The sequence below is a fragment of the Marinimicrobium locisalis genome, from assembly GCF_039822625.1.
In the GTDB taxonomy this organism is placed as follows: Bacteria; Pseudomonadota; Gammaproteobacteria; order Pseudomonadales; family Cellvibrionaceae; genus Marinimicrobium; species Marinimicrobium locisalis.
In genome coordinates this window covers 57469-115139 of record NZ_JBDLLG010000007.1, presented here as the reverse complement: position 1 = coordinate 115139, position 57671 = coordinate 57469, and the positions used below count along the sequence as shown (strand labels likewise).

The 57671-nt window shown below is 59.3% G+C and carries 41 protein-coding genes (2 of these 41 only partly in view); 20 read left to right on the top strand and 21 right to left on the bottom strand.

Translation table 11 applies throughout. The features are described from left to right. The 5 genes from AAE514_RS06605 to AAE514_RS06585 form a co-directional block, all read left to right on the top strand. Positions 1-562: the 3' portion of a hypothetical protein gene (locus tag AAE514_RS06605; RefSeq protein WP_347330734.1), read on the top strand. The gene continues 524 nt to the left of window position 1, outside the view; 562 of the gene's 1086 nt are visible here — the last part of the coding sequence; the start codon falls outside the window, past its left edge; it ends in the stop codon at positions 560-562. A 165-nt stretch (positions 563-727) separates the two neighbouring features. Further along, complete coding sequence (locus tag AAE514_RS06600) at positions 728-1330, top strand: SH3 domain-containing protein (protein WP_347330733.1); 603 nt, start codon at positions 728-730, stop codon at positions 1328-1330. Between the two features lie 304 nt (positions 1331-1634). After that, positions 1635-2573: a pirin family protein gene (locus tag AAE514_RS06595; protein WP_347330732.1), complete on the top strand. Its 939-nt coding sequence runs from the start codon at positions 1635-1637 to the stop codon at positions 2571-2573. 3 nt (positions 2574-2576) lie between these two features. Beyond that, positions 2577-3014 carry a DUF3429 family protein gene (locus AAE514_RS06590; RefSeq protein WP_347330731.1) on the top strand — a complete coding sequence of 146 codons (438 nt, stop codon included), beginning with the start codon at positions 2577-2579 and terminating at the stop codon, positions 3012-3014. 250 nt (positions 3015-3264) lie between these two features. After that, positions 3265-4734, top strand: a complete 1470-nt coding sequence (locus tag AAE514_RS06585; protein WP_347330730.1) for an RICIN domain-containing protein — start codon at positions 3265-3267, stop codon at positions 4732-4734. A 53-nt stretch (positions 4735-4787) separates the two neighbouring features. Here the strand turns inward: AAE514_RS06585 and AAE514_RS06580 are convergent, their stop codons facing one another. Together AAE514_RS06580 and AAE514_RS06575 are read right to left on the bottom strand one after the other, a co-directional pair. Then, positions 4788-6101 (bottom strand): PepSY-associated TM helix domain-containing protein, encoded by a 1314-nt coding sequence (locus AAE514_RS06580; RefSeq protein ID WP_347330729.1) that lies wholly within the window; start codon positions 6099-6101, stop codon positions 4788-4790. Positions 6102-6124: 23 nt separating this feature from the next. Continuing rightward, positions 6125-8416, bottom strand: a complete 2292-nt coding sequence (locus AAE514_RS06575) for a TonB-dependent receptor (RefSeq protein ID WP_347330728.1) — start codon at positions 8414-8416, stop codon at positions 6125-6127. A 130-nt stretch (positions 8417-8546) separates the two neighbouring features. Between AAE514_RS06575 and thpR the strand changes: the two genes are divergently transcribed. Further along, entirely contained in the window at positions 8547-9083 is a 537-nt protein-coding gene (gene thpR / locus AAE514_RS06570) for an RNA 2',3'-cyclic phosphodiesterase (RefSeq protein WP_347330727.1), read from the top strand. A 47-nt stretch (positions 9084-9130) separates the two neighbouring features. Here thpR and AAE514_RS06565 read toward each other — a convergent pair whose 3' ends face one another. Further along, positions 9131-12250, bottom strand: coding sequence for a glycoside hydrolase family 9 protein (locus tag AAE514_RS06565; RefSeq protein WP_347330726.1), 3120 nt, complete (start codon positions 12248-12250; stop codon positions 9131-9133). A gap of 355 nt (positions 12251-12605) precedes the next feature. Between AAE514_RS06565 and AAE514_RS06560 the strand changes: the two genes are divergently transcribed. The 5 genes from AAE514_RS06560 (at position 12606) to AAE514_RS06540 (ending at position 24503) form a co-directional block, all read left to right on the top strand. Beyond that, positions 12606-15053: a glycosyl hydrolase gene (locus AAE514_RS06560; protein ID WP_347330751.1), complete on the top strand. Its 2448-nt coding sequence runs from the start codon at positions 12606-12608 to the stop codon at positions 15051-15053. 272 nt (positions 15054-15325) lie between these two features. Next, positions 15326-18265 (top strand): TonB-dependent receptor, encoded by a 2940-nt coding sequence (locus tag AAE514_RS06555; RefSeq protein WP_347330725.1) that lies wholly within the window; start codon positions 15326-15328, stop codon positions 18263-18265. Between the two features lie 281 nt (positions 18266-18546). Next, positions 18547-19356 carry a polysaccharide deacetylase family protein gene (locus AAE514_RS06550; RefSeq protein WP_347330724.1) on the top strand — a complete coding sequence of 270 codons (810 nt, stop codon included), beginning with the start codon at positions 18547-18549 and terminating at the stop codon, positions 19354-19356. Between the two features lie 325 nt (positions 19357-19681). After that, positions 19682-22180: a glycoside hydrolase family 3 protein gene (locus AAE514_RS06545; RefSeq protein WP_347330723.1), complete on the top strand. Its 2499-nt coding sequence runs from the start codon at positions 19682-19684 to the stop codon at positions 22178-22180. 88 nt (positions 22181-22268) lie between these two features. Then, positions 22269-24503 carry a glycoside hydrolase family 16 protein gene (locus AAE514_RS06540; protein ID WP_347330722.1) on the top strand — a complete coding sequence of 745 codons (2235 nt, stop codon included), beginning with the start codon at positions 22269-22271 and terminating at the stop codon, positions 24501-24503. Between the two features lie 51 nt (positions 24504-24554). Here the strand turns inward: AAE514_RS06540 and AAE514_RS06535 are convergent, their stop codons facing one another. Further along, complete coding sequence (locus tag AAE514_RS06535; protein ID WP_347330721.1) at positions 24555-25697, bottom strand: AraC family transcriptional regulator; 1143 nt, start codon at positions 25695-25697, stop codon at positions 24555-24557. Between the two features lie 372 nt (positions 25698-26069). Between AAE514_RS06535 and AAE514_RS06530 the strand changes: the two genes are divergently transcribed. Continuing rightward, positions 26070-27995: a glycoside hydrolase family 9 protein gene (locus tag AAE514_RS06530; RefSeq protein ID WP_347330720.1), complete on the top strand. Its 1926-nt coding sequence runs from the start codon at positions 26070-26072 to the stop codon at positions 27993-27995. A gap of 120 nt (positions 27996-28115) precedes the next feature. Then, positions 28116-29084: an alpha/beta hydrolase gene (locus AAE514_RS06525; RefSeq protein WP_347330719.1), complete on the top strand. Its 969-nt coding sequence runs from the start codon at positions 28116-28118 to the stop codon at positions 29082-29084. 97 nt (positions 29085-29181) lie between these two features. Here AAE514_RS06525 and serA read toward each other — a convergent pair whose 3' ends face one another. Together serA and tsaA are read right to left on the bottom strand one after the other, a co-directional pair. Next, positions 29182-30411, bottom strand: a complete 1230-nt coding sequence (serA, locus tag AAE514_RS06520) for a phosphoglycerate dehydrogenase (RefSeq protein ID WP_347330718.1) — start codon at positions 30409-30411, stop codon at positions 29182-29184. A 508-nt stretch (positions 30412-30919) separates the two neighbouring features. Further along, complete coding sequence (gene tsaA / locus AAE514_RS06515; protein ID WP_347330717.1) at positions 30920-31636, bottom strand: tRNA (N6-threonylcarbamoyladenosine(37)-N6)-methyltransferase TrmO; 717 nt, start codon at positions 31634-31636, stop codon at positions 30920-30922. A 163-nt stretch (positions 31637-31799) separates the two neighbouring features. Here tsaA and AAE514_RS06510 point away from each other — a divergent pair, with 163 nt between their 5' ends. After that, a complete protein-coding gene (locus AAE514_RS06510; RefSeq protein WP_347330716.1) occupies positions 31800-32915 on the top strand; it encodes an endonuclease/exonuclease/phosphatase family protein in 1116 nt (371 codons plus the stop codon). A gap of 22 nt (positions 32916-32937) precedes the next feature. On the opposite strand, the gene AAE514_RS06505 is transcribed toward AAE514_RS06510, so the two are convergent. Then, the gene (locus AAE514_RS06505) at positions 32938-35382 is read right to left on the bottom strand and encodes a response regulator (RefSeq protein WP_347330715.1); all 2445 of its coding nucleotides are present in this window, start codon (positions 35380-35382) and stop codon (positions 32938-32940) included. 225 nt (positions 35383-35607) lie between these two features. Here AAE514_RS06505 and AAE514_RS06500 point away from each other — a divergent pair, with 225 nt between their 5' ends. After that, positions 35608-35784: a DUF6435 family protein gene (locus AAE514_RS06500; protein ID WP_347330714.1), complete on the top strand. Its 177-nt coding sequence runs from the start codon at positions 35608-35610 to the stop codon at positions 35782-35784. Positions 35785-35800: 16 nt separating this feature from the next. Here AAE514_RS06500 and hemW read toward each other — a convergent pair whose 3' ends face one another. From hemW to metX, 9 genes are all read right to left on the bottom strand, one after another. Next, the gene (hemW, locus tag AAE514_RS06495; protein WP_347330713.1) at positions 35801-36964 is read right to left on the bottom strand and encodes a radical SAM family heme chaperone HemW; all 1164 of its coding nucleotides are present in this window, start codon (positions 36962-36964) and stop codon (positions 35801-35803) included. A gap of 75 nt (positions 36965-37039) precedes the next feature. Beyond that, a complete protein-coding gene (locus tag AAE514_RS06490; protein WP_347330712.1) occupies positions 37040-39079 on the bottom strand; it encodes an alpha/beta hydrolase family protein in 2040 nt (679 codons plus the stop codon). Positions 39080-39230: 151 nt separating this feature from the next. Then, on the bottom strand, positions 39231-39830 hold the full coding sequence (rdgB, locus tag AAE514_RS06485; protein ID WP_347330711.1) for an RdgB/HAM1 family non-canonical purine NTP pyrophosphatase: 600 nt from the start codon (positions 39828-39830) through the stop codon (positions 39231-39233). Between the two features lie 10 nt (positions 39831-39840). Then, on the bottom strand, positions 39841-40290 hold the full coding sequence (locus AAE514_RS06480) for a DUF4426 domain-containing protein (RefSeq protein ID WP_347330710.1): 450 nt from the start codon (positions 40288-40290) through the stop codon (positions 39841-39843). A gap of 127 nt (positions 40291-40417) precedes the next feature. After that, entirely contained in the window at positions 40418-40831 is a 414-nt protein-coding gene (locus AAE514_RS06475; protein WP_347330709.1) for a DUF4168 domain-containing protein, read from the bottom strand. A 218-nt stretch (positions 40832-41049) separates the two neighbouring features. Then, complete coding sequence (locus tag AAE514_RS06470; protein ID WP_347330708.1) at positions 41050-42432, bottom strand: sigma-54-dependent transcriptional regulator; 1383 nt, start codon at positions 42430-42432, stop codon at positions 41050-41052. After that, positions 42425-43903 carry a sensor histidine kinase gene (locus AAE514_RS06465; protein WP_347330707.1) on the bottom strand — a complete coding sequence of 493 codons (1479 nt, stop codon included), beginning with the start codon at positions 43901-43903 and terminating at the stop codon, positions 42425-42427. Before AAE514_RS06465 ends, AAE514_RS06470 begins: the two co-directional genes overlap by 8 nt. A gap of 37 nt (positions 43904-43940) precedes the next feature. After that, entirely contained in the window at positions 43941-44546 is a 606-nt protein-coding gene (gene metW, locus AAE514_RS06460) for a methionine biosynthesis protein MetW (protein ID WP_347330750.1), read from the bottom strand. Positions 44547-44557: 11 nt separating this feature from the next. Continuing rightward, positions 44558-45745 (bottom strand): homoserine O-succinyltransferase MetX, encoded by a 1188-nt coding sequence (gene metX / locus AAE514_RS06455; protein WP_347330706.1) that lies wholly within the window; start codon positions 45743-45745, stop codon positions 44558-44560. 200 nt (positions 45746-45945) lie between these two features. Between metX and AAE514_RS06450 the strand changes: the two genes are divergently transcribed. The 3 genes from AAE514_RS06450 to AAE514_RS06440 are packed head-to-tail and all read left to right on the top strand — an operon-like array spanning position 45946 to position 50822. Then, the gene (locus AAE514_RS06450; RefSeq protein WP_347330705.1) at positions 45946-47088 is read left to right on the top strand and encodes an efflux RND transporter periplasmic adaptor subunit; all 1143 of its coding nucleotides are present in this window, start codon (positions 45946-45948) and stop codon (positions 47086-47088) included. A 9-nt stretch (positions 47089-47097) separates the two neighbouring features. After that, a complete protein-coding gene (locus AAE514_RS06445; protein ID WP_347330704.1) occupies positions 47098-50175 on the top strand; it encodes an efflux RND transporter permease subunit in 3078 nt (1025 codons plus the stop codon). Further along, a complete protein-coding gene (locus tag AAE514_RS06440) occupies positions 50175-50822 on the top strand; it encodes a CerR family C-terminal domain-containing protein (protein ID WP_347330703.1) in 648 nt (215 codons plus the stop codon). Before AAE514_RS06445 ends, AAE514_RS06440 begins: the two co-directional genes overlap by 1 nt. 36 nt (positions 50823-50858) lie before the next feature. Here the strand turns inward: AAE514_RS06440 and AAE514_RS06435 are convergent, their stop codons facing one another. The 4 genes from AAE514_RS06435 to AAE514_RS06420 form a co-directional block, all read right to left on the bottom strand. Next, positions 50859-52853 carry a dynamin family protein gene (locus tag AAE514_RS06435; RefSeq protein ID WP_347330702.1) on the bottom strand — a complete coding sequence of 665 codons (1995 nt, stop codon included), beginning with the start codon at positions 52851-52853 and terminating at the stop codon, positions 50859-50861. Between the two features lie 152 nt (positions 52854-53005). Further along, positions 53006-53596, bottom strand: coding sequence for a YggT family protein (locus AAE514_RS06430; RefSeq protein ID WP_347330701.1), 591 nt, complete (start codon positions 53594-53596; stop codon positions 53006-53008). A 41-nt stretch (positions 53597-53637) separates the two neighbouring features. Next, entirely contained in the window at positions 53638-54465 is an 828-nt protein-coding gene (gene proC / locus AAE514_RS06425) for a pyrroline-5-carboxylate reductase (protein WP_347330700.1), read from the bottom strand. 49 nt (positions 54466-54514) lie between these two features. Continuing rightward, on the bottom strand, positions 54515-55213 hold the full coding sequence (locus AAE514_RS06420) for a YggS family pyridoxal phosphate-dependent enzyme (RefSeq protein WP_347330699.1): 699 nt from the start codon (positions 55211-55213) through the stop codon (positions 54515-54517). A 113-nt stretch (positions 55214-55326) separates the two neighbouring features. On the opposite strand from AAE514_RS06420, the gene AAE514_RS06415 reads away from it, so the two are divergent. Further along, positions 55327-56361, top strand: coding sequence for a type IV pilus twitching motility protein PilT (locus AAE514_RS06415; RefSeq protein WP_347330698.1), 1035 nt, complete (start codon positions 55327-55329; stop codon positions 56359-56361). 30 nt (positions 56362-56391) lie between these two features. Beyond that, positions 56392-57537, top strand: coding sequence for a PilT/PilU family type 4a pilus ATPase (locus AAE514_RS06410; RefSeq protein WP_347330697.1), 1146 nt, complete (start codon positions 56392-56394; stop codon positions 57535-57537). Positions 57538-57607: 70 nt separating this feature from the next. Here the strand turns inward: AAE514_RS06410 and ruvX are convergent, their stop codons facing one another. Continuing rightward, positions 57608-57671, bottom strand: partial view of a Holliday junction resolvase RuvX gene (gene ruvX, locus AAE514_RS06405; protein ID WP_347330696.1) — the end only. Its footprint extends 344 nt past the window's final position; only the last 64 of its 408 coding nucleotides appear in the window; its start codon lies off the right edge, out of view — the gene reads right to left on this strand; the stop codon is at positions 57608-57610.

Genomic DNA, 57671 nt, shown 5'->3' with positions numbered 1-57671 from the left:
CCCCAACCCTCACCGAGTGAGGTGGAAATCACCGGTTGACGCCAATATAAGCATGAATATGATCACGCCAATTGCCGGTCACTTGGCGTTCAAGATTCAGGTGGATGTGGATGTAAGGTCCTCGAAGGGTATCAATGCGGTTTCTCCGGAAGTGGCTCGATACTTGGTCGAATCAGTGGCGTCAACGTTCAGATCGGGCCCTTGTGATGGCATGAAGGCATACTCTGATTTTGTTCGTCGAAATGGAGAGCGGGCCTCTCACGAAACAGGCCTATTTGACTGGAACAACATCGGGTTTGATGAGTCGCATATTCAGTTGGGCTGGGGTGGTTTGGAGGAGAAGTCGACTTATTTCAATGAGCGTCTTTGGTTCGACTATAAGAATCCATTGGGTGCGAGGTTCCCGCTTAGCCCCGGTTTAGTGTTGAATCGGAGAGAGAAGGCTGTCCAGGATTATTTGCGGCAGAAAGAGACGAACGTTCAATGCTGGCGTAAGGTCTTAGAGCGCCTGGACGTAGAGCCTCGCGAATTTTTGAAAGACACAGAGCATCTGATCGCCTAGAGGGCACCTCTGAAAATTGATTGAGGCCTCCTGCATCGCGCTCCTAGCTGGGAAATTCCTGAAAGCCAGAGGCCGAAAGCAATTATTAAAGGTTCCCTAAAGATTGCTTTTAACGTAGTTTCGGGAAGGTAAGCGAGAGGTTAAAAGCGGGGTTCGAGGTGCACGATGAAAAAAGCAACGTTCATTTTTTTGGTTGCCGTAATATCATTAGGCTGCAGCAATGAAAGTGTTGGGTATAAGTGGGTGGACGTCACCAATGTAGATTCGGACGATACTCTTTCGGTTCGAAGTCAACCCGATGTCGCCTCTGAAAAATTAGGAGAACTGCGCTATAACCAAGCTGGAGTTAAGGTCAGAGACGACGCCTTAAAGGACAGCAAATCCAATTGGCTTCCGGTTCAGAGTGGCGACCTTGTCGGTTGGGTTAACAAACATTACGTAAGGCCAGCCAAACTCGCCAGCTTTAGTGAACCACTGAAATGCCTGGGGACAGAGCCTTTTTGGTCACTGGAGGCAAAAGATGGGGAGATTGTTTTCTCTGATATGGGAGAAACTGAATTAGACTATGCAACGTTGAATATTAGCCAATCACAGAACCACACGAATGCTTGGCTGTTTCGTTTTGGCGACGGAGCGAGTCAGGGGCGAATGATGCTCAAGCAAACCGAGCAGTGTAATGACGATATGAGTGATAGGCTCTACGATTATGAAGTGGGGATTGAGCTGCCTGAAGGCCGCTTTCTTACAGGTTGCTGTAACCCTCAGTAGTGGTAGGGCTAGCGCCCGGTGAAGGGCCAAGTACGCTCTCATCGGACTGAGGCCGCTTTTTTTAGTCCGACTTTGTCAGGTGGCGCCTTGGGCTTACCTGACCTACGGTTAACAATAACGTGCCGTGTAGGTCAGGTAAGCCCAAGGCGCCACCTGACAAAATTAGCGCTTTGAATGCCGAACTCCGCATTCGCCAAATGCACCGCACCCACCTTTCTTTTACTCGTAGTTGGTATTAGGCATACACTCACGGGGAGAGGACGCGGCTCAGCCTGGCCGCCGCCCTAGTAGAGAGGACATTGACATGACCAACACCGAATGGCCGGGGGAACCGGCCTCGTCTTTGGAGTGCCCCAGGGTGGACGGCCGCTATCAAATCCAGCGGGTCACGCCCCGAGCGGCGGCGGTGGGCGGTATTCCGGTTAACCGCATCCTGCCCCGCCGGCAGCGGCGAACCATCGGGGCCTGGTGCTTTCTCGATCACGCCGGGCCCAGCCACTTTCCCGAGGACGCCCCCGGTTTTCGCGTGGGGCCGCATCCACACATAGGCCTGCAAACCTTCACTTGGATGATCGCCGGCGAAGCGCTGCATCGAGACAGCTTGGGAAGCGAGCAGGTGATTCGCCCCGGTCAGGTGAACCTGATGACCGCCGGCCGGGGTATCGCTCACACCGAAGAGGCTACGGGGCCCGAGCCGGTGATGCATGCAGCCCAGCTGTGGATTGCACTGCCCGAAGCCCATAAAGACACCGTGCCGCGCTTTGACCACTACCCCTGCCTGCCCCAGTGGCAGGAGGCTGGTATCGACGCCACCTTGTTGGTGGGGGAATATGCCGGGCAGAAAGCGCCGACGTTGAGCTACAGCCCTCTGGTGGCGGTGGAGTACCGGGCCGATGTGGCCACGGACCTCCCCCTCACTTTGGACCCGGAATTCGAGTACGGTCTTGTGGCCCTGGAGGGCGGGCTGACAGTGGAGGAGGATGTGCTCGCGACCAACGAGCTGGCGTACATCGGTGGTGGGCGCAACAGTGTATCCGTCTCCCTCGGCGCCGGTACGCGTTTGCTGTTACTGGGGGGCGAACCTCTGGGCGAAGAAATCATCATCTGGTGGAACTTTGTTGGCCACAGCCGCGAGGAGATTGCCCGGGCTCGGGCGGATTGGGCCTCCGGCAATGATCGCTTCGGGTCCGTACCCGGCGATAAAGGGGACCCGCTTGAGGCGCCCCCTATTCCCTGGAAATAACCCATGGCGATACTCACGCGACCTAAGTTAACGCTGCTGCAATGGTTGGGGTACCTGGGATTAATTCCCTTTATTCTACTGCCGCTGCTGAGCGCCACCGGGCTGATGGGGTTCGGGCCGGCACTGCGGCTGTTCCAGCTCTATAGCGCGCTAATTCTGGGGTTTATGGCGGGGGTGCTCTGGCCAGTACTCTATCGCCCCCGGGCCGCCCGCCGGCAGGCGCTGGTGGCGGTGGCCTTTCCCGTGGTCAGTTTTCTCGGTTTCGCATTGATGGTCCCCGCCCGATGGCTGGTCTTGCAGGCTGCATTGTTCCTCGGCTTGCGGCTGTTTGAATACTTGGCGGGGGTGGACCGCCGGTACCCGACGTATTACGTCGTACTGCGTTGGCAGCTGACCGGCGTGGTGGTGTTGATGCACTTGCTTTATACCCTGGCGTGGTAGGGCGTCGCCTTAATCATTCGTGTGATTCTGCCTGACGTTCGGGTTGTGTGACCGGTTTCACAGGATGGTATTAATGTAATACAAATAATCTCAAAAGTTTTGTAGGGTCGACCTCCCGACCGGAGTGGGGGCGCCCCAATGGGGCGATAGTCGTCCCCGCAAGCGGTATCTCTCGTCGGGTCGGTGCTTCTTAAGGTTTTAAGGTTAAGGCACCGACAACACAACGTTATAAAAATTGGAGAGAGAACCTATGTTCAAGACTTTTCTGCGGCAATCGCCGCTAGTCGCCTTCGTTTGTCTGATGTTCCTATCGCCCGGTCTCTGGGCCGATGCCGAAGTCACCCGCAGCAACGGGCAGTGGCTGTCGCGGGTGGACGGCAATACGGTCTACCAGGGCGGGCGCTATTTTGATGCGATCAATGCGGCTATTAACAATATGGGCGGCGGCGTTGTGAATATTCGCAACTCCGGCGACAGTGGCCCCGACGGTGGAGGCGTGTATTCGATTCGTCCGCGAGCGGGGCAAACCCTGAACTTTCACGGTCACACGGTCAATGCCAATGGGGGCGATTTGGTGGTGCCGGTGTATTGCGACCGGCGCGATAACATCACCGTGCGTAACTTGCACGTGACGGGGAACCCGCGCTATGGCATCTGGTTTCGGGGCTGCTCCAACGTGACCCTGGAAAATATCACCATGGATTTGAGTAACAACAATCCGGTGGGGCTGGGCATCCGCGTGGATGATTCCACCGGTTCCGCCACTAACCTGACCATCGCCGGCAATATCAACATCAACGGCGCCAAGGGCCACGGGGTGGAAACCTATGGCGTGGATGGGTTTAACATTGGAGATGTGACGGTCACCAACAACGGCGGCTGCGGTCTTTTGCTCAACAATTCCCGCAATGGCACCGTGGGCAACGTTACGGGCCACTACAACAACCAGGGCGGCGGCTACGCCACCTTCCGTGTGGCCAATAACAATGGCCCCAATGTCACCGTGAATAGCGTCTATTCGCGCAACTCCGGCCGCGGGTTCTTTAGTGTCTCCGACAGCCACGGTACCACCGTGAACTCGGTCGACATTGCCAACACCACCTCCCACGGTATTTTTCTTGAGGACGCTTCCAACACGCACGTACTGAGTGGCTCGGTCTCCAACGGTAACCCTAACTGCCAGCTGGTACGCACCGACAGCTCCAGCATCAACGTTTCGGGTTGTGACAATGTGGGCACCTCTCCCGGTGGGGGCTCCGGCGGTGGTGGTGGCAACAATTACGGCACCATCGATGGTATTTACCGCATCGTGCCGGTACACAGTGGCAAGGCGGTGGATGTGGCTAACTGCGGCAATAGCACCGGCACCAACGTCCAACAGTGGACCTGGCTCAACAATGACTGCCAGAAGTGGAATATCTACCCGGTGGATGGGGACTACCATCGCATCTCTCCCGTGAACGCCGGCAGCCTCGCGCTGGATGTGGACAGCTTCTCCACCGACAACGGCGCCAACATTATGCTGTGGGAGTACCTCGGTGGTCACAACCAGCAGTTCCGCTTCCAGAGTGCGGGTGAAGGCCGCTGGCGTATTGTCGGTCGCCAGAGTTCCAAGTGCCTGGATGTGGAAGGCATCAGCCAGGACGACGGTGCCAACTTGGTTCAGTGGGAATGCATTTCCGGCAATACCAACCAACAGTTTGAGCTGATTCGACAGTAGCCGGACGGCCGAGACGGCGGGTAAGCGCGAAGCGCGCACCCGCCGTTGTTGGATCAAGTGTGGCTCTGTACTCCCAACCAAACGGCCAAAGGCTTAACCCGCCGGATCACCGACCACTCCAAAGCCCAAAGCGCGACTAAGGAAATTCCCACCAAGGGTAGAAAAACCCCCAATACTAGAACTCCAACGCCGACAATTTTCGCTTTGTGCTGATCCAGTGTTGATGGTGCCCCCAATGCGTTTTCCGGTTTCCGTTTGCGCCAAAGCATGAAACCGCTTGCGGCCAAGGCAACGAGCCCGAGGGCCGTTATCACACCCAAAAACTGGTTGAACCAACCGAACAGTTGTCCCTCGTGAGCGGCAACGCCGATGCCCACCACTTTGTCGACGGTGCCTTTGTCGCTAAACCCGCTACGCTCTTCCACGTTACCGGTTTGCGGGTCGAGCCAGGCGGTCGCTCTCAGTGGGCGATTCTGGTGCTGCGAGTCGGCTTTCCAAAGTCCCTTGTCCCAGGAAAGCTCCACGGGCGGGGCGAGTTGTAGCGCCTGGGCGGCGTTGAGGATCTTCGCATCGAGTGAGGGTCGATCCGTCGAGCCTTGCAGGTGGTGATGTTGGTGCTCGTTGGAGCGAACTTGCCAGTCTTGCTGTACCGGCCCTTCGGCCCACTGGCGCACCTCCTTGAAGGCGCTGCCCCACACCAGGCTCCAGGGCAAGCCGCTGAGTAACAAAAACAGAGCCATCAGAGAAATCCAGAAACCGGTGACCGCATGCAGGTCGCGCCAGAAAGCGCGCCCGGTTTTGGATAGGCGTGGATAGAATACGCCGGCCAGCCCTTTGGCGGAGCGCGGCCACCAGAGATAGAGGCCAGTGAGAATCAGAACAATGGCCCAGCAGGCAGCCAGCTCCACAAAAATCGATCCCGTCGTACCGGCCAGAAGTTCACCGTGAAAGGCTCGAACTTGACGAATAAACTGGTTGTCGTAACCGTCCTGATGCAGTACTTCGGCGTTGCTAGGGTGGACGTAGGTCAGAAAGCGTTCGCCGTCTTTGTTTGTACTGACCACCACGGCATCGTCTATATCTTTGGGTAGCCTCAGGCTTTGAAAAGTACTGCCGGGTAGGTGGTTCAACGCCGCATCAATCAGCGTTTGTGGTGCCGCGGGAGTGTCGACGCTCGAGAGGTTTTGAAAGTGTCGCTCATTCCACTGATCGATTTGCGGCTTGAATAGATAGATTGCGCCGGAGAGGGCGAGCGTTATGATAAACGGAATGCAGAATAGGCCGGCGTAGAAGTGCCAGCGCCAAATTGTCCGATACCACTGTTTGGTGTTGGTGGATCTAGTCTTGGGAAAAATGGCCTGATTCATCGCATTTACGCTCAGCGTTGTTGTTATTGCCAGTCATAGGAAAAGTTGGCATATACCGTCCGCCCCGACCAGGGATGGGAAACATAGGCTCGTTGATCGGTGACGTTGTTCATGCCCAGGCTGAAGCTCCAGCGTTCATCCAGCTCATAGCGGGTTTTTAGCCCGATAAAAGCGTAGCTGTCCTGCGCGCCGTAGACTTCGTCCACCGTATCGCTATTGTCCAGGTTGCCGTAGCTATTACTGGCGTATTGAACGTTGGCGCTGGTGTCCCATTTCGAAGTGAGGTGATAGGTGGCCAGCAAGTTTCCCCGCCAGTGCGGCATGCGCGGAAAGGTGTTTCCTTCCAGTTCCGGGTTGGGTTCGTTTTCGGTAATCTCCGCGCGGGTGTAGGTTAGGTTGAACCGCAGGTCCAACTGCGGATGCCAAAGCCCTTGCAGGTCGGCGATCCACTCGGCGCCCCAGGTATTTACTTCGTCAATCGGCACAAAGGTGCGCACTGAGCCACCGCCCGGGAGCAGCTCCGTTTGGGATTCAATTACGTCTTCGATGGTTTCCTGAAATAGGTTAAAGCGCACCACCCCGTGGTTGTGTTGGCGTTCGAGCATTAGGTTCTGGTGTACGCCATCTTCCGGTTTCAGCTCCGGGTTGGCCTGGCTGACGGCGTTGTAGGCTCGGTACTGACTGAACAGTTCTTCCACGATGGGAAAGCGATAGGCTTGAGCAAGTGAATACCGCAGCTGCCAGTCATTTGTGGGCGAAAAACCGAGGGAAAACTTGGGAGACACCCTCTGTCGATCGTTGCCCGGTACCGGGGTCAGGTCCAGCGCCGGTGTGTCGGGTTGGTCGTCGGAAAAGTAACCGTTCTCGCTTTGCCAGTCTTCGTAGCGAAGGCCCAGGGTAGTATCCCACCGGGGGTGAAACTCCCAGGTGGCTTGGGCATAGAGAGCGTCGATTCGGGTTTCCCCACCGCTGCGGCTTACCGCTTCGGTTTTTTTCCCGGCCAGATAGTTGTCGGAACCGTAAACGTTGAAGTTCAACTCATAGGCTTCGGTGCGGACGCCAGTGATTAAAGACAGCCCCTCGGTCAGCCAGTTTTCAATGTTCAGCTTAACCTCGGCGGTTTGCCAACCGGTATCGCCGTAGTCGCTGACCTGTCCCGCCAATGACGCCTCGGGGTGCGCCGGGTTGACCGCGGACTCCCGGCTTTCATCCCGCAGGATGGTGAAGTGACTCAGGCTGGTCTCCAGAGAGAGACCCTCCGCCAGCTCGCCCCGCACGCGCCAGCCGGTGGAGAGGGTGTCGCGCTCCATTGAGCTGACGTTAAGGCGGGAGGCGGGTATGGAAAAGGCCGTGCCGTTTTGGCGCGCCGCGCCGCCCCAAAAGGTATTGCCGTCCGCGTCCTCCACATAACTGTTCGCATCGTCACTTCGGGACTGGCGGTCCTCGTAGGCAATATTCACCAGGGTGGACCAGCGCTCCCAGTCGTAACCGAGTTTCACCTTCATATTGTCCGTGGTGGTATTTACCACGCCGCTATCCCCGAAAAACAGCCGTTCGCTGCCCTCGTCGTCCAGCCCGGGAATGGCACCGCTGACCGGTTGGGGCGATGGGTCCTGGGTGCCGCCACCGTAGTAATAGGACTGGGGCTGCGCTTCGTTTTCCAAGTGGTTGTAGGAAAGATAAACGCTCAAATCGCCGAAGCGGTCGCCATAGGAGGCGAAGCCTTTATAGCCATTGACGGTGTCGTCAAAACCGTAGGCGTCGAAGCTCTGCGAGAACAGGCTGCCGTCGATATGAACGCGACGGGACTCCGGGATGGCGGTTTCAATGTTGATCACCCCTCCCATTGAATTGCCGCTGTACTCGGCGGAGAAAGGCCCGTAAAGCAACTCCACCTGAGCGATTTCGCTGGCGGACACCAGCGTCCAGCGTGGGGCGCCACTCCAACGCGATTCCAGAAAGTAGTGCAGCGGTACGCCGTCGGCAAAAACCATGGAGCGGGTGGTTTGGAACATATTGGAGCCGCGGATGCCTAAGGTGCCGTTGGCGTCGCCAACAAAGCGGCGGCGAATCACCAGGCTGGGCTCGAATTTGACCAGGTCTTCGGTGGTCGCGATATTGATGCCCTGAACGTCCTTCGGTGTGATGACACTGCGGGGCCCGGGGGGCTGGTTATCGTTGCCGTCTCCGCGTTCGCCCCAGACGCGCACTTCCTCCATGGCCAGCATAGGAATGGCCTGCTCGGCAAGCAGCATGGGAGTGAAGAGCGCCAGTCCGGTACAACACAGAATGCTATGCTTGTGAATGTGGAACACGATGCGTCTCCTGTTATTGGCGAGTCGCAGCATAGTCAACGGCAGAACGGTCGCACAGTGACAAATTGTCGCACCTGGGCAAACGGTGTCACAGTTTGCGTCGAGCCGACAGCCCCAGAGGAGGATGCTAGTGAGAGTGTTTCTTGGTATTGAATTGCCTGAAGATGTTAAACAATCGTTGCAGTCGTTGCCCAAGCAGCCCTCGGAGGCCCGGTGGCAAACGAACGAGCAGTTACACCTAACCCTGAATTTTATCGGTGAGGTGGACAACGATACGCTTGAGACCCTCCGGCACCGCCTGCAATCCCCGCCGTTAGAGCCGGTGTCTCTGCGGTTGAAAGGCGTTAATGTCTTTGGCTCCCCCAAGCACCCGAAGGCCCTGTGGGCAATGGTCGAGCCAGCGGCACTATTACAGCACTGGCACCACACCCTAAGAGATCGCCTGGAGGCTGTGGGGTTGGAGCAGGACGACCGGGATTTCCAGCCTCATGTGACGTTGGCGCGGTTTGGGCGTAAGGCGGTCTCCGTGGAAGAGTTCCTCAAGGCGAACGAAGAGTACCTCTCGCCCAGCTTTACCGCAGAGAAGTTGTGCTTGTTTGCCAGCCATTTGAGCGATGAAGGCGCCCGCTATGAAGTGATTGAGCGCTTTCCGGTGGGGACTCTCTAACTAACGGAGGGAGATCGGAGGCACGTCCGTGTGCCTTCGTTCTTGCTTTACTCGCAGGTGGTGCCGGTCAGCGCCGGAATCTCGGCATCTTCCTGGCCTTTACTCACCTGCAGACCGAACTCTACGGTTTGGTCTGGTTGCACGGTGCTGTTCCAACTCAGCGCCTCGGCACTGTAGGGATTGCTGCCGCTGATGGTGGCATTCCAACTGTTTTGCAGGCTGGAGCCGTCGGTAAATTCCCAACCGACCTGCCAACCCTCGAGCGGGCTGTCACCATTGTTGGTGATCCGAATCATACCGACGTAGCCACTGTTCCATTCGGACTGAATGACAAACTCGCACTGAGTCTCCTCGTCGGTGTTCGGGGCTTCGACAGTGATCATTTGGGTGATGCTGTCGCTATCCGTGTCATCAATGACAGTCAGTGTGACCGGTATTTCCCCCGTGATCGGCAGGCTGTTTTCCACCACTTCACCCGCCATTAAATAATCCGAGTCAAAATCCCAGCTGTAGAACAGCTCATCGCCATCGGCGTCCTCGCTGCAGCTGCCATCGAAGGTGATGGTTTCGCCGGCCTCTGGGCTTGATGGACTATAAGTGAAGCAGGCCTCTGGCGGCGTGTTCACCGGCGCGGTCACCACGTAATAGGTGGCGCTGTCGGTGGCGTCCAGCGCATTGCCGTTGGCATCCTGGGCAGTGACCGATACCTCAAAGGCACCTACCGTTGCGGGTGCTGTCAGGTCAATGGTTTCCCCCGGACCAAACGCTCCGGCGGCATTGCCATCCACCATCACGGCGATGGAAGCGGCATTGCTCAGGCTGACATCCAGGGTAAAGCTCTGCCCCGGATTGACTTCGGCGCCGTCGGCGGGCGCGTCGATGGCGATGCTCGGGAAGGCCGGTTCCTCGACAGTGATCGTCACGCTTGCCTCGCCGGACTCGGCCCCGGCGTCGTCCGTTACCGTATAGGTAAAGCTGTCGCTGCCAGAGAAACCGGCGGCCGGCGAATAGGTGCGGCTCGAGCCGCTGCCGCTCAGGGTGCCATTGCTTGGCGTGCTCACCACCTGATAGCCCGTGATGCTGCCATCGGAATCACTGCCTTCGAGTGCGATGGACACTGGCATCTCATAGTCGGTGGTGACGCTGACGTCCGCGGCGGTCGGCGCGCAATTCACACCGGTATCGCCGCCGCAACCGCCACCGGGCTCTTCGCCCCAGAGCAGCCCTTCATCGCCGTAGATGGCGATCTGGGGGGCGGTCGCGCCGTACTGCTCGGACGTGCTCTCGTACACCGGGTCCCAGGAGGGGTCGTTGCTGTTGTCCCACTCGGCCGCGTCGGTGGTGGTGGGCAGTGACGCGCGGAACTGCACTTCGCGCCGGTGGGCGGATTGGCCGCCGGGGAAGATAACATCGCCGGCGAAGCTGACTTCCGCATAGTAGATGTTGTCCGCCGGGTCGCCCCAGGCGTGCAGGCCGGTGACCGAGGTGGCCTCGGAAAAGGCCGTGCTCAGAGTGACGTCCTCGGCGGTGTAGCCGGCGGCGTAGACTTCGCTCAGGTCGTAGAAATAGCGGAAGTACAAGTCATCCCGTCCGTCGGCCGGCGTGGTAGTGCGGTTTTGCAGCACGGCTTTGATTTCGATATGGCGGGGGCCGCTACTGTTAACCTGGGCGCCGATCAGCAACTCATTTGGCTCGGGGGTCACCGTGGGTGGGAACTCGCTCTCGGGCAGCGGCTCGCCGCCATAGTCGTTGTAGAGGGCGGCCACCGCGCCGGTAAAGCCGGAGTTGTAGTCCACCGCGACCTCGTTCATGACGTAGTCGCCCCGGTCCTCGGTGTAGTTGGTGTCGTTGTCGGGGCCGGCCACGACGGCGCCGATCAGTTCGTGGCGCTGCTCTTCGGGCACTTCCAGGCTGTCCGCCCAGGAACCGTGGGAACCACGGTGGTGAACGTTGGTGGGGTAGTCGTCGCCGTACCCGATCAGGTAGCTCAGGTTGAGTGGGTTGTCCCCGAGGATGTAGTCGATCTGCTGCTTGCCGAAGTCCTGGTAGCGGTCATAGAGGCTGTGCTCGGGCCCGATAACATCGGCGTAGCGCAGTGACAGGAAGGCCAGGTTGGCGGCGTAGCGGTTCACGCCCCAGCCGGAGCTGTCCACCACGGCAATGCCGCCGGGGGTGCGGGTGCCATCGCCGATGCTCCAGTGGTCCAGGTAGCGCTGGGCGTCTTCGTGGAAACGCTCATCCCCCATCAGGTCGGCCATCATCACGTACACGGCGTAAGCCTTGTCGTTCCAGTTGAGCGACCAGGTGTACACCGGGGTTTCGGTGCGGTTCTCGAACCCCATCTGGTCGTAGTAGTACAAGGCGCGTTCGCGGTACTGGTCCTCGCCGGTGGCGCGCCAGAGCCAGGCCGCGCCCCACGCCATTTCGTCCCAGTAGACGCCGTAGGTGGAGTTATAGAACTGCTGAGCGTCGGTAATGCAGTTGGAGTAGGCGTTGTCGGTGCCGTCCTCGCCCGTGGTGGCTTCCGCAAACTCGTACAACTCCCGGGCGTGATCCAGCAGGGTGGCCGCGTAGGTACTGTCTTCGGGCTCGAACACCATGGCGGAGGACGCCATGGCCGCGGCGGTTTCCGCCGCCAGGTCGGGGCCGGGGCAGTCCAGGTCGATCCTCATGGCTTCTCGGGATTCGGGAATCTTGTGATGGACCACTTCCGCCGGACCCCAGAAACTGTGGTCCAAGGTGCCCAGGCCCACTTGGCCGTAAAGTACATTGGGGCTGGGGTGGGCGTTAATGAAGTAGTCATTGACGAAGCGCAGGTTGTTGAGCAAATGCTCCATTTGGCCCGACTGCTCATAGGCTTCGCGGTAATCCACGCCGCCCCAGGCGAGCAGGGTGGTGGTGGCTGCCATGGGGAAGCCGAATTTGACGTGGTCACCGGCGTCGAACCAGCCACCGCGCAGGTCCAGGCCCACGTCGGCACCGTCATCCGGGACTGAGTCTCCCCGCCACTCGACCCGGTTCCAGTCGGGCAGCGGGCCCGCCTGCTGGGCTTCGTAGAACAGTAGGGATTTCTGCAGGGCCTCGCCGTATTGTTGTGCATTGACCGAAGCGGTGGCGCCGAGACCGAGCGCCAGCACCGCCATTGCCTTTAAAGGTTGGACTTTCATTGGACTCTCCTGTTTATCGTTCCTGTTTATCATTTTTTGGGGCCACTCGTTAGCGTTTTGGTGGCCGGGGGCGGTCTGGAGTGACCGCCTCAAGAATTGTCCGAGTCGCTTTGCCCTTTGCCTGTTAACTGGGTCACGGAAGCAATAATCTTTGGCGCCGAAATTTTTATAAAAGCCCTTTGGGGGCTGAGCGGGGCTCGTCGTCTCAGTTTTCTTTAGGAGGTCCCAGTTTCAAAAAACCGCAAAGTGGGGCGACGGCCGGCCCTTAGATGGCGTCTTATCGCAGGTAGCGCGTCGGCATTGAACCGGTGCGAGGTGAATAAGAGCGATAAGCGTGGGAGGCGGTGCCTTGAGGGTGACAATCTTGCAGTGGGTCTTGGTGGTGACCGGAGTGGTATTGGCTGCCTGTAAGGCGCCCGATCAGTACGGGGCGGGCTCGATCAGCGCGCGTATCTATCCCGAGAGCTACCAGTGTGAAGACCAGGAGGGGCAGGCCCGAATTCGCAGCGCGGGGGTGGTGCACGCCGAAGTATCCTCCTGCGAGGGGCAGATTCGCCCGCAATCGCGCCTGCCCCAAACCGTGGCGCCCGCCGCCCGCGAGCCTGCCATGGCCCACCGCTGGTGGGGCAATGTCGTCTTCTTTGGTGAGCACGCCATCGGCGACCCGCAGGGCATTGGCCATATCACCCCCGACCCCATCACCGCCCGAATTACCGAGCGGGGCATGAGAGTGATGGGCATTCCCGCCGGATTACAAGTACGCGAGGACCGAGTCACCTACCCCATTCCCCGTCCTCTGAAAGAGGTGTTCGACGGTATTGCTCTGGCCAATAGCCAGTTCGATGACCTGGACGCGTTTGTGCGGGACTACAGCGATGGCTCCGTGACGCTGGAGTGGCGCAGCGGCCACCGCCCGGTGATGGCGGCGACCTTCGTGCAGGGCTCCCCCTACGTGTATTTGAGTGTCTACCGGGGTGACTTGCTGGTGCGCACCCAGGCCCCGGACGGGAAGCAAAAGGGAATTTTTCATCACTCCGACAATACTCTGGGCATCTGGACCGATGTGGCGGGCCAAAGGAACCATTTTCTGCTGACGGGCCAGGGCGAGACCACTTTTCGGGGGCGAAGCGGCAAAGAAATCCGGGTAACCAGTCAAACCAGCCACTTCACTCTCACTTGGCTGCCGGTGGAAGAGTCGACACCCTCCGCAGACAGGGTGAAAGCCTTTTTGGCGTATGCGCGTCAGCCGGTGGATGAGGTTCGGATCGACTACCAAGTGGACCCAGCCGACTACTCGGTCACCATTTCCCATCAATACCGTTACCAAGGCCGGCCGGTGGAGACCCTGGCGGGGCTTCAGTCCCTGCACTGGAAAAACAGTAAGCAGGCGCTTACCAACTACCATGTTCGCAGCAGTCGCGGACTTCTCCGCTTTGCCCAAACCGACGGCTTCCAGTATCAACTGGCCTATACCGGCGTTTTACCGGGCCTGCCGCCCGCGGTGGGTACTTACGACGTGGACCGGCTCAAGGGCCTGATTCGGGACTTTCTTGATCGTGGCCCCGGCGCTTGGAACCAAGCCACCGATACCTATTGGGCCGGCAAGCAGTACGGCAAGGTGGCGGAGCTGGCTCTGCTCGCCCGTACGCACGGCATGACTGAAGAGGCCGACACCCTGATCGACGGCCTTAAGGCCGAGCTGGAAGACTGGTTCCGAGCGGAAGACGCGGGCCGTTCCAAGGTTGCCAAGTATTTCGTGTACGACGAGCGGTGGAACACGGTGCTGGGGGTGCACGAGTCCTTCGGAGCGCATCAGGATCTCAACGATCACCACTTCCACTACGGCTACTTTGTGCGCGCCGCCGCCGAAATCTGTCGGGTCGACCCCGACTGGTGCGGTCCCGGCCAATGGGGGCCCATGGTGGAATTGTTGATTCGGGACTACGCCGCCGGGCGGGACGATCCGCGCTTCCCCTACCTGCGGCATTTTGACCCGGCCTTCGGTTTTTCGTGGGCCTCGGGCTCGGCCAACTACCTGTTGGGCAACAACAATGAGTCCACCTCCGAGGCGGCCACTGCCTACGGAGCCATGATTCTGTATGGCTTGGTGACCGAGCAGCCGGAGCTGGTTGACCGGGGAGTCTACCTTCACGCCTCCACCGCCACCGCCTTTTGGGAGTACTGGAATGACATTGACGGTTACCGAAACAAACCGCCGGAATTTCATAACTTCCCCCAAGCGTACGACAAAATCACCACATCCATCTTTTGGGGCAACGGCCACTCATTCACCACTTGGTTCAGCGATGCCCATGCACACATTCTGGGCATTCAGGGCCTGCCTATTAACCCGCTGGTGCTGCACCTCGGTCAGTATCCAAATTACCTGAAGGAGTACGTGGAGCTGGGGCTCACTGAAAGCGCCAACGGCCGTCCCTCGGGATTGCCCGAGGACCAGTGGCGGGATATTTGGTGGAACATTTGGGCTATGACCGACGCCGATGCCGCCATGGGGGATATGCGCCGGCATGGCTGGAATTACGCCCCGGAAGAGGGCGAGACCAAGGCTCACAGCTACCACTGGGTCAGTACCTGGCAAAACCTGGGGCATCTGGCAATGGGAGACGAAGCCCTCACGGCGGACTACCCCGCAGCCGTGGCCTTTGAGAAGGAAGGGCGCCTGACCTACGTCGCCTACAACTTCGGGGGCTCGGAGCGCCAAGTGGCTTTCTCCGACGGAACCCGCTTCACCGTCCCGCCGGGTCGCTTTGAAGTGCGGCGCTCGCCCGGAGCAGCGCCGTGAGCGGGCGTCTCGCTTTACGAAATGCAAAGTGAGACTCGCCACCTTGGGGGGTTTCGCCAAAGTGGGACGATCCTTTGTCGGCTCTGGCTGATAGTGGGCCATAAGCGGTCGGTGCCCGCCGGCCCGCTTCTTCAAGACAAAGGGCACCTCTAATAATCCGGAGTCGCTTCTGCGCGAGCCTCAAGCGCTCACTCCGCAAGGCGCTCTTCGCAGGCAATGGCCGTAGCCCTTGTCAAGAAGCCCTACAATTATAACGGTTTGAGGATTCGGATATGACCAACAACAGCAGTTTCAAACGCAAGCTTATCGCCTCCATAGTGGCCTCCTCTGCGATAGCGGGTCTGGCCAGTGGCGCATCCGCTCAGGATGCCGAGCAGCCGGTGATGGACGAGGTTCTCGTCACCGGGATTCGAGCAAGTCTGACCCGCGCCATGGACGTCAAGCGGGACTCCAGCGGTGTCGTGGATGCGATCTCCGCGGAAGATATCGGTAAGTTTCCCGATACCAACCTGGCGGAATCGCTCCAGCGGATTACCGGGGTATCGATTGATCGTTCCAACAACGAGGGGAGCCAAATCACCGTTCGTGGGTTTGGCCCAGACTACAACCTCGTGTTGTTGAACGGTCGCCAGATGCCCAGCGTAGGTGACTCCCGCTCTTTTGAGTTCAGCGACCTTGCCGCCGATATTGTCAGCGGTGTGGAGGTTCACAAAACCTTCAGCGCGGATAATGTGACTGGCGGTATCGGCTCAATGGTCAACATCAACACCGCCCGTCCGTTGGACAACCCTGGCTTGAACTTCTCTGTTGGCACCAAGGCGATGATGGATACCACCAACGAGGCCGGAGATGACGTCACGCCCGAGGTCTCTGCCATCATCAGTAACACCTTTGTGGATGACACTGTCGGGGCGCAACTGGCTCTGTCTTACCAAGAGCGGGACAGCCGCCTGGTGAACGCGGATATTGCCAACTGGCGCAATAACTTTCACACCGATATCGCCAATATTGATATGTCGTTGGTGGAAGACAACCGAGCTAATCCAGAGGGCCCAACCTTTTACCCGAGAAACTATGGTTACAACATCGACGACATCAGTCGGGACCGGCTGAACGGCCAGGCGGTTCTCCAGTTCGCGCCCACGGACAAGATTGAGGCGACCCTGGATTATACGTTTGTTGACGTTGACTATGAGGCCCTGAACACCGGGGTCGGCATCTGGTTTAGCGACTCGGGGGACGCCTTGACGGACGGCGTTATCGATGAGAATGGCACCTTCGTGTCCGTTACCGAGGCCGGTCAGGATTATGCCTCCAATATCCGTCGCAACACATCGGAAACCGAACTCGACTCCGTCGGCTTGAACGTCACGTGGGATGTGAGCGAAAACCTGGCGCTGACACTCGATGCGCACGACTCTTCTCGCCTCAACCAGGGGGTGGGGCGTGGTAATGATGCCTTCCTGATTTTGGGCGCGGTGGAAATTGACGAGAAAACCTACGACGCCACGGGGGGTGAAGACATTCCCTTTATGCACATCGACTTCCTGGACGATGGCGCGGGCATCGTAGAGGGTGTGCCCACAGCGGATTCCTACGACTCCCTGTTCGCACAGTCGGGTATCAACATCAACGAATCAGATGTGCAGCAATTCCAGCTCTCCGGCGCATGGACAACCAACGAGGACAGCGGTTTGGTATCGATTGATTTCGGAGCCGCCCATACAGAAATTGCCAACCGCTGGCGCTCGTACAATACCGGGCAATTGCCACTGGGCTGGTACTCGGACAACCAGGATTTATGGCCGGCGGACATGTTCACCGCCCTGCCTACGGCGGGCCTGTTTCCGTCCTTCTCGGGTGGCGATACCAACGTGCCCGTGTACCACACATGGGATTTCGAGCGCGGGGTGGCTATTGCGGAACAGCAATGGGCGGATCATTCGGCCTCCCCGCTCCCCGAGTGGGGCACGGCGCCCGAGGGCACCAAGATGCGTGCCGACACCTCGGGTAGTCCCGTCAGCGACCACCGTGTGACGGAAGAAACCCTGTCGGCCTATGTTCAGTTTAACCTGGAAGGTGAGCTCGCGGGCATGCCTCTTCAAGTGGTGAGTGGGCTGCGTTATGAGGCCACAGACGTCGTATCCAACAGCTATCAGCAGGACCCCCTTGAACTCGTGTGGCAAAACCCGACCGAGTGGGGCCTGAACCTGGCCGAAGAAAGCACCTATACGAACCGTACCGGTGACTATGAAGTCTTCTTGCCGAGCCTGGATGCGGCGCTCGATATTCGTGACGATGTGGTGGGTCGCTTTAGCTTCAGCCAATCCATTACCCGGCCTACCCTGGGCAATATGATCGGTACTCGGTCAGTGACGGATCGGCCCAAGCCGGGTGAGCGCTCGGGTAATCAGGGTAACCCAAACCTGCGGCCCTTCACAGCCAACAACCTGGATTTGTCCCTGGAGTGGTACTACGACGATGCCAGTTACGCCTCAGCAGGCTTCTTCGTGAAGAAAGTGGACAACTTTATTGTGGATCAGTTTGTATCCACCGAGGTTTTGAACCTGCGTGACCCCCTGAAAGGGCCGAGAGCACAACAGGCGCGCGAGGAACTTACCGAGGAAGGAATCGAGGTGACGGATGAGACGGTCTTTGATCGAATCAACGAGAACCAGGGAACCGAAGGGGCGATAACGCAGGTTGACGCCGACCCCCTTGCCCCCTTCGAAATATCGACCCCCAGCAATATGGAAGAGGCCACGCTGCAGGGGGCCGAGTTCGCGGTACAACATAACTTTAGCGACACGGGTTTTGGTGTGATTGCCAACCTGACTCTGGTGGCGGGCGACCTGTCGGTTGACAATTCATCAACCGATTTCCAGTTTGTGCTGCCGGGGTTGAGCGATTCAGCCAACTTCATCGCCTTCTATGACAAAGATGGCCTCCAGGGTCGTATTGCCTACAACTGGCGGGACAGCTTCCTCAATGGCGTGGGCCAGAACAACACGCCAATTTACACGGAGGAGTATGGTCAGGTTGATGTGACCGTCAGCTACGACCTTCCGTTCTTTGAGGGGCTGACCGTCTTCGCGGAGGGTATCAACGTGACCGATGAATCTCAGCGGCAGTACGCCCGGTATGAAAACATGTTCAAGCATGCCGAGCAGTACGGCGCACGTTACAATATCGGTGCTCGCTACACCTTCTAGGTTAAGATATGAAGGTGTGTTGAAAAAAGCCAGCCGTTCCTCGGAGCGGCTGGCTTTTTTATTCGGTTACGAGGCGCTCGCGTCCATGCAGGTTCTCTAGCTTTGGGTTTCCTGGCGTTGGGTCTCCGAGGCTTTTCATGGATTACATTATTTACGTTGGATTATACTCCTCTGACAGGAGGTTCGGCATGGCGGGCAGTGGTGCCCAAGTAGAGAGCACAGGAACGCCGCTGCGTCGTCCAATGTTTGGTTCACTTTTTACGGGTACGGGGATCTTTTACATGCTAAGAATATCGGTTATATCCGCCTGGTCGGCTGGCTTACTGTTCGCTCTGTCGGCAGCGGTTCACGCTGAAAACGAGCCGTTTGGGTGGCCCAACGGCGCCAAGGCGGCGGTTAACCTCGCTTACGATGACGCCCTGGCCTCGCAGCTTGAAAACGTCATCCCCGCCTTGAATACGCGAGGTTTTCGCGGCAGTTTTTACATTCCCGCGGGCGCACCCCTGGTGATGGAACGGCTGGAAGAGTGGCGTGCCGCTGCCGAGCAAGGGCATGAATTGGGCAACCACTCACTGTTTCATCAGTGTGACAAGCAACTGGCCGGCCGGGAGTGGGTAGAGCCGCACCGGGATTTAAGCCAAATTCCACCGGCCGCCTGGGCCGAGCAAATTGCTCTGGCCAATGATTTCCTGAAACTGATCGATGGCCGGGAGGAGCGCACCTTTACTCCGCCCTGTGGGGACCTAAAGGTGGGCGACAAAGACTACCTCGGCCGAGTCCAGTCGTTGTTCGTGGCCTCCAAGGCTTTCGGTGCCGGCGCGATAACCCCTTCAATGCAGGAGCTGGACCCCTACCGGGTGACCGTGACCGCTCCGGCCGCGGTTACCGGGGAAGCGCTCATTGCGGTGGTGGAAGAGGCCGCCCGGCAGGGGACCATGGCGAACTTCACCTTCCACGGCGTGGGGGGTGACCATCTAAGCGTTTCAGTCGAAGCCCATAACGCTCTGCTCGACCATCTGGCGGCTCACCCCGAGCGCTACTGGGTGGACAGCTTTATCAATATCATGAGCTACGTCACCGAGCGGCAGTAACCTCCCGGGCCCGGCGTCCGTCGGGCCGTCCCACCTTTCCCCTCCCGGGTTCGTTTAAAAGTGGCAAACACCACCTTTCACCCCTCTTTCAAAGTGGGACGACGGTTTGTCGGTCTGTCTTAACAATGGCAACACGGGCGAGCTTGGGACTCGCCCGTGTTGGTGTACGACGTTGTCTCCTGGCAAGTGTTGGGTCTGTGCTCCCGGTCATCCCCGTGGTGGCGCCGGCCGCTCGAACGTCGGACTCTCCTTGATATTGATTGGCTCCGCGAGGGCAACCCCGGAGCCCTTTTTTCTCCCGACCCGAATAACAGTGAGATCGACAATGAACAAATCCATGACCCGTTGGCTTCCTCTGACCGTGGTGTTGCTCGTCGGCTGCAGTGGCTCCCCCGCCACCGATACGCAAAGCGCTTCCCTCTGGCCTGAAAAGGAGCCCCCTCTGAGTGAACCGGATGCCTATGCGGAGGAGATCGAGGCCTTGATGGCCCAGATGAGCGTGGAGGAGAAAGTGGGGCAATTGATTCAGCCTGAGCTACGGAATGTCACACCGGACGATGTGAAACGGTATCACCTCGGTTCCATCCTCAACGGTGGCGGTTCCTTCCCCGGGGGCGATAAAAATGCCCCGGCCGACGCTTGGCTGGCTTTGGCCGATGACTTTTACCGGGCGTCCATGGATACCAGTGACGGGCGTGTCGCGATCCCCATCGTTTGGGCCACCGACGCCGTTCATGGCCATAACAACGTCAAGGGCGCGACGCTCTTTCCTCATAATATTGGTCTGGGGGCCACGCGTAACCCGAAGCTGATCCGTCGCATTGGCGAGGTCACCGCCAAGGAAGTCTCCGTAACCGGATTGGACTGGAACTTTTCTCCGACGCTGGCGGTGGCTCGGGACGACCGTTGGGGCCGAACCTACGAAGCCTACGCCGAAGACCCGGACACTCTCTACGACTATGGCAAAGCCATGGTGGCCGGCCTTCAGGGGGAAGTGAACACCGGGGAGTTCTTCGGGCGCGGTCACGTCTGGGCCACCGCCAAGCATTTTATCGCCGATGGCGGTACCGAAGGGGGCATCGACCGTGGCGATGCCAACATCAGCGAATCCGAGTTGCGTGATTTGCACGCCGCGGGCTACTTCGGCGCCTTGGACGCCGGGGTCCAGACCGTGATGGCCTCCTTCAGCAGCTGGCAGGGCGATAAGCTGCACGGACATCGCTACCTGCTGACCGATGTGCTGAAAGAACAGCTCGGTTTTGATGGAATTGTCGTGGGGGACTGGAACGGCCACGAGTTCGTCGATGGCTGTCGTCAGGACAGCTGCCCCCAGGCCATTAACGCGGGGCTGGATATTTTTATGGTGCCGGACCAATGGCGGGCGCTGCATGCCAACACCGTGGCGCAAGTCAAAAGTGGTGACATCTCCGAGGCCCGCCTGGACGATGCCGTGCGCCGCGTGCTGCGGGTCAAGTTCCGCTCCGGGATGTTTGACAAAGGGTTGCCCTCCGAGCGCTATTATGCCGGGCAGAGCGAGCTTCTGGGCGCGCCGGAGCACCGGGCCGTGGCCCGGCAAGCGGTCCGCGAGAGCCTGGTTCTGCTTAAAAACAACGACCAACTCTTACCGCTGAGCCCGGGCGCTCACGTCCTGGTGGCCGGTGATGGCGCGAACAACATTGGCAAGCAGGCCGGTGGCTGGACCCTGACCTGGCAGGGCACTGGCAATAGTAATGACGATTTTCCCGGCGCCACTTCCATCTACGATGGCATTGCCGAGACGGTCCAGGCGAGCGGTGGAACGGTTGAACTCAGCGCTGATGGTGCTTACAGCACTAAGCCGGACGTTGCCGTGGTCGTTTTCGGGGAAGACCCTTATGCGGAGATGCAGGGAGACCGGGCCCACCTTGACTATGAGCCAGAAGCCGACCTGGCTATTCTGGAACGCATGCAGGCCGAGGGCATTCCGGTGGTTTCGGTCTTTCTAACCGGCCGCCCCTTGTGGGTCAGTCCGGAGATCAACGCCTCCGATGCGTTTGTGGTCGCGTGGCTGCCGGGCTCGGAAGGGGCCGGCGTGGCCGATGTGCTCTTCCGGGAGAAAGACGGTGAGATTGCCTACGACTTCAGCGGCAAACTGTCTTTCTCCTGGCCGTCCAGCGCGGACCAGACGCCCCTCAATCGCAGTGACAACCGGGACCCGCTGTTTGCTTACGGTTACGGTCTGACTTATGCCGATCAAGCTCACCTGGACTCCCTGCCGGAAGACAGTGGCCTGAAGCAGGCTCAGGCAAAAAGCCGCTTACCCTTGTTTGACAACCGTCCCATGGAGCCATGGCATCTTGTATTGAGTGACCTCTCCGAGCGGGCGCGGGTAGTGACCGGGAGCGAAGCCGCTTTGCCCGGCATAGAAGTCACCTCCGTGGACCGGGAGTTTCAGGAAGACAGCCGGCAACTGCGTTGGACCGGTGCGGGCCGGGCGGAGGTGGCCTTGCGCTCCGAGGGGCGCGTTGACCTTTCGGCCTACCGCGAAGCGGGGGTATTGTTGATTGATCTCAAGGTCGACGCCTCGCCCGCCGGTTTGGTTTCTCTGGGTATGCGTTGTGGCCAGGATTGCGTGGGCACGGTGGATATCACCCGTTGGCTCGAGTCCCACTCCGATGGTAACTGGCATACATTGGCTGTCGAGGCGGACTGTCTCATGGCCAGGGGAGTGAATCCCACCATGGTGCTTTCGCCGCTGTTCATCGCCACGGAGGGTGAGCTGGAACTCACTTTGAGCGATGTACGCCTGGCAAACGAATACGAGGGGGAAGGAATCTGCCCGTGATATGAGGTGGCTTGGCCATCGCAACGGTCTCTCCACAGGGAGGTGGGAGCGACCACCATACACAACTGATGATAATAACGAGGTGTTTATGAAACCGCTCAACCACCCAACAATCGGCTTGGGTTTGGCCTTAGTGTTGCTGACCGGTTGTGGCAGCGACTCCGACGATGCGACCGGTAGCTCCAGCAGTCGCGAGTCCTCCGAGAGCAGCAGCGCAGCGTCTACCGACAGTGATGATTCCTCTTCCAGTCGTAGCGAGTCCTCCGTCAGCAGTGGCCAGAGTTCTAGCAATGACAACAGCGCCAGCTCCAGTAGTGAAGGGGCCGAGTACGGCTGGACAATGGTTTGGAATGATGAATTTGAAGGCGAAAGCATTGATGCCGACAAGTGGTCCTATGAACGAAACTGTGCCGGCGGTGGCAACAATGAGCTGCAGTGTTACACCGATCGGGCAGACAATAGCTACGTCGAGGACGGCATGCTGCATATTGTTGCCAAGCAAGAAACCTTTAGCGGCCCCGGGGTCTTTGACGATGATCCCGCGTATGACCCCGACGACACCTCGGTTACCCGGAACTACACTTCGGCCCGCTTGCGCAGCAAGAACAAGGGCGATTGGACTTACGGGCGCATTGAAGTTCGGGCGAAAATGCCTCAAGGGCAAGGCCTGTGGCCAGCCATCTGGATGTTGCCCACCGACTTCTCTTACGGCGGTTGGGCGGCCAGTGGCGAAATTGATATTTTTGAAGCGGTGAATAGCAATACGGAGGGGGCTGGCAACGACATTCACGGCACCTTACATTACGGTGGCGCCTGGCCGAACAACGTCTATAGCGGTACCTCCTACAGCCCCGAAGCGCTCATCTGGGAGAACTTCCATACTTACGCCCTCGAGTGGGAAGAGGGCGAAATGCGTTGGTACGTCAATGATGTTCACTTCGCCACTCAAACCAGTGATGGCTGGTACAACGTTTACTGGGACGGAGAAGAGGCCGGCTTTAAAGTGGGTGAAGGCGCGGCGCCTTTCAATGAACGCTTTCATTTGCTACTCAACGTGGCCGTAGGGGGCGAGTGGCCAGGGGCCCCTAACGAGCAGACCAGCTTCCCGCAGGAAATGATTGTGGACTACGTGCGGGTTTACCAGTGCGGTAATGACCCGCAGACCGGGCAGGGCTGTGCCACCAGCGTGGATGAGAGCGTCGAACCGTTGACCGGGAACGCGGGTCCGGAACCGGTTTCCACCAGCCTATACCGGAACGGCGCGGCCACGTTGACCTTCGAGCTTGGCGAGGCCACTGTGGAAAATACCTTGCAGCCCGGACTCTATTCGCCGACGGCGGGGAATGTGGTGTCCACTCCAATGGAGAATGGGGCTTGGTCGGTCCAGTTCAATGCGTCTCCGGGTAACGTCTTTCTGAGTACGGCGTCGATGGCCGGGGAACCAGCGGCCGAAGACGGGTTTCAGTTTCAGAACATGCAGACGTATGGAGAGCTGCGGTTCGACCTGTTGGTGGAGGCCATTGAGCCGGAGACTGAGCTGCTGGTAAAAGTGGATAGCGGTTGGCCCAATGTCAGCTTCACCTCCATCGATATTCCCGAAACCGGCGAGTGGGCCACCATCACGGTGCCGATGGCGGCGCTGGAAAACAATGACGTAGAACCCGGTCAGGTGGATTTCGGCTCGGTTATCAATCCGTTTGTGATCGAAGCAAAAGGAGGAACCGCTGAAGTCCAGCTGAATAATATCGAGGTCCGTTGCATGTCCCCGTGCGGCATTGAGCCAGTTCCCGCCGGTGTGAGCACGGTCCTCGACAGCAGCTTCGATGTGTACGTTGACGGCGAGCCGGGCGTGAACTGGGATTTTGGTGTGGGTACCTGGGATAACGGAACCGGCCATGTAAGCGTCTCCGACGTGGAAGACCCGGACCGTGGCACGGTGCTGCAAGTGGACTTCAGCGAGAGCTCAAACAATGGGCTGGCTTTCGTGCAAAGCACCGGCGCAAAAGACGCCTCCGCCTTTGCCGCCGACGGTCATCTTGAGTTCGACATTAAAGTACTGAGCTATGGTTCTAACACGAGTGGTTTGGTGGTCAAGGCGGAAAGTGGCCCCGGTGAAGGCACGGGTGACTTACTGATTCAGCCGGAACCGCCGGTGGGGGAGTGGACCACGGTGTCGATCCCTATTGCCGATATGCTCAACCATTCGGGGACAAACCCGGCGTTTGATCTCAGTGCCTTCAATACTCCCTTTGTGTTCTTCCCCGCTTGGGAGGACCAAGGCGGTGTAGAGGTGCAGCTGGATAATATTCGGTGGACCCGTTAGCGTCCGTTAATGGACGTTCGTTACCAGAAGCGGCTCTTTGAGCCGCTTTTCTTAGGTCGATCTCCGGGGTGTTTGCTTTCGGTACTCTGACGGAGACGCTCCCACCAGTCGTTTGAAAAACCGATGAAAGGCCGACTTACTGTTGAAACCGGACTCCAGCAGAATATCCAGAATCGTCATGTGGGCGTGGTCCGGGTCCGCAAGCAATCGCTTGGCTTCCTCCACCCGGTAGGTGTTAATAAACTCAAAAAAGTTTGTGCCAAAGTGTTTGTTGATCACCGATGAGACCTCTTTTACCGGCAACCCGATATGCATGCTGAACTGCTCGATATTTAAGTTCTGTTGTAGGTAGATTTTGTCCCCTTCCATGGCGTTCTTGACCCGGTCAATGGCTGAGTCAGAAGGTTTCTCTTCGGCCGGCGCTCGCGTTTCCTCGGAACGGGTGGTCAGTAGTTGGTGAGCATAGACCAGGCTGTAGGTGAACAGGGCGTTGATCAGAATAAAGGTGAAGTAGTTGTCGGCAATGCCCAGGTAGTCTGCGGTTTCCGGCGAGGAATACTTCGCCAGAATATGCACCGTGGTGGACCAAGCCCAACTGGCGAAAAAACCGAGGGTGAGAACATTCAACCAGCGCGGTTCGGTGTTGGAGAAGTGAGAGTACTCATCTTTCAGCTCCGAACGGTAACGCTGCACCAGCACGACGGCGGCGAAAGAGTAGATCAACGGCACCAGCTTGGCCGCGTCCCAGATTGAGGTAACGAGCTGCTCGGGTTGAGGCTCCCCCACGGCCCAAATATAACGCAGCGAGTCGCTGTCGATGCCGAACGCCGCCATCAGCGCAACGGCCACCAGTGCCGGTAGTAGATGCAATAGGTGCAGGGGTTTGAGCGTGAAGTCCGCCCGGGTGATCGACGCCACGTAAAGGTAGAGCGTCGGACCTTTCACCATGAGCGAAATGACCAAAAAGTATGGAATCCAGTAATGGTCAATGGTGGGGGTGGTGTGAACCTGATCATTCCACAGCACCAGGGTGGTGACCGCGGCCACGGCGATAACGATCAAAAAGAGGCTGAGCAGTCGCCCGTACAGTCGGCTCTGAGCGGGGAGCGCGGCCTGCAATAAGGCCAGCAGAATGCTCTCTGCCACGGTCATCAGCAGAACAACGTCGTGAATATTAAAAATATAATCTTTCATGGATTCGGGGTGCCGGTTTTTATAATAGTTTCAGGACTCGGCGTTCCTTCCAGTTAATAAGTATTCGGGCAGTTTAATGGACGTCCGGGCCATTATCGCACGGATTCCCGCTTCCTGTGTGCCCAGTCAAGAGAAATTGCTGAACCTCTCGGCCTCGATTGGGTCTAGGTTTATCGGAAATGGTGGCGGCAAATGGGGCCTGCTTCACAAAACGCCCCTTGAAAAGTTCACTCTAGCCCCTTATTGTCTTATTGTTATAAGGACCAGTAGTGGCGCGTTCGACCCCGCGGTTGGCGCTTGCCACCCTTAATAAATAGGTTGACCCTCCATAGCCGGGTCTGCCACTGAAAATAATGAAGAGGACTCCCTCCCATGTTTGGAGCGATTAAACGGTCAGTATCCTTCCTGCTGTGCCTGGTATTTCTGTCGGGCTGCGGCTCCTCGGACAGCGACAGTCCGGACTCGGAAAGCTCAAGCTCAGAAGGACAAAGCAGTTCAGAGGCGAAGAGCGAAGCGAGCTCCGATGGCCTCTCTAGCAGCTCTGAGGCATCGAGCGAGTCTAGTTCGGCTGCCAGTGAAGCCAGCTCAACCAGCGAGCAGAGCAGCTCTGGTAGCACCAGTAGCGCCTCTGGAGCTGATAGCGATATCCGGGTGAACCAGCTGGGCTTTCTCCCCCAATCGCAAAAGCTCGCGGTCGTTCCCGACGTGGAGGCCAGCGCCTTTGCCTTGGTGGACCACCAGAGTGGGGAAACCGTTTACGAGGGCAACCTCTCGACGGCCCTCGAGTGGTCTCCGGCCGGAGAATCGATCAGCCTGGCGGACTTCTCCGGTTGGGTGGAGCCCGGTGACTATGTGGTGCGTGTAGAAGGCGTGGGCGATTCTCACCCCTTCGCCATCGGGAGCGACGTTTATGACTCCCTGAACGATGCGGCACTCAAGGCCTACTATTTCAACCGGGCAAGCACTGCACTCAGCGAGACCCATGCGGGTGAGTATGCCCGGCCGATGGGGCATCCGGATACCTCCGTACTGGTTCACTCGTCGGCTGTCGATGGGTCCCGCTCCGAAGGTGATACCATTCCAGCACCCAAGGGCTGGTATGACGCCGGGGATTTCGGCAAGTATGTGGTTAACTCTGGCATTTCCACTTATACCCTTCTGGCGGCGTACGAACACTTCCCCGAGTACTACACCGGCAAGGACGTGAATATTCCAGAAAGCGATAATGGTCGGGCGGACATCCTCGACGAAGCGCTGTGGAACCTGTCTTGGATGCTGCAAATGCAGGATGAGGACGGCGGTGTCTATCACAAGCTGACCACACTCAATTTCGCCGGTATTGTCATGCCCCACGAGGCGACGGCCGATCGGTACGTGATTGGCAAAGGGACCGCTGCCACGCTGAACTTTGCCGCCACCATGGCAATGGCCAGTCGTGTCTATGAGCCTCTCGACCAGACACTTTCCGACAGCATGCTGGCGGCGGCTCAGGAGGCTTGGCAATGGGCTCTCGACAATCCTGATGTAGCCTTTGAAAACCCGGCGGATGTCAGTACCGGAGAGTACGGGGACGCTGGCCCGTTTGTGGATGAGTTCGCCTGGGCCGCCGCTGAACTCTTTATTACTACGGAAGATCCCGCCTATTACGATGCGTTCAAGTTGCGCAATATTGATATCTGGGTGCCGGCCTGGCCGGATAGTCGCGGTCTGGCCTGGATGTCCCTGGCGTTCCACCGGGACCTGCTGAGCGACCCGGCGGAAGTGGAAGCCATTGAGGCCCGGATTCTGAACGTCGCCGACACCATGGCCCGCCTTGATGGGAACTCCAGCTACCGAGTGGCCATGACCGATGGCGACTTTTATTGGGGCAGCAACGGCAACGTGCTCAACCGGGCGATGATGCTGTTGCAGGGCTACCGGTTGGTGCCGTCGGAAACCCGTTATCTGGAAGCGGCGCAATCGCTGTTTGATTACATCCTCGGGCGCAACCCCACGGGCTACTCCTACGTGACCGGCTACGGGGACAAAACCCCAATGCACATTCACCACCGAGCCTCTGACGCCGACGACGTTGAGGCGCCGGTGCCCGGCTTTGTGGCGGGCGGACCGAACACTGACTATCCGGTGGATTGTGAAGCGCAGGACATTAGCTACCCGGCCGGGGACGAGGCCATCGCCAAGGCGTACCTGGACCACTGGTGCAGCTACTCCACCAACGAGGTCACCATCAACTGGAACGCGCCGCTGGTGTATGTGAGCGGGGCCTTGAAAGTGATGCGTGAGGACGAGGCGCAGTAGAGCGTAAACCCGCGCCGGCCGTGGGCCGGCGTCCGGCACCCCATTAACCCGACAGCCCACTAGGTTGTCGGGTTAATTTCTTTGTTAGACTGGGCGTTCTTCCCCCGACGGAGCCCGCTTGTGAGTCTGTCTAGAAACGCCCCGGATTTTTCCCGTCTTCCCGACGTTCTACCCGAGCTGCATTTTGACCTTGAGCGCGATGCCCCCCCTAAAGGTGAGCCTCAAATTCGAGCTTATCTAGAACATTATGGGCTCGACCTGGAGCAGGCGTTTCCCAACGTGACCCACCGGCTTGGCCGCACCCGCGTGAGCGACTGGGATATTGCCGTGCACTATTGGTTGCCCGAAAACCCCCAGGGTACCCTGGTTATCGTGCACGGTTACTTTGATCATGCCGCGCTCTACGGGCAGGCGGTGCGTTTTGCCCTGAAGCGGGGGCTGGCGGTGCTGGCCTACGACCACCCTGGCCATGGCTTGAGTTCCGGGGAACGGCTGGTTATCGACAGCTTCAACCGCTATGCCGATGTGTTGGAGGCGCTATTGCAGGCTTCCAGGTCGCTCTTGTCGGGGCCTCGCTATGCCCTCGGGCAGAGCATGGGCGGGGCCACATTGCTCAACCACCTCTGGCGGTACGGGCCCGCCCTGACCGGGAAAACCGCCCTGTTCGCGCCGTTGATACTCCCTCAGGCCTGGGGGCTGAGCAAATGGCTGTACACGCTACTGCACCGCTGGGTGCGGGAAGTGCCCCGCGTCTTCTCCGACAGCTCTCACGACAGCGACTTCAACCACTTTCTTGAGCACGAGGACCCCTTCCAGTACCGCAAAATCAGCGTGGAATGGGTGGGAGCCATGAAAACCTGGGATGAGACGTTTCGAGGGTGGCCCACCCGGGAGGATGAGCTGCTAATGGTTCAGGGAACGGGGGACGCTACGGTTGACTGGTGCTATAACCTGCAGCAAATAGGCCGCAAACTGCCGAACCTGAAGGTGGAGATGTTGGAGGAGGCTCGTCACCACCTGGTCAACGAAACCCCCGAGTACCGTGATTCGGCCTTTGCCGCCGTCGAGCGTTTCTTTTTCGCCAATTAGCGGCAGGGGCCATTAACCGGTGGGTCGGATTCGCACGCCGTGCGTAATCCGACAACCGTAATCCGCCTAGAAGGGCTCGAGGGAAGCCGTTAACCCCTTAAAACAACACTCGACAACGGATGGTACCCTCGATTTCCCGCAGTTGGTTGAGCACTTCCGGGCTGTAGGGCGAATAAATATCCAACACCACATAGCCCACCTTTTCGTTGGTTTGTAGGTACTGGGCGGCGATGTTGATCTCATTGTCGGAGAAGATACGGTTGATCGCGGACATAACGCCGGGCACGTTGGCGTGTACGTGTAGCAGCCGGTGCGCGTCCGGGTGCCCGGGCAGGGCGACTTCCGGGAAGTTGACCGAGCTGGTGGTGGTACCGTTGTCCGAATACATCACCAGTTTTTCCGCCACTTCCACCCCGATGTTTTGTTGGGCCTCCACGGTGGAGCCGCCAATGTGGGGGGTCAGCAGCACGTTGTCCAGCCCGCGCAGGGGGCTGACAAATTCGTCGTTATTGCCCTTGGGTTCGACCGGAAACACATCGATGGCCGCGCCGGCGAGTTTATCGGCCTTGACGGCCTCGGCAAGATCATCAATCTCGATGACCGTACCGCGGGAGGCGTTGATCAGAATCGAGCCGGGCTTCATCTGCTCCAGCTCTTCGGCCCCGATCATGTTTTTGGTGGAGGCGGTTTCCGGCACGTGCAGGCTGACGATATCCGAGTGATTCAGCAGCTCGTTGAGGCTGCGCATCTGGGCGGCGTTGCCCAGGGGCAGTTTGGGGATCACATCGTAAAAGCACACCTTCATCCCCAGGGACTCGGCCAGCACGCTGAGCTGGCTGCCGATGGAACCGTAGCCAATAATGCCGAGGGTTTTGCCCCGGATCTCGTAAGAGCCCACGGCGGATTTTTTCCAGCCTCCCCGGTGACAGGCGGCGTTCTTTTCCGGAATGCCCCGCAGCAGCAAAATGGCCTCGGCCAGTACCAGCTCGGCGACCGAGCGGGTGTTGGAATAGGGGGCGTTGAACACCGCCACGCCGTGTTCCTGAGCCGCCTGCAGATCGACTTGGTTGGTGCCGATGCAGAAGCATCCGGCGGCGATCAGTTTGTTGGCGTTTTCAAAGACTTTACGGGTGAGCTGGGTGCGCGAGCGCAGGCCGACGAAGTGGGCGTCTTTGATGCGCTCGATTAGTTCGTCTTCGGCCAGGGCGGTTTTGAGGTAGTCGATGTTGGTGTAACCGGCGGCGTTGAGCGTGTCGACGGCGGACTGGTGGACGCCTTCCAGTAATAGGAACTTGATTTTGCTTTTGTCCAATGACTTTTTGCTCATGAACGCTGTCACCTCAGCTGGTTCGGGTTGTGCGGGGGAGGGGTGGAAAAGAGGGTCGGAATGATATCACATCTTCCTCTAACGTTGGACGTCCTCTCCGGGCTATAGAGCCTGCATGTAGGGCGCGATAAGCCCGCCTCAAACAATGGGTACTTCGCAGCAGAGCGCTCCGGGAGGGCATATCCCTGCGAAACCCGCCGTGAATCCATCCCTGGAGGCTTCTCATCGGCATCCATGCCTCAGAGAGTTTCGCAGGGATATGCCCTCCCGGAGCTGGCGCAAGCTCATAGTTGCTTGGAGATAGCACGGGTCTCCTCCACCTAGCGTGAAGCAGCATTCAGAGTACCTATTCGCACTGAGGCTCAAGGTGGGGTATACCGGTTGTAGACTCTCTGAGGCATGGATGCCGATGAGAAGCCCCCATGGACGGGTTTACGGCGGGTCTACAACCGGTATACCCCACCTTGGGCCGGGCGTGACACCAACCACCACTAACCCACTCCCCCAGCTAGTGAGGAATGACTTCAGTGACCACCAACTGATGTTCACCCTCAGCCGTGGGCTCATAATACCAACGTACCTCCGCCTCCTTCAGAGTCATGCCATAGCGCCGCTGCGGGTCCGGTTTCTGGTACTGGGGGCGTGGGTCCTGCTGCAGAATCTGCTGGAGCAACGCCCGCCAATCCTGCCCCGTGGCATCGCTCAACGCCCGGCAGGCCGACTCAGCCTCCGGCGTGAACACCACCGGCACCCAGGCCGGCGCTTCCCCCGCAAAGCGGTTCTCCGCCTCCGGTACCGAATCCGTATAAGGCACATACGGCTTAATATCCAACACCGGCGTCCCGTCCAGCAAATCCACCCCCGACAACAACAGCGACAGCTTGCCGTTCGGCGACTCAATGCCCTCAAGCTTCACCACCGACAAGCCGATCGGATTAGGGCGAAGCGGGGAGCGGGTGGCGAAAACGCCCAGGCTCTTATTGCCCCCCAAACGCGGAGGACGAACCCGGGGGCGCCATTGGTCGCTTGGGGGGCGGTGGAAGACAAATTGCAGCCAGAGGTGGGTGCACTGATCCAGCCCCTCCAGCGTTTGCGGATCATCGTAAGGGGGCAGCAGCTCCAGTCGAGCCCGAACCGCCGGCGCCAAGCCGGGCTGGCGTGGGATACCGAATTTTTCCACAAAACTGGAGTGCACGATCCCGATGGGCGAAAAACAATAAGTCATGGAAGAAGCTCGGTGGCGGATGTTTATTCGGCGCTCGCGCGCATGAGTGTGGCTGATTGCGACCCCTGTCCTTGTCGGCTCCGGGGAATTCCCTTAACCTCGAAGGCATTCCAATCAACTGCGGTGGGGCCTCTCCCGTGCCGCTCACTCAAGGAACGCATACATGCTGGTAGGACTGTGGGTGGCGGTGGCCACGTTGTTGTTGCTGACTCTGATCCCGCTTTCCCGAATCGAGGCCTGGTGGGTGCGGGGGTTGGACTTTCCCCGCCTTCAACTGTCCTGCCTGGCGCTGATAGTGGCGCTGGCCGTTTTGGGGCTTCTCGACAGGGAGCAGCCTTCCACCTGGATTATGCTGACGTTGAGTCTGGCATGCCTGTGCTACCACGCTTTGTGGATTGTGCCATATACGCCACTGCACTCGAAAGAAGTCCGCGCCGCCGGCGCGCTGTCGGAGAAGGATCGGGCCCAACGCATTGCGATTATGACGGCCAATGTGCTGACCCCCAACCGCAACGCCGAAGGGCTCCTGGCAATGGTCGCGCACCACCGGCCCGACGTGCTGGTCACCCTGGAGTCCGACGACTGGTGGCAGAAACAACTCGATGCGCTTGAGCCCGAGTACCCCTACACCATCAAATGCCCGCAGGATAACCTGTACGGTATGCACGTTTACTCCCGCTACCCGCTAAAAAACGCCGCCCTGCAATTTTTGGTGGAGGAGGACGTGCCCTCCATGCACGCCGAGGCGGTGCTGCCTTCCGGGCGCCGGGTGGTGCTGCACTTTTTGCACCCCGCACCGCCGAGCCCTTCGGAGAATGAGACCTCCTCCGAGCGTGATGCCGAACTGGTGATGGTCGGGCGCAGCGTGGCCAAAAGCGGTGCGCCGGCCATTGTCACAGGGGACTTGAATGATGTGGCCTGGTCGGCCACCACCCGGTTGTTTCGCAAAGTCAGTGGGTTGCTGGACCCGCGTATCGGGCGCGGGATGTTTAACAGCTTTCACGCGGACTACCCGTTCATCCGCTGGCCGCTGGACCACCTGTTTCACAGTGACGACTTTGTCTTGGAAAACATTCAGCGCCTGTCATCGTTCGGCTCGGACCATTTTCCCGTGCTGGTGCGGCTGGTTTACCGAGAACGGGCCAAGCCCCAAGAAGGGATTGAGCCCGATACTGAGGACCGACAGCTGGCACAGGAAAAGATGGAGGACGAGGCGGTGAGCCCGGGGGAAGTCCACCGTCCGGAGTTGTCGTTGCTTGCAACGGGGGTACTTGGATAGAGGCCCAGGCCTGGACCTGCGGTTAGTCGCTATTGGGGATACGGCTAAACCCCATTTTCTCAAAGGCCTGATGGAGCTTGGCGAGCGTAATGGGTTTGCCAAGGTAGTGGTTCATGCCGCAGGCGAATACCGCCTCGCGATGCTCCTGAAGGGCGTGAGCGGTCAAGGCCACAATGGGGGTGGCCGGTTGGTTGTGATGGCGCTCGTGTTCGCGAATGCTGCGAGTGGCTTCGAAACCGTCCATTTCCGGCATTTCACAGTCCATCAACACCAAATCATAGTCCCTTCGGCACGCCGCCTCATAAGCCTGTAAGCCGTCCTCCACCAGTTCCGCGTCAATGCCCATCTTCCCCAGCAACCCCTTGATCACCATCCGGTTCACGGCATTATCTTCGGCCACCAGTACCTTCAAATGAGAGAACTGCTGGTAGTTTGTCTCGTTGGGGCGGGTTGTCTGCTCGACTTCCGGATCCGCGCCGAGCATGCCCAGCAGTCGGCGGCGCAGGCTGCGAGCCGAGAAGGGCTTGTGCAATAAGCTATGGATTTGCAGATCTTCGAGGGTTTCCGGCCCCAGGCGCAGCTCGCCGGCATTGAGAATAATTCGGGGTATGCCCTCGGCGGCCGGCTCGTGCAGCAATCGTTCGGCGAACGCCACCCCTTCCATATCCTTGAGCTGGCTGCCGATGGCGATAAAGTCGACCGCTTTGTGCTCGGAATTCAACTCGTGGAGGCGGCTCAGGGCCCGTTCGGCGGAGGCGACGGCGTCCAGTGTCATACCCCAGCGGCGGGCGTGACGCTTGAGAAACTCCGCAAGCCGGGTGCTCGGGTCCACCAACAGCAGGCGACGGCCACCCAGCCGCTGCCGGGCGCTTTGTTCTCGTTGGACGGTATCGGGCATGGTCTCAAAGGTGGCTGTAAACCAGAACCGGGCGCCCCGGCCTTTTTCGCTCTCGACACCGATCTCGCCACCCATGAGCTCCGCCAGACTGTTACAAATGGCCAGCCCGAGCCCCGTACCCCCGTACTGGCGCGTGGTGGAGGTATCTTCCTGATTGAACGAATCGAACAGGGTTTTCTGAGCGGAGCGAGCGATGCCAATGCCTGTGTCCTGAATGGAAAACAGCAGCTTGGGGTGCTCGGGGGTGTTGTCCTGAGCTAGAGACACTTCCAGAACGATATGGCCTTTAGTGGTAAATTTGAAGGCGTTGCCCACCAAATTGATGAGAATCTGACGCAAGCGGGTCGGGTCGCCTTTTAGCCGGCGGGGCACCTCCGGATCCACACCGCCCATCAGCTCAATGCCATGTTTGTTGGCCGTGGCCCCGAACAGTTGGAGGCAGTCTTCGACCAAATCCTCCAAATCAAAGGCGGCCATTTCCAGCTGCATTTTGCCCGCTTCGATTTTGGAGTAATCCAAAATGTCGTTAATAATATCGAGCAAGGTTTCGCCGGAGCGGTGGATCACGTCCAGGTAATGGCGCTGGTTATCGTTCAGGGGCGTGTCCCGGAGCATATCCAACATGCCGATGACGCCGTTCATGGGGGTACGGATTTCATGGCTCATGGTCGCCAGGAACTGGCTTTTGGCTCGGTTGGCATCCTCGGCGGCGAGTTTTTGGCGTTGGCTTTTAATTTTTTCCTCTTTCTCGCTCAGCAACGCCAGCTCAATGGCATGCCGTTGCTCGATATCCTCCAGCAGCGTCTCGCGCATGTGGTTGATGGCGTTCACGACATTGTCCAACTCGTCAGGCTTATGGTCGCCTTTCACCCGCTTGAGCTTCAGAGGGGTGGTTAGGTTATCCAGGTGCAGCTGTCGGGCGTAATGGGCAATGGTTTCCATATGGCGGGTCAGTAGCGTGTACACCAACCACAGGATAAAGAAGGAAACCACCAGGGTTTTGGTGCCCTGTACCCCCGCAATAAACAGTGTGCGCTGCCACAGCCGGTCGTAGATAGTGGTCAGGCTGGCGGTAATTCGCAAAGTGCCCAGCTCCTGGCGGGGGGTGCTTTCATCCTCATAAACCAGTGGGTACTCCTTGACCAAGTATTGGTTCGGGTTGGCTTCGATTTTCTCAAGCGTAATGCCGTCTCTTTGGGCCACGAGGGTCTGCTCGCTGTTATTCCAGTCGCTCCAGGAGACGCTGACGTGAACCACATCCTCCACATCCAAGACGCTCTCGACCTGAATGGAAAGTTGCTCGTGATCAAACCCCCATAGGCTCTTGGTAATGCTGGCCAGGGTGCTGACCCGCACCTGGTCCATACGCTCTTCCAGTGCGGAGACATCATCGTGGAAGCTGGCGTAGAGCTGCATTAGAATGGCGACCAGCGTGATCGCGGAACTGCTGAGAATAATCAGTCCGAGCAGGCGGGCGGCGATGGGATTCTCGCGCGTGTAGCGAATCAGTCGGAGCATGGAGTCAGGCATCGCTGGAATGAGTTGGGCGAAGTGATTTAAGTGTAGCACTTCGTCCCTGCTTCGTTGACCGGGTTTACTATGACAGGCGCCCCAGTGCTGGCGCGGGCGTGTTATTCGCCGCCGTCGGTGGTCCGGTTGCGCTGTTCGCACGTACTTAATTGTCAGGATGAAAACGTCGGCGCGGGCGCACACAGCTCCCGCCACCGAACACACCAAGAGGAAATGCGATGATTGCTCGTTATGTTCTCTCCAATGCAGCGGCGGAGCGACCTTATGTTTAGCTGGCTGAAGCCCGACCCGAAGAAACGTTTGCAGAAAGCCTATGAAAAAAAGCTGGAAGCGGCCATGCTGGCGCAGCGCAGTGGTGACATTAAAAGCTACTCCCTACTGAGCGAAGAAGCCGACGGGCTCTACCGAGAGCTGCAGTCGCTGGCGTCGCCGCCGCGCTAATGGGTCGCGCGGATCGCTAGAACGCGGCCAGCACGTCGTTCAAAAAGCGTCGTCCCAGCTCGGTGGTGACCAACCGTTCCCGGTAGGGGCGGACCAGCCCCTTCTCCTCTAACGCTTGCCACTGTGGCTGAAGCGCCGTCATGGCTAGCCCAGTGCGCTCGGTGAACTGAGCGCTTGGCACCCCCTCGTTCAAACGCAGGGCGTTTAACAGATAATCCAGCGGCAGGGCTTCCGGCTCCAGGGTCTGCTCTCCGGCAAGCATCGGGTGGGGGCTGCTGCTGGCGAGCGCGTGGCGCCGCTCCAGGTAGTGCGCCGGTAGCCGGGTTTTCCACCGGCGGACAATGCGGTTTGTCTCCGGCAGGGTAACTTTGCCGTGGGCGCCGGCGCCGATACCCAGGTAGTCGCCGTAGGTCCAGTAGTTGAGGTTGTGCCCGGCGCGGCGCTGAGGCCGGGCATAGGCCGACACTTCGTACTGCCCGTAACCGGCTCCAGCCAGAAGGGCCTCACCGGTATCCTGAATATCCGCCAGGGTGTCTTCCACCGGCAACAAGGGCGGGGCGTTGTAAAAGTGGGTATTGGGTTCAATGGTCAGCTGGTACCAGGATAGGTGTTCGGGCGCCAGGGCGATAGCCTGCTCCAGGTCGGCCCGAGCCGCGGCGGTGGTTTGATCCGGCAGGCCGTGCATCAGGTCGAGGTTGAGGTTGTCGAACCCGGCCTTTCGCGCCACTTCCACGGCGGCGAGCGCTTCGTCGCGACCGTGAATGCGCCCCAGGCGCTTCAGTTGCGCTTCTTGGAAACTCTGAATGCCGATGGACAGGCGGTTCACGCCGGCCTGGCGGTAGCCGGAAAAGCGTGCCTGCTCGAAAGTGCCCGGGTTGGCCTCAAGCGTAATTTCCGCTTCGGGGGTCAGGCCCACCAGCCGGTCGACGCTGGCCAGAATGCGGCCGATGGCCTCGGCGGAGAACAGGCTGGGGGTGCCGCCTCCGAAAAAGACGGTGTGTATTTTTCGTCCCTGCGCCAAATGTGCCTCGGCTCGTAGGTCTTCAATCAGAGCATCGACGTAGTCGCTCTCGGGCAGCTCCTCTCCCGCTTGGTGAGAGTTGAAGTCGCAATAGGGGCATTTGCGCACGCACCAGGGGATGTGGACGTAGAGAGACAGGGGCGGCAGAGCGAGGGACATGAAGGCAGAGTTCGTGGTGGCTAAAACCGCCACTATAACACGGACGGGCCCCACCGGCGGCGGGCCCGTCCGAGGTTACTCGGGATCGGTCTCGGCCTGGTCGCTCGGCGCCAGGTGTTGGTCGAGAAAGCTCAGAATATGGGTGAGCGCCTTTAGACGAGCTTCTGAGTTCTTCAAGTGGTGACCGGTGTCTTCCAGGCGAACGAACTCCACGGATTTTCCCGCCGCCTTCAGTTTCTCGGTCATCAGCTCCGACTGCTCGATGGGAACGCGCTTGTCCTCCTCCCCGTGAAGCAGCAGGACCGGCGCTTCAATGCCAGAGGTGAAGTTTGCCGGAGAGTATGCCGCGATTCGCTTCGGGGTGAAAAAGTCCTTGGCCACCGAGCGGGTCAGGTACTCATAAACCCAGTCGCTTTCTTCAAACTTGTCCTCGTCGTGCTCCATCATGGAGGTCAAGTCGGACACACCGTTCACCGATACCGCGCAGCGGTAAATGTCCGGGGTAAAAGCGGCTCCGGCCAGGGCGGCGTAGCCACCGTAGCTGCCGCCCACAATACAGACCCGCTCGGGGTCGGTGAGGCCCGCCTCGCTCAGGTAATGTACCGCATCGGTCAGGTCGTTCTGCATGCCTCGGCCCCACTCGCCTTGCCCGGCCTGCCAGTGCTCTATGCCAAAGCCGGTGGAGCCGCGAAACTGAGGCTGGACCACGGCGTAGCCCCGCGCCGCCATGGCTTGGGCAAAGTCGTCATAACGCAAACGGTCATAGGAATGGGGGCCACCGTGAGGGTAGATGATGGTTGGCAGGTTCTTGGGGCTGGCAACTTTGGCTCTGGGGAGGGTGAGCAGCGTCGGAATCGCCAAACCGTCGCGGCTCTTGTACTCAATTTCCACCACCGGGTTCACGCCTTCTGCCGGTATTTGAGGGCGGATGTCGGTCAGGTGGCGAAGCGGCTGCTCTCGGGAGGCCAGGTAAAAATCTCCGGCGGTTGAGCTGCCTTCGACTTTGATGACGATGTGCTCGTGGTTCTCGCTCAGGCTGGCCAGCCATACCGAGTGCCCCTCCAGCTGGCCTTGGAGTGCTTCCAGCCGGCTAGACGTGTCTTGGTTGAATAGGTGATACCGTGGTGAAAAGCCGCCAAACCGAACGCCCGTGGCCACCCGGTCCAGGCCGGTCATGACCGCCCCCACATCGATATCGGCTCGCCCCAGGTCCAAATCGCTCTGGGCACCATCGCCTAGGGCGATTTTAAAGTAGTTCCCAACGCCGGTGTCTTTATTTTCCTGAACCGCCAGCAGTGACTGCCGGTCTGCCGATAGGGCGACAAAATACGTGACCAGGTTGGGGTCCTTTTCGCTATATATCGTCTTGGTGCCGCCATCATGCTGGGGGACCACAACGGAGTGTTGGTGATTTTCCTCGTTATAACGTATTTCGGCGAGGACCTCGCCTTTAGCGTTGACGAAATAGTCCTGGGTATGGCGGTGGCCGTACTCCAGAACCTTGGGCCGACGGGGGTTATTGATGTTGACTTCGACCAGCGCGAGATCGGCGTTGCGAGCCGTGCGTTTACGGGCGGCGTAGGCCGGCATATAGAGAGTTTGTCGATCCTCGGAGACGCCCGCAACACGGCCCAGGCCACTTTGCGCCTTCCAGATGACGTCGCCAGGGCGCAAAAGCTGCTCAATTTCCCCGCTGTCCAAATCCAGCGCATAGGCGGTGCTGATTTCCATGCGATCAACGTCGAAGCCGCGCAGTCGCTTCTCCTCCGAGGCCACCATGATCAAGTGTTGGTCGCTAATAAAATACAAGTGCCGCGGCCTAATGTCACTGACGTTGACGCCGGTAATCATCTTACTGTCCGTCAGTGAGTGAACCAGCACCACGTCCCCCTTTTCGGACCGAGTGCGCAGGGCAATGGCCTTCCCGCTGGGGGAAATGGTGACCATTTGGCGCGCGGGCTCGGCGCCGTACTGTTGGGCGGTTTCGCTGGGCGTGGGTGCATTCTCGGCATAAGCCGCCACGCCGATTAGCAGGGCTAGCCCAACGGCTAAGCGGACTATGTGCGCCAAGGGGGGCGTAGAGAAGAGAGGCGTAGTGGTAGCGAAGCGAGTCATATGGGAGTCCCATCCTCTTGGTTATGTAGAGAGCGCAGGCGGAAGAGGTGGGGGTCGATTCGCTTGCCATCTGAAACCTGTGGCCCGCTTCGCCTGAAATCCCTGACGTTATTATTCAGTAAATTCAGGGAGAATTACGCCACAGCTCCGATCACTTTTCAAGTTGGCGCGCTTGTAGCGCCTCCAGAAGAGCGCGGGTGGCGATGGCCCGGTGGCTGATGCGGGCTTTTTCCGACTTGCTAAGTTGGGCGGCGCTGCAGCGGTGGCCGGGCACTTGGAACAGCGGATCATAGCCGAAGCCGCCCTCGCCGGCGGGCTCGGTGCGGATATGACCGCGCCATTCGCCCTGAGCGATTAAGGGGGTCGGGTCCTCGGCGTGGCGCAGCCATACCAGCACGCAGTGGTAGGCGGCTCCGCGCTCGGCCTCCGGCAAACCCTCCAGCTCCTTGAGCAGTTTGGCGTTGTTGTCGGCGTCGGTAGCTTCCGGGCCGGCGTAGCGTGCCGAATAAATACCGGGGCGCCCGCCCAGTGCGTCCACGGCGATGCCGGAGTCGTCCGCCAGGGCCGGCAGATCGGTTTTCGCGCTGGCGTGGCGGGCCTTAAGCAGGGCATTTTCCACAAAGGTCAGGCCGGTTTCTTCGGGGCTGTCCAGGTCGAACTCGCCCTGGGATTTGACCTCATAGCCGGCGAGTAGCTGTTGAAACTCCCGGAGCTTACCGGGGTTGCCGCTGGCGAGAACCAAGCGTTGCATTCGCGCCTCCTTATTGTGCCGGTTCGGTATACAGCTTTTGGGAAAACGTCAGCTCAAAGGACTGTTCCGTGGCTTTCGGTTCAATGGTGATGCGGAAGTTGTAGATCTCTTCCTCGGTGTGGCGCATGGGAGCGATGTAATAGTAAGTGTCCCCTTCGTTAATTTCCTGAAAAGGGAGGGTTTGCGCCTGCTGCATCAAGTTGGTGGCGGTGCCGGTCACTTTGGCTTCCTGCCCGAGTCCGCCTTCGGCCGAAGTGACACTGATATTGACCAATGCGCGGTCCTCGCCGCGGACCAGTCCGTGCACACTCGCGATATCGGCGGGCACGAAGGTGCTGTTGAACACGCTGTAATACAATTGGTAATCACCAAAGCGCTCGGAGCCGCTCTGGGCGAGCGTGAGAGGGGCGAAAAAGAGGGTTAAGAGCAGGGGGGCCCAAAGGAATCGGGTCTGAAACATGAGTGCTCTCCGACGAGGTTTACGAGGTGAAAACAATGGACTCTCTATGGAGGGGAGTCTAGCGCAAACGCGGAGAAATGGCACGGGAGCGCCGGGCTCAAAGAGCCCCGGCGCTGGTAGAGCGGTCTTAGGAGTCCTGCTCGGTCTCGACGCGAGAGGTCAGCTCTTCTTCGATCTGGCCACGCAGTTCTTCGTCCTGGCCGGCGGCCTGAGCGATTTGCTGGTACTCAGAGATGGATAGACCGGTGTCGCTAACCGCTTCCTGCATTTTAGTCTGTGCTTCTTGCTGCATTTTAGTGGCTTTTTCTGGATCTTCCACGTTCTGCAGCTTCTGAGTGTACTCCTGGTTAATGCCCTGTACGGCCATGTAGGCGTCAACAAAGCTTTCCACCTGGCTTTCGCTCACTTCCATGGCGGGTGCCTGGGTTTGCGGTTGAGCCGGTGCCTGCTGGGGCTCGCCCTGCGCGGTGACGGTGGCGGCACCCGCCAGCAAGCCGGCAGCGGTGAGTAGGGCCAGTACAGGATGTTTGATGGTACGCATAGTAATCTCCTCGTTTGTGACGAAATGGACTCAGGAATAGAGAGCCGTTTATTTCACTTCTACTGTCGCAAAGCCCGTGCCACCCTTGAGCCGTTTCTATAACTGTCTGAAAATAAAGACATTTTTTCGGTTTTGGTGGTGGAGGGTGTGACTCAAATCACTGTGCGTTTTAGCTCATGTGCCAATTTGACCCACCGCAGTTTGTGCCAGATTGAACCTCAGGCATCGGTTTCCAGCCAGCGGTAGAGGGTGCGCCGGCCGATGTTAAGGATATCCGCGGCGCGTTTTTTGTTGCCATCCACCTGCTCCAGCACGTAGTGAATGTAGCTGCGCTCAATATGGTCCAGGGAAACCAGCTCGCCTTCGGCGGTTGGGGGCTGCCAGAGATGGCCCTCGCTGGCCTCGGGTGTGGGGGCGGAGCGTTGCACCCGTTCGGGCAGATGTTCCGCGCCAATAAGGCGCTCGGTGCAGAAAGTCACCGCGCGCTCGATAATATTGGCCAGTTCGCGCACATTGCCCGGGAATGGGTAGCGCTTGAGCAGGTTTAACGCTTCGGTGCTCAGACCATCCACCGGTTGCTGGCGACGCTGGTTGAACTGGTGAATCAAGTGAGCGATCAACCGCTCCAAGTCGTCGCCGCGTTGGCGCAAGGGAGGCACTTCCAGCGCAAAGGTCTCCAGGCGGTAGTATAAGTCCTCCCGAAAACGGCCCTCGTTCACCTCATCCGGCAGCTCCCGATTGGTGGCGGCGATGATGCGCACATCGAGAGCCTGCTCGGTGTTGCTGCCCACCGGACGAACCTTGCCATCTTGCAGGATACGCAGCAGGCTGGATTGCATTTCAATCGGCATTTCGCCAATTTCATCCAGCATCAAGGTGCCGCCGTTGGCCGTGGCGAACAGGCCGCGACGGGCCTTGGAGGCGCCCGTGAACGCCCCCGCGGCGTGGCCAAATAGCTCGCTTTCCAGCAGGTTGGCGGCAATGCCGCCGCAGTTAATGGCGATAAAGGGCCCTTCCCGTCGATCGCTTTCCCGGTGAATGGCGCGGGCCACTAGCTCCTTACCGACCCCGCTTTCGCCGGTGACCAGTACCGGGGCGCCGGCCTGGGCCACTTGTTGAATTTGGGTGAACAACTGGCGCATTCGCGGGCTGCGCCCGATCATACCGTGGAACTCGCCCTGATCCAGCAGCCGGCGGTAGTAGCTCAGTTCCTGTTCCAGCTGTTGGCGCTGGAGCGTGCGGGTGATGGAAAGGTTGAAGTGGTCCAGGTCCAGGGGCTTGGTCAGGAAGTCATCGGCCCCGCGCTTTAGGGCGTCCACGGCCTGGTCGATGGTGCCAAAGGCGGTAATGGCGATAAAGCTGGGCCGGACGGGCAGCTGTCGCAACTCCTCCAACAGGTCCAGGCCGTTGCCGTCGGGCAGGTGCAGGTCACTGACCACCAGTTTGGGCGCTTCTTCCGCCAACCAGCGCCGGGCACCGGCCAAGTCCCCGCTGCCCGCACATCGATGGCCGGCGTCGGTCAACTCGTCCATCAACAGTGCCCGCAGGTCCGGGTCGTCTTCGATGAGAAGAATATCCGTGGGGCTGGCCGCTTCACTCATGGGGAAACTCCTCGGAAGAATTGATCGGCAGATCAATATCAAAACGGGCTCCGCCCAGTTCGCTGGTACCGATCTCAATGCGGCCGCCATGTTCGGTAATGACCGCGTTCACTACGGCCAGGCCCAACCCGGTGCCCACTCCCACGGGCTTGGTGGTGACAAACGGCTCCAGTAACTGATGCCGGACTCTGGCGTCAATGCCTGGACCATCGTCTTCGACCGTCAGGTGCGCCTGCTCGGGGCTGCATTGCCAGCTCAGCCGCACCAGGCCGCCGGGGGTGGCCTGAATCGCATTGCGCAACAGGTTGATCAGCGCCTGTTCCAGGCGCAGTCGGTCGGCGATGATCGCCGGACAGGGCGCGTCGGAAGGCCGGGACTCGAGCACTACCTGCATATTCTGGCGTTCACCCTCGACTTGCTGCAAGGAGGAGTGGACCAGCTCGTGCAATTTTACTTCCCGGCGCTCTGGAGCTACCGGCCGGGCAAAGTCCATGAGTTGACGAATGATACGCTCCATTCGTTGAAGTTGTTGGCGAATGTCGTGCAGGGGTTGTGCCTGTTCTTCCGGCAGCTTGCGCAGCGAACGCTGGGCCTTACCGTCGGCGACGCTCAGAGGCGTGCCCAGTTCGTGGGCCACACCAGCGGCAAAGCGGCCGATGGCCGCCAACTTTTCGGCCTGCTGCAGCTGGTGTTTTAGTTGGTACTCACGCTCCCGACGGGTACTGATCTCTTGCTCGGAGGCGACAATGCTGTTCAGCATTCGGTTGATGCCCTCGGATAGAAAGCGCAGCTCCGTAGGGCCCTGGGTGGCCAGGCGGTGGTCGCGCCGGCCGCTGGCCACGGTAGCCATGCTGCGGCCCATGGACTGGATGTGGCGGCCGATGGCCCGCTGGTAGCCAATCCACACGAACAGCAGTACCAGCAGGGCCGAACCGGCCAGAATGCTGATTGCCTGGGCGCGGAAGGCGCGGATTTGCTGGACAAAGTCGCTGCCCCGGCGTGTGACCTGCAGCAGGCCATTGATTTGCCCGCCGCTGTCGGATAGTGGCATGAAATAAGAGAAAACCGCCTCGCCATCAATCTCTTCAAATGCACTTTGCTCGCTGCCCCGGGAGGCGAGGTCGGCCGCCTTGAAGTCCGGCACCTGGACCTGGCTGGGCCCTTGGGCGGTAATGCGTTCGCCATTCTCATCGTAAACATACACGCCGTAGACCCGACCGATGTCCCCGGCCGAGGTGACGGTCCGGCGAAGCGTCTCCATGTGGCCATTTTCCAGGGCGTAGCTCAGCGGACGGCGAATGGAGCGGGCAATTAGCTCGATCTCCTCCTCCATGCGTTCTTCGGATGCCTGCTCGAGCTGCTGCAGGCTGAAACCGGCGGTAATGATCATCACCAGCAAAAAAGGGGCGAGCACGAACGCCAGCAATGCGGTGCGGATGTTGTACAGACCGAATGGCTGTCGCAATCCCATGGGCTGACTCCCGGTGTGAATGCAGGGGTAACCGGGCCTAGCGGCCGGCCCGGTCTCCGAGGCACAGATGATAAATGGCGGTTTCGCCAAACAAATTGGGCGAGAGGTCTTTCAAAAAGTTCGGGGACTGCTCGTTCACTACCTGCCGGTGGAGTACGGTAATGCCTTTTTCCCGGCACAGCACTTCGAAGTCCCGAAAGGTGCAGAAGTGGATGTTGGGGGTGTCGAACCACTCGTACGGCAGCAGGTCGGACACCGGCATGCGCCCGCGCACGGTCAGGTGCCAGCGGGCCTTCCAGTGGCCGAAATTGGGGAAAGTGACGATGCACTCCTTACCCACCCTGAGCATTTCATCCAGCACCCGGTGAGGGTAATGCATGGTCTGGATAGCCTGGGCCATGATCACGGTGTCGAAGCTGTGGTCGGCGAAGTTGCCCAAGCCATCATCCAAGTTCTGCTCAATGACATTCAGGCCCTTGTCGATGCAGGCATTGATTTGCTCGGCGCCGATTTCCAAGCCGTAGCCGCTGGCGTTTTTGGTGTCCCGCAGGTATTGCAGCAGGGTGCCGTCGCCGCAGCCCAGGTCCAGAATACGGCTGCCCTGGGCAATCCAGTGTTGAATTTCGGTTTGGTCGAGGCGCATGGGTTCGCCGTTCATGCCTGTGCCTCCGTTGCCTGGATTTTCAGCGGTGCCTGCGCTTCTCGAGCGATGCCCGCCATATAGCGAGTAAAGGCTTCCCGGTAGCGCTCGCTGGGCAGCAAAAAGGCATCGTGACCGTAGGGGGAATCGATGGCCGCGTAAGTTACCGGCTGTTGAGCGCCGAGCAGGGCGTCGACAATCTCCCGGGAGCGCTGGGGCGAGAAGCGCCAGTCGCTACTGAAAGAGACCACAAAGAACTTACAGGTTGCGTGTTTAAACGCTTTCACCGGGTCATCGTCGTACTCTCGGGCCAGGTCAAAATAGTCCAGCGCCCGAGTAATTAGGATGTAGCTGTTGGCGTCGAAGTTGTTGGCGAAACTGTCGCCCTGGTAGCGCAGATAACTTTCCACCTGGAATTCCACCGGATCGTGCTGGCCTCGCAGAAAGCTGCCGCTGCGCAGCTCCCGGCCGAATTTCTTGCCCATGGCGTAATCGGACAGGTAAGTAATGTGGCCAATCATTCGGGCTACCGCCAAACCGCTCTTGGGCAGCGTGTCCAGCTCGAGGTAACGGCCATCGTGAAAGTTCGGGTCAGACATAATGGCCTGACGGGCGGTTTCGTTGAAAGCAATGTTCTGGGCGCTCAGCTTCATGGCGGAGGCGATGACCACGGCGTGGCGCAACCGGTTCGGGTACTCCAGGGCCCAGCGCATCACCTGCATGCCGCCCAGGCTGCCGCCGACCACGGCGGCCCAGCACTGGATGCCGAGAACATCCGCGAGCCGGGCCTGGCTCTCCACCCAGTCGCGCACCCGGAGCATGGGGAAGTCCGGCCCCCAGGGCTTGCCGGTGGCCGGGTTGGTGCTTGCCGGGCCCGTGGAGCCGCTGCAGCCCCCGAGGTTGTTGGGGCACACCACAAAGAACTTGTCGGTATCAATGGCCTTGCCCGGCCCGATGTAGTTGTCCCACCAGCCCGGTTTGCGGTCCTCCATGCTGTGATAGCCCGCCGCGTGGTGGTTGCCGGACAGGGCGTGGCAAATCAGTACGGCGTTGGACCGGTCGGCATTGAGCGTGCCGTAGGTTTCGTACACCAACTCATGGCGGTCGAGCGTGGTGCCGCAGGCCAGGGTGAGCGGCTCAGTGAATGCCTGTGTCTGGGGAGTCACCAGACCCACTGAGTCGTCGGGCAGGGTTTCGGGCATGGGCAATCTCAGTCTCGAGTTCGATAACAAACCCGCAAGTCTAAGGTTGCGCCCCGGTGGCTGCAAGTTTCTTGCCGCCCCTCGGCGGTCCCCGATTGTCACGGCGTTGAGGTTGCAGATTTAATCAATTGATTATACGCTAATTAATCAGTTGATTAATTATGTGGTTTCAGAGGCTGCGAGGACATGGAAATGCGGGCATGGAAATGAAAGGGTTGGCACGCTATCTGGGTAGCGAGCGCTTACTGTCGCTGATGGCGGCTCTGGTTCTATCCGGCTGCTTTTCCTCGGGAGAGCCTGCTGCCGAGAAACCAACCCGGCGAACCGTTGAGGTGGCCACGGTTGAAGCGGCCGACCAGAATCGGACGGTGACGCTCTCCGGAAGGGTCCGAGCCGCCGAGCAGGCCTCCCTCAGTTTTGAAGTGGGGGGTAAGTTGCAGCACCTGGAACTGGATATCGGTGACGCCATTGAGGCAGGCCAGGTGTTGGCGCGCCTCGAAGCGGCGCCTTACCGCCTGGCACTTCAGCGAGCCCGAGCCAGCGCCTCGGAAGCGGCGGCCCAGTGGCAGGAGCAGCGGTTGAACTTTCAGCGCCAGTCGGTGTTGCGTGAGCGCAATATGATCAGTCAGTCGAGCCTGGACGAGGCGGAAGCGGCTCTGGATATGGCGCGGGCTCGCAAGGAATCGGCGCAAGCGTCTCTGGCCATTGCCGAACGAGACCTTGAGCAAACAGCGTTAATCGCCCCTTTTAATGGCTCGATTAGCCGCCGTTTGGCCGAGTCCTTCGAGCGGGTCTCTCCCGGCCAGAGCGTTTATGGCGTCATCTCCGACCGGAACGGTTTTGAGGTCCAGACGCACCTGCCGGAAAACTTGGTTAACGCCCTGGTGGCCGGGCAACCTCATCGGGTGAGTTTTCCGGCGTTGGACAATGTCTCATTGGCGGCGCAAGTGAGTCATGTGGGGCGCCAGCCTAGCAGCGCCAACAGCTACCCGGTGCTTTTGAAGCCGGAGCTGGAGGACGGACTCGCCCTTCGCTCGGGAATGACCGCTCTGATAACACTGACGTTACGGGAGGAAGGCGTGCCCCCGGGGCAGGCCGGGTGGCTCAAGGTACCGTTGAGCGCCCTGCGTTACCCCAATGATCAGTCGGTCCAGGTCTTGCGAGTGAACCGGAATAATACTCTGGAGGCCGTTGGGGTCTCGGTACGCTCCACGCGGGAAGATTCGGCCCTGGTCACGGGGGAGTTGGCGCCGGGGCAGACGGTTGTCGCCCGGGGCGTGGATTTTGTCTCGCCCGGCGAGTCGGTGGCCGTTCTCGGTCGCGGACCTGAACGATACTACTGAGTTTGGATCATGAACCTGTCTCAGTACGCCTACCGTTACCGCCTCGTTGTTTTTCTGATGACGTTTCTGGCGATAGTGTTCGGGTTCTTCAGTTACTTTAACTTGCCCACTCGCGAAGACCCGAAGATCACCATTCGCGAAGCGGTGGTCAGTGCTACCCACCCGGGACTGCCGGCCGAAGACGTTGAGCGCTACATTACCAAACCCTTGGAGGAGCAAATTCGCTCTGTCGGAGCGGTTAAACGCATCCGTTCCACCTCCATGCGGGGTCACTCCATCATCCACGTAGAGGTGCACTACCGGTTCTTCGATCTGGAACAAATCTGGGACGAAGTGCGACAAAAGCTGGCCCAGGTGGAGGAGCAGCTACCGGAGGGTACCTCGGGCCCGACGCTAAACGATGACTTTGGTGATGTGGCGGTGGTCACGGCCGCCTTGACATCCGAGGACTTCTCCGCCGCGGAACAACTCGATATGGCGGAACACATTCGAACCGAACTTCATAAAGTCGAGGGCACTCAGCGCATACAGCTGCTCGGGGTTCAGCCTGAGCGGGTTTTCATTAATATGCCGGAGGCGCGGCTTGCCGAACTGGGCTTGTCTCCCGAGGCGTTGGCGGCTCAGATCCAAGCGCACAACGTGCTTGCGTCGGCGGGGGTACTGGAAACGGGAGAGCAGCGGCTGGCGCTTCAGGTGTCGGGCGAGTTCCAAAGCATGGAAGCGCTTGGGGACATGGAAATACAGCTCCCCGGTGATGGGGGCACCCTGCGCTTAAGGGACTTCGCCCGAGTGGAGCGCGGTTACCGCGAACCGGTGCAGCAAACAGCTTACTACAATGGTGAACGCGCCATTGTGCTGGCGATTTCCATGCTTGATGGCTACAGCGTGCTGGACTATGGCAAAGCGGTGAAAGCCGCGTTTGAAGAGCTGCGCGAGGTCTTGCCAGCGGGCTATCAGTTGGAGGTGATGACCTTTCAGGCCAGTCAGGTGGCCAACGCCGTCTACGGGGTAACCACCAATGTGCTGCAAACGCTGCTGATTGTGCTGGCGGTGGTGGTGTTGTTTCTCGGGCTTCGCACCGGGATGATCGTCGGCTCCATTATTCCTGTGGTCATGTTGATGACCCTGGCGGTGATGGGGTTTATCGAGCTGCCTCTGGAGCGAATGAGCCTCGCCACATTGGTTATTGCCCTCGGCTTGCTGGTAGACAATGCCATCGTCATTGCCGAAGACTTCAAAACCCGGGTGGAGCAGGGGTTGGACCGTGACCAGGCTCTGGCGCAGTCCGGTGGCGAGTTGGCGCTGCCGCTGTTGTCCTCGAGTTTGACCACCGTTTTGATGTTCCTGCCGTTGATGATGGCAGAGCACGAGGCCGGAGAGTACGCCCGTTCTATATCCATTGTGATTGCGGTGACCTTGCTGAGCTCCTGGGTTCTCTCCCTGACGGTGACACCGACGCTATGCCACCGTTATCTGAAAGCCGGGGGTGGGGGCAATGCGATGTCGGATCGTCTGTTTCGCTTTATGTCTCGGCGTTACGAGGGCCTCTTGCGGTGGATTATGGGGCACCGGGGTATCTTTCTGGTGGGAGCGGTTGGCGCGCTGGTTTTGGGCGCCGTATTGATGAGCATTGTACCCAATAAGTTCTTCCCGGACTCCGATCGTCACCAAGTGTTGGTGTACCTGGATCTTCCATCGGCCATCGCTCCCACTGAAACGGATCGAGTGGTTCAGTCGGTGAGTCAAAGGTTAAGTGAAAGTGCCGAGCTTGCGGAGCACGTGACGGGCCTTTCGGCTTACGCTGGCTTCGGCGGGCCGAGGTTTGTACTGTCGCTCACCCCGATTGACCCGGCGCCCAATAAGGGCTTTATGGTACTGAACGTCGATAGCCGAAAGGCGGTGGACCGTGTGATACCCGAGGTTCGGGATATTATTGGGCGAGAGTTCCCTCAGGTGTCAGCCGAGGTGACCAAAATGTTTTTGGGGCCCTCGGACAGCTCGGTTCTGGAAGTCCAGGTGAAGGGGCCGGACCGGAGTGTGCTCTACTCGGCGGCCAAAGAGGTGGAAACCCTGTTGGCCGAGGTGCCCGGTGCCCGTGATGTGAGCCAGAGCTGGGAGGAGAGGGTCGCCTTTATTGACATCGAAGTAAACCAGGCACAAGCCAGGCGAGCCGGCATCAGTTCCCAGGCAATTGCTCGCTCGCTGGAGGGCGCGATCGATGGGCATACACTCAGTCGGTTTCGCAGTGAGCGGCGAGCCATACCCATCGTGCTTCGCTACGAGGGGGACGTGCGAGGCGATTTGGATCGACTGGCCTCATTGAGGGTTTATCCGAAAGGCGACCGCGCTCGCGGCGTGCCTTTGCATCAGGTGGCGACTCTCAACTGGCGCCACGGCTACTACCGGATTGATCGAGACAACTTGGTTCGCAGCATTACCGTACAGGCTCGAAACCAGCGCCTGACGGCGGAGGATATGGTCCCCCGCGTCCAATCCGAGCTGGCCTCGCTGGAGCGGCGTCTGCCAGCGGGGCATTGGATCGAACTGGATGGGGTGGTTGCCGAATCGGCCGAAGGAAAGGCGGCCTTGCAGGCTAACTTGCCATTGTGCCTTGGGTTGATATTCGTCTTGCTTGTGGCACAGTTCAATTCGCTTAAACGCCCCTTGCTCATTGTGGCCACCATCCCGTTCGTCATTGTCGGTGTTTCACTGGGCTTGCTGGTGATGCGGGGGCACTTCGGATTTATGGTGCTTCTGGGCCTATATGCTCTGGCGGGGATTATCATTAACAACGCTATCGTGTTGATCGATCGCATTGATATCGACCGGAGGGACCCCGGTATCGACGCGGTGGAGGCAATAGTGCGAGCCTCTGTTCGACGTCTGCGCCCGATCATTATGTCAACGGTGACCACAATTTTGGGGTTTATGCCGCTCATTTTGGGCAATGATCCCCTATTCTACAATATGGCCTGCGCCATGGCGTTTGGTCTGGCGGCGGGCACCGTCATGAGTCTGGGTATAGTGCCGGTGCTTTACAGTTACTTTATTCTCGGCCGAGGTGTGCCGATGTTGGAGAAGGCGTAATGACAAAGGCTTCTGATTCCTCAGAGACAGCCGGCAAGCTGCTCGCGGCCGGCATGAAGCTATTTGGCGAGCGAGGTTTCAAAGCGACGACCACGAGAATGATTGCCGACCAAGCGAACTCCAATATCGGTTCTATTGCCTATTACTTTGGCAATAAACGCAATCTTTACCGAGCGATACTGACTCATATTTCGGAGCGGATGCAGGACAAATTTCGGCTGTACGATATTGAACGTCGAGACCACACGTTTCGCTCTCCCGAGCAAGCCCGCGGAAGTTTAAAAGAAATTGTTCGCTTGTTGGTGCGTACATTTGCTTCGGAAGGCGAGGTGGGGCAGTGGCTGCTTCTCGTGATGAGAGAGCAGGCCGATCCGTCAGATTGTTATGATTTGCTTTACGAAGGGGTTTTCGATCGCGTTTACACCATTTTGGGGGTGCGTATCGCCTACTTGATGGAAAAGTCAGTGGACGATGTGGATGTTGTGATCGAGTGCCACACGCTTATCGGTCAGATCGTGTTTTTCCTGGTGGGTAGGCACCCGCTGCTGCGTCGGCTAAAGAGAGAGAGCGGGTTCGACGAGCGCTTATTGGAAAGCGTCGAACAAACGGTGTTTTCCCACCTGGAGCATTACCGTCCCCCGACATAACTGAGGGTGGCACTCGTCGAGCCCCGCTCTCCGGGGTTATACCGTCTGGGTCGCCCGCTGGGCACTTCGAGCGCGCTCGAGGTAGACCACTGAGCCGTCACCGTCCGGGGGTGGTGTCGGTTGGCGAAGCTCCTGACACAAGGGGTCCAGCTCGTCCAAGGCCGCGGACATTTGATCGACATTGTCTTTCAAACTTTGAACTTGTTCGGCCTGTCCGCGCTGCTCCTGGCGCAAACGGCTCAGGCGAAGCATGTGATGCTGGAGCAACTGGCGCTGGTACTGGTTGTGTTGAAACAGCGGGACCAGCGCCTGTTTTAACCAGTGGTCAATGGTTTGATACAGGCTCTGCCACAGTTCCCGGGCCTCTTGTACGAGGGTGCCGATAAAGCGCTGAATCAAGGGGCCTTTCAGGCTCAGCACACTATCCAGAGCAGCTCGGAATTGGTCGGCGCGCTGGTTCAGTTGGCGCAGCTTGCGTCGCTCCTCCACTAGGGTTAGGCGATAGCTGCCGCCGCGCTGGGCCTGGTCTTCGGTGTTTTCCGGTCTTTGATAGATTGAATCCAGCACCCGGTTGGTGCGATCCACCTCCCGTTCGAGGTGACCCATTTGGTGGTCCAGCCACTCGAATAACGAGGCCATGCCCCGGGACAACCCCATGGTGGTCCAGCTTTGGTCCAGCCGTTGGCGGGTCTGCTCAATTTCCCGGGTGAGCCGCTGCGGGCTGATCACTTCCATCAGCGCGGGCCGTTGTTTGTCGATGAGCATTTGGCTGGTGCGCAGGGACAGTGCCTGTTTATGAAACTGCCGGTGCTTCTGGCGAATGATCTCCCGGCGCCGTGTCAGTAGCTCTTCACTGTCGTCCTTGGAGCTGCTCTGAACCAGCAGTAATTCTTGCCGGGCGTCGGCCAGACGGCCCTTCAGGCTGTAGTAAACGTTCTCAATCATGGTCTGGCTGTCGGTGACCAACCGTTGGCCCGCCAGTTGCTGTCGGCTGCGTTCGACGGTTTCCGCCAGGGCTCGCTCCAGCCGCTCAAAGCCGCTTTGGGCAATGCGCGTCGGGTCCTTCTTGGCCCGGCCAATCAACGCCTGCTTGGCCGAGAGGGGAAGAACTTGCTCTGGGCTTAGTTCCAACTGCCGGGCGGTGAGTTGGCGCAGCGACTCCACGTTGGCCGCCACTTGCTCGGGGGAATGGAGGTCATCCCACAGGCTGTCGACCTTGTTGAGCAGGGTAAGCACCGCAGTGCCCCTTTCGTGGCTGAGCGTTTGCAGGTGCTCGCGCCACAGCGCCATGTCGCTGGCGGTGACCCCGGCATCGGCAGAGAGCAGGAAGACGATGGCCTGGGCGCGCGGCAAGACTTTCAGTGTCAGCTCGGGCTCGTTCCCCAATGCATTGAGGCCAGGGGTATCGACAATTCTCAGGCCCCGGCGCAGCAACGGGTGGTCCAGGCTAATCAGCGCGTGTCGCCAACAGGGAACGGCAATCTCTCCTCGACCATTGCGCTCGGACTGGACGGTTACGTCAAAGCCTAGATGACGCGCTTCCTCCTCCGATACCCAACGGCTGGCCGAGACTTCGCTAAGGGTGGCTCTCATGGCTTCCGGGTCAGTCGGATCGAGGGGTAGCGTGATCCAGTTTTGGGGGATGCGCTTGAAGCGCTCCAGGCCGGCCTTGCTTCGCCGGGTTTCGATGGGGAGTAACCGCAGACAGTTGGGCCGCTCGGGGTCGCAGTAGATTTCCGTGGGGCACATGGTGGTGCGACCGGGGGTGGAGGGGAGGGTGCGCTGGCCTCGCTCGTCCATCAAAAGGGCGTTGATCAGCTCGGTCTTTCCTCGGGAGAACTCCCCCACGCACACGAGGGTAAAGCTGTTATCCCCCAATAGCTGGCGGGCTTGACCGAGGCATTGGCGCACCTCGTCGCTGACCAGTCCGTGGTTGTTAATCCAGTGTTCAAAACGATGTAACCGCTGGCTGAGGTCCTGCCGCCAGAGGTGATAGTGGCTCATATGCCGATACAGTGCTCGAGTGTCCATGGGGTTGGCCCTGTGTCCTGACGCGTTGAAAAATAGATTTTTTATTTTGGCATGCTATTTGACTACGATTCGTCCTTCGGCGCCAGCCCCCGCAGGTGCCAGCGGGCGTTGACGCGGATAAACGGTTGTTTATTGATCTGACGCTAGATGATTTAAATGCCAATCACCAGGCCCCCGGGCATTCCTACCGACTGGCCCAGCGCGGGTATCAGATAGCGGTTCAGAATGTGCAGAACCATAAAGGCAAAAATCGGGGTGATGTCGATTCCGCCGAGTGGGGGAATCAGCTTCTGGAAGGGTGCCATGATCGGGGCGACCAACTGGCGGACCAGGATCAGCGCCGGTTGTTGGCTGAATGGCGCCACCCAACTGGCGATGATGGAAATGATCAGACCCCAGAAATAAATGGAAATAACCACGGACAAAAGCCCCACGGCGGACCAGGCAATGGTCACCAGTGGGTTCAGAAAACCGAGGCCGGCGATGACCAGAACCAGCTGAATCAGCAGCCATTGAACCGCCAGCGCCAGGACCAGCGCCGCCAGGTCGATCCCGAACACGCCGGGAATGACCTTGCGCAGAGGTAGCAGCAGGGGGTTGGTGGCCTTTGCCACGAACTGGGACACGGGGTTGTAAAAATCGGCCCGCACCAGTTGGAACAAAAAGCGAAGCAAAATCAGCAACAGGTACAAGGAGCCCAGTGTGCGGATAATATAAATGGCAATTTCAGCCGAGGTAGACATGGCGTTTCCTCTCGCAGGTCAAATCTCGCAGTTCAAATCGTTTACCGGCCCAATTCGCGGGCCAGTTCGGCGGAGCGCTCGGCACAGGCGGTCATGGCGCTTTGGAACGTCTCGCGCAGCTTATTCTGTTCAAACGAGGCGATCGCTGCCTCGGTGGTGCCGCCCGGTGACATTACCCGACGGCGCAGCTCATCCACGCCCACATCGCTGCCTTGGGCCAGGGTAGCGGCCCCCAGGGCGGTCTGCAGGGTCAGCTCGGTCGCGGTTTCGCGGTCCAGGCCCAATTGGACGCCGGCATCGATCATGGATTCCATCACCAGAAAGAAATAGGCCGGGCCGGAGCCGGACACCGCTGTCAGGGCATCCATCAATGCCTCGTCATCGAGCCACTGCACCCGGCTAACGGCAGCCATTATTTGCTCGGCCTGCCGGCGCTGAATGTCCGTGGTATGGCGGTTGGCATAGAGCCCGCTGGCCCCGGCTTTAACCAAGGAGGGGGTATTGGGCATGCAGCGGATAATGGCTTGCTCTTCCCCCAGCCAGCGGCCGAGGCTCTCTGCATCAATGCCGGCGGCAATGGAAATCAGTAGCGGGCGGTGCGTCAGGCTGGGGCTCAGGTCCTCCGCGACGGCTTTCATGGCTTGGGGTTTGACCGCCAGCACGATCACTTCCGCCCACTGAGCGATGCCGTGGTTGCTTCCCGTGCCAGTGCCGAAATCCTCGCTCAGGCGGGCGAGGGTTTCCTCGGTGCGGGCGCTGGCGCGAATTTTCTCGGCGGGATAGCCTTCCTGCACCAGGCCGCCGATGATGCTGCGAGCCATGTTGCCGGCGCCGATGAAGGCGAGTTTGGGGTAACGCTGCTCAGTCATACCTGTTCCTGTTGTTGGGTCTTGTGTAAGTGTCGGCGCCCGAGGGCGTTCAGGCCGAAGGCTTCTGGCGCGGCCCGAAAATGTCGGTGCCCACCCGCACCAGGGTGGCCCCCTCGGCAACGGCCGCTTCCAGGTCGGCGGACATCCCCATGGACAGGGTGTCCAGCGCCATGCCCTCTTCGCGCAGGGCCTCCAGGGCGGTGCGCAGGCGGGCGAAACTGGCCCGCTGCTCCACCCGCGTCTCACGGGGCGCGGGTATGGCCATGAGCCCACGCAGCCGCAGGCGGGGCATGGCATCCACGGCCCGGGCGAGTTCGGGAAGCTGCGCGAGGGTCACGCCGGATTTGCTCTGCTCATCGTCCAGGTTAACCTGCAGGCAGACCTGTAGCGGGGGCAATGAGTCCGGCCGCTGCTCGCTCAGGCGCCGGGCGATTTTTTCCCGGTCCACGCTGTGCACCCACTGAAAGTGCTCGGCGATGGCCCGGGTCTTGTTCGATTGAATCGGGCCGATAAAGTGCCACTCCAGCTCCGTGAGCTCGCCCAGCGCGGCCTGCTTGTCCAGCGCCTCCTGCAAGTAGTTTTCCCCGAAACGTCGCTGGCCGGCTCGATAGGCGGCCTCAACCGCCTCGGCGGGCTGGGTTTTGCTGACGGCCACCAGCCCCACGTGGGCCGGGTCGCGTCCGGCCGTTTCGGCGGCGGTGATCAGCCGGGCGGTGACATTGTGGAGCTTCTCGTCTATCTTTGGCATATCTGTCCCGGTTGGGGCATGCTGTCGGTGGTCCGCCAGAGCGCGCAGAGGAGCGCCCGGCTCGGAGCTCCGCGGCCACTAGAACCACACAGAAACACAATTAAGGTAGCAGTATGGACATTACGGAACTTCTTGCCTTCAGCGCTAAACAGGGCGCTTCAGACTTGCACCTGTCCGCGGGCTTGCCTCCCATGATTCGCGTTGATGGCGATGTGCGGCGCATCAATCTGCCGCCCATGGAGCACAAGCAGGTGCATAGTTTGATCTACGAAATAATGAATGACAAGCAGCGCAAGGACTTTGAAGAGTTCCTGGAAACCGACTTCTCCTTCGAGGTTCCCGGGGTCGCTCGTTTCCGTGTCAACGCCTTTAACCAGAACCGTGGCGCCGGTGCCGTCTTCCGGACTATTCCCTCCAAAGTGCTGACGATGGAAGAGTTGGGCATGGGCAATGTGTTTCGCGACATTTGCGCGGTTCCCCGGGGCCTGGTGCTGGTCACCGGGCCCACGGGTTCGGGTAAGTCCACCACCTTGGCGGCCATGATGGACTATATTAATGACAACAAATATGAGCACGTGCTCACCATTGAGGACCCCATCGAATTTGTGCACGAGAGTAAGAAGTGCCTGGTAAACCAGCGGGAAGTCCACCGCGATACCCACGGCTTCTCCGAAGCATTGCGCTCTGCGCTGCGGGAAGACCCGGACATCATCCTGGTGGGCGAGCTGCGTGACCTGGAAACCATCCGGCTTGCGCTCACCGCCGCGGAAACGGGCCACCTGGTGTTCGGCACCCTGCACACCACCTCGGCGGCCAAGACTATTGACCGGGTGGTGGATGTGTTCCCCGCCAACGAGAAGGCGATGGTGCGCTCGATGTTGTCCGAGTCGTTGCAGGCGGTTATCTCCCAAACCCTGCTCAAGAAAAGCGGCGGTGGCCGAGTGGCGGCGCACGAGATCATGCGCGGCACGTCTGCCATCCGCAACCTGATTCGCGAAGACAAGGTGGCCCAGATGTACTCGGCCATCCAGACGGGGGCCTCCCTCGGCATGCAGACCATGGACCAGTGCCTGGCGGATCTGGTGTCGCGCCGTCTCGTTTCTCGGGAAGTGGCGCGCGAAAAAGCCAAGATGCCGGAAAACTTTTAAGAATTTACCGACCTGAGACCGGATACCGTTATGGATTTTGATCGTTTATTGTCGCTGATGGTGGATAAGGGCGCCTCGGACTTGTTCGTGACCGCGGGCGTGCCGCCCTCGATCAAGGTGAACGGCAAAATTGTGCCCGCCACCGCCTCGCCCTTGCCCCCCGAAAAGGCCCGGGAAATCGTGCTGGGGGTGATGAATGAGAAGCAGCGCAAGGAGTTCCTTGAAGAAAAAGAGCTGAACTTCGCCATTAGTGCGCGCGGCATCGGCCGTTTCCGGGCCAGCGCCTTCTATCAGCGCAATCTGGCGGGGATGGTGCTGCGGCGCATTGAGACCACCATTCCGGAAATTGATGATCTGGGCCTGCCGGATATCATCAAGGACTTGGCCATGACCAAGCGCGGCCTGATCCTGTTCGTCGGGGCCACCGGTACCGGTAAGTCCACCTCACTGGCGTCCATGATTGGCCACCGCAACCGTAACAGCAAGGGCCATATCATCTCCATCGAGGACCCAATCGAATTTATCCACCAGCACCAAGGCTGCATCATTACCCAGCGCGAGGTGGGGATCGACACCGACTCTTTTGAAACCGCCCTTAAAAACACCCTGCGCCAAGCGCCGGATGTAATCCTGATTGGCGAGGTGCGCACCCGGGAGACCATGGAGCACGCCATTGCCTTTGCCGAAACCGGCCACTTGTGCCTGGCCACCCTTCACGCCAACAACGCCAACCAGGCGCTGGACCGGATTATTCACTTCTTCCCTGCCGACCGTCACCGCCAGCTATGGATGGATCTGTCGCTGAATCTGCGGGGGATCGTGGCCCAGCAACTGATTCCCACCCCTGACGGCCAGGGGCGTCGAGCCTGTCTGGAGGTGCTATTGAACACCCCTCTGGCCTCGGACTTGATTCGCAAGGGCAATGTCAGCGAATTGAAGGAGCTGATGAAAAAATCCACCGAGCTGGGGATGCAGACCTTCGATCAGGCCTTGTACGAGTTGTACGATGCGGGGGAAATTACCTACGAGGATGCCCTGGCGCACGCCGACTCGCCCAACGACCTGCGGCTGTTGATCAAGCTCGGCTCGGAGACCGACGCCACCTACCTCTCCAACGCCGCCGACGAACTATCGATTGAAAATGATGGCTCCGATGATCGGGGGCGGATTTTTTAATCCGGCCGAGGTCGCCGGTGGGGGCTTTCCAGGGGGCTTAATTTTCCAGGGGACTTATTAACGGGAGCTTTTAGCCCCCTGTTAGGTAGGTTTCCAGAATAATCCGCGCGGCGATCGAGTCCACCGGGTGCTTG

What these genes read in the sequence shown, in the direction of transcription:
- AAE514_RS06540 (WP_347330722.1), top strand. Translation starts at nt 22,269, where the DNA reads ATGAAACCGCTCAACCACCCAACAATCGGCTTGGGTTTGGCCTTAGTG.
- AAE514_RS06420 (WP_347330699.1), bottom strand. Translation starts at nt 55,213, where the DNA reads ATGCCAAAGATAGACGAGAAGCTCCACAATGTCACCGCCCGGCTGATC.
- AAE514_RS06565 (WP_347330726.1), bottom strand. Translation starts at nt 12,250, where the DNA reads ATGAAAGTCCAACCTTTAAAGGCAATGGCGGTGCTGGCGCTCGGTCTC.
- AAE514_RS06435 (WP_347330702.1), bottom strand. Translation starts at nt 52,853, where the DNA reads ATGGACACTCGAGCACTGTATCGGCATATGAGCCACTATCACCTCTGG.
- AAE514_RS06490 (WP_347330712.1), bottom strand. Translation starts at nt 39,079, where the DNA reads ATGACTCGCTTCGCTACCACTACGCCTCTCTTCTCTACGCCCCCCTTG.
- AAE514_RS06470 (WP_347330708.1), bottom strand. Translation starts at nt 42,432, where the DNA reads ATGAGTGAAGCGGCCAGCCCCACGGATATTCTTCTCATCGAAGACGAC.
- AAE514_RS06430 (WP_347330701.1), bottom strand. Translation starts at nt 53,596, where the DNA reads ATGTCTACCTCGGCTGAAATTGCCATTTATATTATCCGCACACTGGGC.
- metX (WP_347330706.1), bottom strand. Translation starts at nt 45,745, where the DNA reads ATGCCCGAAACCCTGCCCGACGACTCAGTGGGTCTGGTGACTCCCCAG.
- hemW (WP_347330713.1), bottom strand. Translation starts at nt 36,964, where the DNA reads ATGTCCCTCGCTCTGCCGCCCCTGTCTCTCTACGTCCACATCCCCTGG.
- AAE514_RS06580 (WP_347330729.1), bottom strand. Translation starts at nt 6,101, where the DNA reads ATGAATCAGGCCATTTTTCCCAAGACTAGATCCACCAACACCAAACAG.
- AAE514_RS06415 (WP_347330698.1), top strand. Translation starts at nt 55,327, where the DNA reads ATGGACATTACGGAACTTCTTGCCTTCAGCGCTAAACAGGGCGCTTCA.
- AAE514_RS06500 (WP_347330714.1), top strand. Translation starts at nt 35,608, where the DNA reads ATGTTTAGCTGGCTGAAGCCCGACCCGAAGAAACGTTTGCAGAAAGCC.
- AAE514_RS06555 (WP_347330725.1), top strand. Translation starts at nt 15,326, where the DNA reads ATGACCAACAACAGCAGTTTCAAACGCAAGCTTATCGCCTCCATAGTG.
- AAE514_RS06475 (WP_347330709.1), bottom strand. Translation starts at nt 40,831, where the DNA reads ATGCGTACCATCAAACATCCTGTACTGGCCCTACTCACCGCTGCCGGC.
- AAE514_RS06590 (WP_347330731.1), top strand. Translation starts at nt 2,577, where the DNA reads ATGGCGATACTCACGCGACCTAAGTTAACGCTGCTGCAATGGTTGGGG.
- serA (WP_347330718.1), bottom strand. Translation starts at nt 30,411, where the DNA reads ATGAGCAAAAAGTCATTGGACAAAAGCAAAATCAAGTTCCTATTACTG.
- AAE514_RS06535 (WP_347330721.1), bottom strand. Translation starts at nt 25,697, where the DNA reads ATGAAAGATTATATTTTTAATATTCACGACGTTGTTCTGCTGATGACC.
- AAE514_RS06510 (WP_347330716.1), top strand. Translation starts at nt 31,800, where the DNA reads ATGCTGGTAGGACTGTGGGTGGCGGTGGCCACGTTGTTGTTGCTGACT.
- AAE514_RS06440 (WP_347330703.1), top strand. Translation starts at nt 50,175, where the DNA reads ATGACAAAGGCTTCTGATTCCTCAGAGACAGCCGGCAAGCTGCTCGCG.
- proC (WP_347330700.1), bottom strand. Translation starts at nt 54,465, where the DNA reads ATGACTGAGCAGCGTTACCCCAAACTCGCCTTCATCGGCGCCGGCAAC.
- AAE514_RS06595 (WP_347330732.1), top strand. Translation starts at nt 1,635, where the DNA reads ATGACCAACACCGAATGGCCGGGGGAACCGGCCTCGTCTTTGGAGTGC.
- AAE514_RS06480 (WP_347330710.1), bottom strand. Translation starts at nt 40,290, where the DNA reads ATGTTTCAGACCCGATTCCTTTGGGCCCCCCTGCTCTTAACCCTCTTT.
- rdgB (WP_347330711.1), bottom strand. Translation starts at nt 39,830, where the DNA reads ATGCAACGCTTGGTTCTCGCCAGCGGCAACCCCGGTAAGCTCCGGGAG.
- tsaA (WP_347330717.1), bottom strand. Translation starts at nt 31,636, where the DNA reads ATGACTTATTGTTTTTCGCCCATCGGGATCGTGCACTCCAGTTTTGTG.
- AAE514_RS06410 (WP_347330697.1), top strand. Translation starts at nt 56,392, where the DNA reads ATGGATTTTGATCGTTTATTGTCGCTGATGGTGGATAAGGGCGCCTCG.
- AAE514_RS06550 (WP_347330724.1), top strand. Translation starts at nt 18,547, where the DNA reads ATGCTAAGAATATCGGTTATATCCGCCTGGTCGGCTGGCTTACTGTTC.
- AAE514_RS06585 (WP_347330730.1), top strand. Translation starts at nt 3,265, where the DNA reads ATGTTCAAGACTTTTCTGCGGCAATCGCCGCTAGTCGCCTTCGTTTGT.
- AAE514_RS06445 (WP_347330704.1), top strand. Translation starts at nt 47,098, where the DNA reads ATGAACCTGTCTCAGTACGCCTACCGTTACCGCCTCGTTGTTTTTCTG.
- AAE514_RS06530 (WP_347330720.1), top strand. Translation starts at nt 26,070, where the DNA reads ATGTTTGGAGCGATTAAACGGTCAGTATCCTTCCTGCTGTGCCTGGTA.
- metW (WP_347330750.1), bottom strand. Translation starts at nt 44,546, where the DNA reads ATGCGCCTCGACCAAACCGAAATTCAACACTGGATTGCCCAGGGCAGC.
- AAE514_RS06465 (WP_347330707.1), bottom strand. Translation starts at nt 43,903, where the DNA reads ATGGGATTGCGACAGCCATTCGGTCTGTACAACATCCGCACCGCATTG.
- AAE514_RS06450 (WP_347330705.1), top strand. Translation starts at nt 45,946, where the DNA reads ATGGAAATGAAAGGGTTGGCACGCTATCTGGGTAGCGAGCGCTTACTG.
- AAE514_RS06600 (WP_347330733.1), top strand. Translation starts at nt 728, where the DNA reads ATGAAAAAAGCAACGTTCATTTTTTTGGTTGCCGTAATATCATTAGGC.
- AAE514_RS06545 (WP_347330723.1), top strand. Translation starts at nt 19,682, where the DNA reads ATGAACAAATCCATGACCCGTTGGCTTCCTCTGACCGTGGTGTTGCTC.